Origin of the sequence: Stenotrophomonas tumulicola (assembly GCF_014117215.1) — a bacterium.
GTDB classification, from domain to species: Bacteria; Pseudomonadota; Gammaproteobacteria; order Xanthomonadales; family Xanthomonadaceae; genus Stenotrophomonas; species Stenotrophomonas tumulicola.
Map to the genome: position 1 here is coordinate 346,029 of NZ_JACGXS010000002.1, position 52,171 is coordinate 398,199.

Here is a 52,171-nt window from a genome sequence, read left to right on the forward strand (position 1 = left end):
CCTGCCGTCCCATGAAATTCCGTTTTGCTGCCACCGCGCTGGCCGCCACCCTCGTGGTGGGCCTGGCCCACGCCCAGACCGAGCTGCCGCAGCCCGCCACCCCTGCGCCGGCCGCTGCGGCCCCGGCTACCGTGGCGACGCCGCCGGCCCCGGTGCCCAGCGTGTCCAAGGCCTGGATCCTGATGGACTATGCCTCCGGGCAGGTGCTGGCTGGCGAAAACGTGGACGCCCCGCTGGCCCCTGCCAGCATCACCAAGGTGATGACCAGCTATGTCATTGCCGCCGAAGTGAAGAACGGCAAGGTCAAGCAGGACGACCAGGTGATGATGAGCGAGCGTGCCTGGCGCGAAGGCGGCGCTGGCACCGATGGCAGCTACAGCGGTTTCCCGGTCAACCAGACGGCACGTCTGGAAGACATGGAAAAGGGCATGGCCATCCAGTCCGGCAATGACGCCGCCATCGCGCTGGCCGAACACGTGGCCGGCAGCGAGGAAGCCTTTGCTTCGCTGATGAACAGCTATGCCGCCAAGATCGGCATGAAGAATTCGCACTTCGTCAACGCACACGGCCTGACCGCCGAAGGCCACCACAGCACCGCCTATGACCTGGCGTTGCTGGGCCGCGCCTTCGTGCGCGATTACCCGGAAACCTATGCCTACAACAAGGTGAAGGAATTCACCGTTGGCAACATCAAGCAGCCCAACCGCAACCTGTTGCTGTGGCGCGATGGCAGCGTGGATGGCATCAAGACCGGCCACACCTCGGCCGCCGGTTACTGCCTGATGAGTTCGGCTCAGCGTGGCGACCAGCGCCTGATTGCCGTGGTGCTGGGCGGCGCATCGGAAAAGCAGCGCGCCGACGACAGCCTGGCCCTGCTCAACTGGGGTTTCCGCTTCTTTGAAACCCACCGCCTGTACGAGCCCGGCAAGAACGTGGCCGAACACAAGGTGTGGAAGGGCAAGGCCGACAACGTGCAGTTGGGCGTGGCCCAGCCGATGCTGGTCAGCGTGCCGCGCGGCCGCTACAACGACCTGAAGCCGACCATTGACGTGCCCAAGACGCTGGTGGCCCCGTTCACTGCTGGCCAGCAGGTGGGCACGCTGAAGGTGACGCTGGATGGCAAGGTGGTCGCCCAGGCGCCGCTGGTGGCCATCGCCGCGGTGGAAGAAGCCGGCTTCTTCAAGCGCCTGTGGGACAGCTTCTGGATGTGGTGGGAATCCGAGTAAGGCCGGCGGTGTTGCCCCTGGTAGAGCGGGTCCATGACCCGCTGCTCTTCGCTCCGGCACCACGTAAACCGCAGCGGGTCATGGACCCGCTCTACCAGAACCACGCGATCCCCATCACCCGAACAAACCACGCGACACCCATCCCCCGAACGCCCGCGATGCGAATCGCGGGCGTTTTGCTGGCGACGGTACGTCGCCCGGTAATCGATAGCGCCGCCCCAGTGTCCCGGTAGCGCCGACCCATGGTCGGCGAGCGCAGCGGGCCGTGAGCGGAGAAATTCCGCCGCGCCCGGCTCGGCGCCACCGCGCGAATTTGCAGATTGCCTGATGGACGCATTTATCCCGCCGCACGCACGCTGTGCAGGCTGGTTGCATCTGCACCAGCCGGGATTGGCATCCTGTAAGAGTAGTTGTTAGCAAAGGTCTTGATGCATGCAAAGCATCAAGGAAAATGCACCGGCTTCCGCATCTGCGGCGGACGGTGCGTGGGGGATCCCGGGATCCCGCCGGTTCGTTTTATCTTTGCTACGTGCTCACCGGTATGCCAACCCGCACCGTCCGCCACCTTGCGCTGCTGCGCAGGTGGCCCAACGACCTGTGAGGTTGAGCGATGTCACAGCACCCCCTGAGCGCTGCGCGCCTGCATTCCCTGATCGGCGACGCCATGAACGATCTCCCAGCGGACTTCACCGAAAAGCTGGAACGGATGCTGGAGGACAACGGCATGCCGCATCCCGAGACAGGCCGCGTGGTGCACCTGTCCATGGTGCGCCAAGCCAAAGCCGACAAGGCATCCGCATCCTCCGATGTCGCCGATCTCAGCGCGATCACCGCCGTCTTTCGCCGCCTTGAAGGCGCCAGCGCCGCATTGGCCATCCTGCATGCCGCACCGCCCTGGCTGGCGGAACCCAAGCTGATGGAAGGCCTGCTGATCGCCAGCCACGAGCTGGTCCTTGCCACCGTAGAGGCGCTACAAGCCTGCGGTAATGACGGGCCATGCCCGTCAGCGTGAATCCGCTGGCCACGGAGCCCATCCCATCACCGTGAACCCGCCCGCAGCCCGCCCAGACGACAACAAATCCCCATCCACATCAAGGCAACACATCACTTAACGAAACCCATACAAATCCGTCCGCACCAAGCCAATGCCGGCGTTTTAAGACCGGACCGATGGGACCCAAAACGGTGGAAGTCAACGATAGCGCCTCTCCGGAGAACCCCGGAAGCCAAGAGCGTCATCACCATACCGGCACGGCGCCGCGCGCCGCGCACCCATCGAGAAAACCCCCTCATGAATGCTGTTTACAAGTTGATCTTCAATGTATCAACCGGGACGTGGGCCGTGGCCCACGAGTTTGCTGCTGCGCGCGGCAAGAAGAGCCGCAGCCGCCTGGCGGCTGCCATGGCCGTCGCCCTGGCCTTGCCGGCCGGCGCCGCGCTGGCTGCCGATTCGCCGGAAAGCCTGCAGTGCGCGGTGAATGAATCCATTTCGGCCGATGGCCTGCGCTGCGAGGCTGCGGCCTCGATGGCACCGTCAAGTGCTGCCCTACCAGCCGGTGCCGGCATCTCGGCGATCCCCGATGACTATATTGGTCACGGCGGTGGCAGCGATGGAAGTTCTATAGCAGATGCGTCGGGCGTCGCTTCGCTTGCTGTTGGCGCCAACACGCGTGCGGCAGGAAATTATTCCGTAGCCATCGGTGGTGCTACCGGCTCGGACGTGAATGGTCCGCGCGGTGCATTTGCTGCCGGTGCCAGTTCAGTTGCCATTGGTGTTGTGTCCGAAGCACGAGCCGATAATAGTGTCGCGTTGGGTGCCAACTCGTTGGCGGATCGTGCCAACACTGTGTCAGTTGGTGCGGTAAACAACCGCGACGGAAGATCCTTCACTCGCCAGATCGTCAATGTAGGCGCGGGTACGCAGGACAACGACGCGGTCAACGTCAGCCAGCTGAAGCCTGTTGTGGCAGGTCTGGGCGGCGGTGCGGCGGTCAACGCCGATGGCACCATCACGGCGCCGACCTACAACATAGGCGGTATCAGTTACAACAACGTCGGTAGTGCACTGACCAACATGGATGGCCGCGTCAGCACCATCGGAGCGGCGTTGGCTACTACGGTGGACGACAAGTACGTCAAGGTAGGCCAAGGCCAGAATCCGGCCAACGAAGCAGACAATACCGGCCGTGCCGGCAACATCGCCATCGGCAGCAACGCGCGTTCGCTCGGCGTCAGCAGCAATTCGGCCACCGTCGCCCTGGGTGAGGATACGCTGGCCAACAACACCGGCAGCATCGCCATCGGCACGACCGCACAGGCGACGGGCGTGGGCAGCGTCGCGATGGGCCTGCGCGCATCCGCCACGGCCGCCGGTGCCATCGCGCTGGGTCAAGACTCGGTTGCCGATGGGGCAAACACCGTGTCGCTGGGCAATGCCAGCGTGAAGCGCCGCGTCGTCAACATGGCCGCCGGCACCGCCGACACCGATGCGGTCAACGTCAGCCAGCTGAAGCCTGTCGTGGACGGCCTGGGCGGCGGTGCCTCCATCAACCCGACCACCGGCGTGGTGACGGGTCCGACCTACACCATTGGCGGTATCAACTACACCAACGTTGGTGGTGCGCTGACCAACCTGGATGGCCGCGTCAGCACCATTGAAAGTTCTGGCCCGGGCCTGGTGGAGCGCAATGCGACCACCGGCGAGATCACTGTCGCCAACAAGGCGGTCGGCGGTGACGTCAACCTGCGTGATGCCAACGGTGACACCCGTACCCTGACCGGCATCAAGGCGGGAACCATCCGCACCGACGCGGTCAACTTCGGTCAGCTCACCGACACCGCGGGCAGTGTCGCTGCTGCCCTGGGCGGCGGCTCCACCGTGGACGCGGCCGGCACCATCACCGCGCCGACCTACTCCATCGGCGGCGGCAACTACCGCAACGTGGGCGATGCTTTCGGTGCCGTGGATACCTCGCTGACCACCATCAACAACAAGGTTGATGGCATCGCCGACGGCACGGTGGGTCTGGTGACCTATGACGATGCTTCGGGCATCGTGAAGGTTGCTTCGGAGAAAGGCGGCACCACGGTGGATTTCGCCGGCGTGAACGCCAGTGGCGCTGCCGTGGACCGCAAGTTGACCAGCGTCGCCGCAGGTGAACTGGCAGTCGACAGCACCGACGCCGTGAATGGCTCGCAGCTGTTCGCTACCAACGAGAACGTGGCACAGAACACCACGAATATCAGCAACCTGGATGGTCGCGTAACGGTCAACGAAGGCAACATCACCAACATCAACACCCGCCTGGACGGCATCGCCGACGGCACGGTGGGCCTGGTGACCTATGACGACGCCACCGGCGTGGTGGGCGTTGCCGGCAGCAAGGGCGGCACCACGGTGGATTTCGCCGGCGTGAACGCCAGTGGCGCAGCCGTGGACCGCAAGTTGACCAGCGTCGCCGCAGGTGAACTGGCAGTCGACAGCACCGACGCCGTGAATGGCTCGCAGCTGTTCGCTACCAACGAGAACGTGGCACAGAACACCACGAATATCAGCAACCTGGATGGCCGCGTAACGGTCAACGAAGGCAACATCACCACCATCAACACCCGTCTGGATGGCCTGGCTGATGGCACCGCCGGCCTGGTGACCTATGACGACGCCACCGGCGTGGTGGGCGTTGCCGGCAGCAAGGGCGGCAGCACGGTGGATTTCACCGGCACCGCCGGTGCGCGCAAGGTGACCGGCGTGGCCGAGGGCGAGGTGGCCGCAGGCAGCGAAGACGCCGTCAACGGTTCGCAGCTGGCGGCAACCAATGATCGCGTGGCTGCCACCGAAACCAACATCACCAACCTGGATGGTCGCGTGACCACCAACGAAGGTGACATCACCAACCTGACCAGCGTGGTCAACGATCTGTCCAGCGGCGCAGCCGGCCTGGTCACCATTGATGGCACCACCGGCAACGTGAACGTGGCCGCTGGCAAGGCCGGTTCAGCGGTGGACTTCACCGGCACCGATGGCGAGCGCCGCCTGACGGGCGTGGCCAACGGTACGGCTGACAGCGACGCGGTTACCGTCGCGCAGTTGAAGTCCTCCGGCCTGGTGGATCCGAACGACGGCCGCGCGCTGAACGCACTGGTGTATGACGATGCTTCGCTGGGCCGTGCCACCCTGGGCGGTACCGGTGGCACCGTGATCGGCAACCTGGCCAACGGCCTGATCGCCGCGGGCAGCAAGGAAGCCATCAATGGCGGCCAGTTGTGGCAGATCAATGCCGATTGGGAATCCCGTTTCAATGGCCTGGATGGCCGTGTCGGTGCCATCGAAGCCGGCGGCGGAAGCGGCGGCGGTGGTGGTGATGGCGGCGGCGATAGCGGCCTGGTGAGCGAAGGCACCGGTGCCGGTTCCGTCGTGGTCGGCAACGGCGGCAGCGCTTCGGGCGATGGCTCGGTTGCCATCGGCAGCGGTTCGGTGGCTGACCGTGACGGCGAAGTGTCGATGGGCTCGGCTGGTAATGAGCGCATCGTCAGCAACGTCGCCGCTGGCGTGCGTCCGACCGATGCGGTCAACCTGCAGCAGATGGATGACCGTTTCAAGGCAGAGCGCGAGTACACCGACGGGCGTTTCCACTCCATGGACAAGCGTATCGACCGCATGGGTGCGATCAGTGCGGCGTACGCCGGCATGGCGATCAATACCGCGGGCCTGAGTGGTGAAAACCGCGTAGGCGCCGGTATCGGCCAGCAGAACGGCCGTAGCGCGCTGGCCGTGGGTTACCAGCGTGTCATGGGCGTCAAGCAGAACGTCTCGGTCTCGCTGGGCGGCGCGTTCAGCGGCAGCGACAAGAGCATCTCCGGTGGTGCCGGTTTCAGCTGGTAAGCCGTGATGCAGTGGTAGACGAAGGCAACAGCCTTCGGTGAACAGAAGGCCTGCGGTGGAAAGACCGCGGGCCTTCTTTGCATGGGCGGCGACAGTGACGACGCATCAACTACAGGACCTGTCCGATGGAGAGGCTGACAGTGGATGTCGATACTCCCTGCCCCTTGAGCATTCCCATCCACCACGCGCCTGCCCGAACCGCCGGCCTGTTGGAGCAGCAGAGACAGATATCGTGAAAAAATTCCAAGAATCTGATTACAACACGCATGACGGGTTGACTCACAGGCAGTTTGCCGGTCTGCGCCGCAGCGTCGCTACCGCCGTACTGGTGGCACTTGCACCTTTGGGCTTGCTGCCGGGGACCGCTTCGGCGCAGGTGATTCCGGCGGGTGGCTCGCTGTCGCTGTGCCCAAAGGGCGCCCTGGGCGGTGCCGGCAGAACGTGGACGCACACGGGCGCGTCCAATGTGTCGGCCTGTGGCGGGTACTACTCGTTTTCCATGTCGAGCGGCACAGGCGCCGTAGGCGCCAATGGCTCTTTCAGGTCGAATTCGCTGGTGCAGGGCTATGAGGATGGTCGCCTGCTTCTTCGCGGCGATAACGGCGTCACCATTGAAGGTGCGACGAAGTTCAATGCCGCAGCCAACTTTGGCAACAACAAGATCACCGGTCTTGCCGACGGCACGGCGGCGACCGATGCGGTGAACGTGCGTCAGTTGAACGCGGCAGTAGCCGGTGCGACGGGATCGAAGTACGTTCAGGTCGGCGCAGGCCAAGCATCCACCGCAGCGAACAATGCCGGTCGTGCTGGCAACATCGCCATCGGCGGCAATGCGCGTTCCAATGTCGGGTCGTCGAACTCGGCCAGCATTGCACTGGGTGAAGACTCCCTGTCCAACAATGCCGGTTCGGTCGCGGTAGGCACCACTTCATCGGCCACTGGCAGCGGTGCGGTGGCGCTCGGCCTGCGCGCGAAGGCCACGGCAGGCAATTCTGTCGCGCTGGGCGCGGACTCGATTGCCGACCGTGCCAAGTCGGTTTCCGTGGGCAGTGCGACGCTGCAGCGGCAGATCACCAACGTGGCGGCCGGTACGGCCGGCACCGATGCGGTGAACCTGGCGCAGATGGATACGGCCCTCAGCAACAAGGCCGATATTAGCGCCCTCAACACCAAGGCCGACATCAGCGTCCTCAAGACCAAGGTTGACAACACCTATTTCAAGATTGGCAGCTACAGCGGCAATGCAACGCTGCCTGATGCGCGTCCCGCGACGGCGTCGAATTACGGCATCGCCATCGGCCCCAGCGCGGCTGCGACGGACTGGCACGGCACTGCCATTGGCACGCTTGCCACGGCGGGCTATTTCGGTACGGCGCTGGGTGATTCGGCCACCGCGTCGGGAAGGTACGCTTCCGCCATCGGCAGTAACGCATCGGCGCTTGCCACCAACTCCACCGCGCTTGGCAATGGGGCAACCGCGAGCGCTGAGGGCGCAGTTGCACTGGGCAATGGCAGCACGGCTACGATTGCCAACACGGTTTCGGTTGGCACTACGGCAGTCAACGGGCAGCGCGGGATCGTCAACATGGCCGCCGGCACGCTGTCGGCCACCAGCACCGATGCGGTGAACGGCTCACAGCTGTTCGCTACCAACGAGCGCGTCAGTGCGCTTGAAGCCGGTGGCATTGGCGAGGACCTGGTGTCCTTTGATCCAGTGCGCGGCAGTGTCGATGTGGCGCATGAAAAGGGCGGCGAACTGGTGGATATCGCCGGTACCGACGGACCCCGCCGCCTGACCGGCCTGGCCAATGGCCTGGCCGATGATGAGGCGGTCACCATCGCCCAGCTGAAAGCAGCCGGCGTGCTGGACCCGACCAGCGGCACCATCCTTGCGGCATTGACCTACGACGACCTGAGCCTGGGCAAGGCGACGCTGGGCGGTAGCCGGGGCACGGTGATCGACAACATGGCCAATGGTCAGATCGCCGCAGGCAGCATGCAGGCCATCAACGGTGGCCAGCTGTTCCAGGCGCTGACCAATCAGGCGAGCCTCCTTGGCGGCGGTGCCAGCGTGGGCCTGCAGGGTGTTTTCATTGCGCCCACCTATTCCATCCAGGGCAACAACTACCACGACGTCGGCGCGGCGTTGGGTGCGCTGGACGACAAGGTGACCGAGCTGGACCATCGCATCGCCGGCACGGCTGCTTCGGGCAGCGGCAAGGGCATGTCCCTGATGGGCGTGGAAGAAGCGCGGATGCCCGCGGATGTTTCCCCGGCAGATCAAACGCCTGCGGTGGCTTCGGCTTCGGCTTCGGCGCCGCCGGCACCGGCGGCAGTGGCAACGGTCGGCACTGCGGTGGGTGCGGGTGCCGTTGCCAGCGGTATCAGCGCGACCGCCATCGGTGAGGGCGCCATCGCCAGTGCTGATAATTCGGTCGCGCTGGGCGCGGGCTCGGTGGCTGATCGCCCCAACACGGTGTCGGTGGGAAGCGCTGGCAGCGAGCGCCAGATCACCAACGTCGGCGAAGGCACCGAGGCCACCGATGCGGTCAACAAGGCACAGCTGGACCGCAGCGTGGCCAGCGCCAACAGCTATACCGACAGCCAGATGAAGGGGCTGAGCGACAGCTTCGAAGGATTGAAGGGCCAGGTGGACCAGCGCATGCGCAACATGGACCACCGCATTGATCGCCAGGGTGCGATGAGCGCGGCCATGCTCAACATGGCCACCAGCGCGGCTGGCGTGCATACCGACAACCGTGTCGGCGTGGGCGTGGGCTTCCAGGGCGGCGCGTCGGCGCTGTCGATGGGCTACCAGCGTGCCATCAGCGAGCGCGCCACGGTGACCCTGGGTGGTGCGTTCAGCGGCGACGATGCGTCGGTGGGTTTTGGCGCGGGCTTTGGTTGGTAATCAGGAGGCCGGCATGACGCGTATCAAGCCAGCGTTCTTGTTCGTCTGCCGCTTCACGCTCTGCTTTGCGGAGGAATTGGCGCGAAGGCGCCAGCGCAAGGTCAGCCGCAAGACGCTGCTGCGCAGGTTCCTGCATCGGTAATGCCGGGCAGGGCCGGCGTAAGCAACGACGAAAGCAACATCCGCCGGGCATGGCCCGGCGGATGCTGATGGTTACAACGAACGGCTGATGGTGAAGCTGCCGAAGATCGGCGATTGCCGTTGGCCATCGAATTCCTTGGTGCTGTGGTAACGCGCCACGGCGAATTTCCAGCGTCCGCGCATGACCGCGATGCCGTAACCGCCCTGTGCGACCACCGGCTTCTTGTCCACGCTGTGGCTGTTGCGGAAGGTGTTGCCGTCCAGCGTGATGTCCCGGATTACCCAGGCGGCGTCGGTGGTGGCGAACAGGTGCCACGACCAGCCACTCGGCCTGCCGCCACGGGAAGGTGCGGTGTTCTCGCCCGCCGGGCGCAGTGGCGTGCTGCCGAAATCGTCCGGCAGCTTCCAGCCGAAACGCACTTCCATGCCCGCATTGGCGTGGGTGGACAGGTTGCCGATGGCACCGCCGTAATGGCTGATGGCATCCCAGCCCCAGCCAGTGGCGTTGAGGGTGGCGTCGCGCGGCCAGCGGTTCATCCGCTCGTGGGTCAGCATGATCACCGGTTCGTTGTGCAGCTGGTTGTCCCAGCCTTCGAACTTGTCGTCGCCCAGCAGGTCGTGCACCGCATCCTGTACCTCCTTGCCCTGCGCCCATGGGCCCACCACGCCCAGGGTGAGCTGGGTGGTCTGCAGGAAATTGCCGCGCCGTGCGTTGTAGCCGAAGCTGCCGACCAGTACGCCCGCATAGGGGCGGTCGTCTTCAATGACATCGCGACGGGTGAAGTCGTTGGGCGTGTAGATGCCCTGGGCGACGCTGAAGATCATGTTCTGCTGTTCGTACTCACCCGGGTGCAGCGCTTCGAGGTGGCTGTTGACCCAGCGCGCCAGCCGCGGCAGGCAGGGGTCGTTGGTGTAGTCCACCAGGTTCGGCGACACGAAGGTGATCTGCGCGCCGTTGGTATATCCCTGATCCTGGTCGGCACCGCCGAACAGGTCGTTGTCGACGCGGAAGTTGATCTGGGGGGGATGGTCCTTCAACGCGCTCTGGCTGCATTGTTCAGCTGCGTGGAGGGGGAGGGCGGCGGCCAGCAGGCCGGTCAGCCCGAGGGCTGCAGCGATGCGCGTTGGGTGCATGGGAGTCCAGGGTGGGTATTTTTCGAGGTTTTTCGCGCAGACACAGTAGCGCCAGTGTCTGTGCAGTTCGATAACGTCAGCATCATTGCATTGTTCCGCGCGTGGGGATGTGTATTTGCACGAGGATCGTCCTGCGGGTGACGTCATAAAATGTGATTTACGTCACATTATTGCTGGCATCCGATACGCAGTGCCTGGCATGTCGTTCAGCTGAGGTTGCCCTCGTGAAGCCCCTGTCATATCCTCAGCCCGGGCGCCAAGGGGGGCGTCGCACAAAGGATTCAGGTCGGCCGCACAGGCCCTTCTAACCAATGGATTGCGCACTGCCCGCAACGGGTGGCAGCGCTGGACAACTGACATGACCAAAACCAATACGCTTGCCAACTTCATGGCCTGTGCCGCGCTGGGCATCGGGCTGGCCACGATCAGCGCACCGGCATCGGCCGGCCTGCGCGACGCCTTCACTTCCAGCAAGACCTCCGCGCAGGAGCAGAACAAGCAGGGCCAGGCACAGATTCCCGTGTGCACCAAGCCGCTGGGTTCGATCTCCGTCATCGAGCCCGAAGACGTGGTGAACTGGTGGACCGGCCAGCAGCTGCCGGCACCGTCCAAGCTGATCAAGGTGTTCGTCAACAAGTCCAAGTGCTTCACGCTGGTGGACCGTGGCGTCGGCATGGCTGCTGCCCAGGCAGAACGCGCGCTGGCATCCGACGGCGAGCTGCGTGGCCGTTCCAACATCGGCAAGGGCCAGATCCGCGCGGCCGACTACGTGCTGGTGCCGGACCTGATTTCGCAGAACAACAATGCCGGGGGCAATGCCATCGGCGGCCTGCTGGGCGGGCTGATCGGTGGCAAGGCCGGTGCGGTGGTGGGCGGGTTGAACTTCCGCAGCAAGACCGCCGACGTCACCCTGACGCTGACCGACGTGCGCTCTTCCGAGCAGGTGGCCATCGTCGAAGGTAATTCCAAGAAGACTGACCTGGGTTGGGGCGCTGGCGGCGGCCTGTTCGGCGGCAGCGGCATCGGTGCGATGGGCGTGGGCGGTTACGCCAACACCGAGCTGGGCCAGGTGATCACGCTGGCCTACCTGCAGGCCTATACCAACATGGTGGCCGAGCTGGGCGGGTTGCCGGAGAACGCGTCGGCAGCCAACAGCAGCCAGGCGGTGACCATGCTGAAGCCAGGCCGCCTGCTGGCCAACGCGAAGGGTACCGGCGCGGCCGTGCGTGAGCTGGAGCCGGGCATGCTGCTGTACCCCACCGGCACCAAGGAAGGCACCATGTGGGAAGTGGAAGATGAAATGGGCAACAAGGGCTGGGTCAATTCCACCTTCATGGAACTGGCGAAGTAAGCGGGATGTCCTGCTGACAGTCCGCTGCGCTCGCCGGGCATGGCCCGGCGCTACCGATGTACCGAGCGATGATCCGTAGCGCCGGGCCATGCCCGGCGAGCAATGATCCGTAGCGCCGGGCCATGCCCGGCGAGCAATGATCCGTAGCGCCGGGCCATGCCCGGCGAGCAATGATCCGTAGCGCCGGGCCACGCCGGGCGAACAATGGTCCGTAGCGCCGGGCCATGCCCGGCGAGCAATGATCCGTAGCGCCGGGCCATGCCCGGCGAGCACCGTGGCAGGGACGCGACGGCTGGTCGCCGTCACCCCAGGCACCCGTGCCCCCCTTGGGTTTGATCTTCACCGGCCCGATAATGGGCGCATGGAAATCAAGTCCGACAACCCCGACCACGGCTTCCAGTTTCCCGGTCAGTTCGAACTCAGCGCCATGGGCGCGGCGAACTCCGGGCTGGAAGTGGAACTTCCCAAGCTGCTGCAGGCTGCAGGCATCACCGTGCTGCACGAGCGCATCAGCTGGAAGCATTCGTCCAACGGCAAGTACGTCTCCGTGCGGCTGGCATTTACCGCCAGCGACCGTGCGCAGTACGACCTGGCCCACGAAGTGCTGCGCGACCACCCGGAAGTGAAGTGGACGCTGTAGCCACTGCCGTTGACCATGCACTGCGTCCCGCCGTCGTCCGCGACCTGGGGCGCCAGGCCTACGAACCGGTCTGGCATGCAATGCAGCGTTTCACCGACCAGCGTGATGACGACAGCGCCGACGAACTGTGGGTGGTCGAACACGATCCGGTGTTCACCCTGGGCCAGGCCGGCAAGCCGGAACATGTGCTGGCGCCGGGCGATATCCCGGTGGTGCACGTGGACCGTGGGGGCCAGGTGACCTACCACGGGCCCGGGCAGATCGTGGTCTATCCGTTGCTGCGGCTGCCGCGGCTGGGTATCGGCGTGCGTGATTACGTGTGCCGGATCGAGCAGGCCATCATCGACACGCTGGGCGAATGGAACATCGGCGCTGAACGCCAGGACGGCGCGCCGGGCGTGTATGTGGGCGGGGCCAAGGTGGCCGCGCTGGGCATCCGCGTGCGCCGCGGCTGCACCTTCCATGGCCTGGCCTTCAACGTGGCCATGGACCTGGAACCATTCCACCGCATCAACCCCTGTGGCTACGAAGGGCTGCAGGTGACCGCAATGGTAGACTTGGGCGGTCCATCCGGCATGGATGCCGTCAAGCCGGTGCTGCTGGACCAACTGGCCCGCCAGTTCGGCCTGCTGCTGCGACCGACGCCGGAACAGCCGGACCTGTCCGCCTGATTTGAACTGAAACCACGCGGCCGCGTTGCCGCCGGGAACACCATGACCGAACAGACTGCCCGCACCATTCCCCTGCAGATGCTGCAGGGCGAAGCCGTTCCCGCCGCCGCGCCGATGCAGGCGGGCGTCAAACAGCTGGGCGGGGACAAGATCAACCGCTCACCGGTGCAGTTCGCCGATGCGCCGGTGCTGCGCAAGCCGTCGTGGATCCGCGTGCGCATTCCTTCGGGCAATGCGGTGCAGAACCTGAAGGCCAAGCTGCGCGAAAACCGCCTGGTGACGGTGTGCGAGGAGGCCAGCTGCCCGAACATCCATGAGTGCTTCGGCCACGGCACCGCTACCTTCATGATCCTGGGCGAGGTCTGCACCCGGCGCTGCTCGTTCTGCGACGTGGCCCATGGCCGTCCGAAACCACCCGATGCCAACGAGCCGGCCAGCCTGGGCCAGACCGTGGCCGACATGGGACTGAAGTACGTGGTGGTGACCAGCGTGGACCGCGATGACCTGCGCGACGGGGGTGCCCAGCACTTCGTGGACTGCATCACCGCCATCCGCGCGAAGTCGCCGGGTACGCGCATCGAAGTGCTGACCCCAGACTTCCGCGGCAAGGGCCGCATGGAGCGCGCGCTGGAGATCCTGGCGAAGAACCCGCCGGATGTGTTCAACCACAACATCGAGACCGTGCCGGACCTGTACCGCAACGTGCGCCCGGGCGCGGACTACCAGTGGTCGCTGACCCTGCTGAAGAACTTCAAGGCGCAGCACCCGGAAGTACCGACCAAGAGCGGCATCATGCTGGGCCTGGGCGAAGAGTTCGAGCAGATCAAGGCCACCATGCGCGACCTGCGCGCGCACGACGTGGACATGATCACCATCGGCCAGTACCTGCAGCCGACCGCGCACCACCATCCGGTGCTGCGTTACTGGACGCCGGAAGACTACAAGGCGCTGGAGGTCTACGGCTACGAGCTGGGCTTCAGCCACGTGGCGTCCGGGCCGATGGTGCGCTCGTCGTACCACGCCGACGTGCAGGCCAAGGGCGCCGGCGTCGCCTGAGCGGCCGATTGCCTGGTAGCGCCGGGCCATGCCCGGCGGAATCCCGGACGCGCCGCTATGCTCGGAAGCGCCGCTATGCCCGGACGCACCGCCACGCCCGCCGAGCACGGCTCGGCGCTACCGGCGGCTGCCATGCGGCCGGCCCCAGCCCACATTCACAATTTGCTACAGGGGCCGGTTTAGGCTGGATTTGTGTGTTCCGGAACACCGGGTGACAAAGCCCGCAACTTTCGGCACTGTCGTGTTGTCCTAACTGCGCGCAGTCTCCCTTTCAGCCAGGTGTCCCAGAGCAATTCCATGAAATTCAAAGCCCCCGCCTTCCTGATTGCCCTGGCCCTTACCGCGCCGCTGGCGCTGGCCGCGCAGGCCGATTCGCCGGCGCTGCCGGCCGCTGCCACCGCCGACCAGGCGACCACGTCCAAGCTGGTCTATGGCCTGCTGTCCGACAGCCGCTACGCCTACCGGCCGCGCGCGCTGGACGAGGCTACCTCGAAGGATGTCTTCAAGCGCTATCTGGAAACGCTCGACGGCGGCAAGCAGTTCTTCACCCAGGCCGACGTGGCGACCTTCGCGCCGTTCGAGGCCGGCATCGCCACCGCCATCCGCGGTGGCGAGCTGGAACCGGCCTTCCAGGTGTTCGCGGTGTACAAGCAGCGGGTTGCACAGCGGGTGGGTTATGCACGCGGCCTGCTCAAGCGCGAGCCGGATTTCAGCACCGACGAAAAGTTCGAGTACGACCGCAAGGACGTGCCATGGGCGGCCAGCGACGTCGAACTGGACGAGCTGTGGCGCAAATCGGTCAAGAACGACTGGCTGCGCCTGAAGCTGGCCGGCAAGAAGCCGGATGAAATCCGCAAGACGCTGGACAAGCGCTATTCCACGCTGGAAAGGTCGGTAAACGAGCTGAAGGGCGAGGACGTGTTCCAGTTCTTCCTCAACGCCTATACCAGCGCGGTTGATCCGCACACCGATTACTTCACCCCGCGCACCGCCGAGAACTTCAACCAGGCGATGTCGCTGTCGCTGGAAGGCATCGGCGCGCAGTTGCAGCGCCAGGACGACATGGTGGTGATCCGCGAGATCATCGCCGGTGGCCCGGCGGCGGTGGACGGCAAGCTGAAGCCGGGTGACCGCATCGTCGGCGTCGGCCAAGGCAAGTCCGGACCGATCGAAGATGTCATCGGCTGGCGCATCGACGATGTGGTCGCCAAGATCCGTGGCAACAAGGACACCCAGGTGCGGCTGGAATTCATTCCGGCCGAGGAAGGCGTGGACGGCAAGCACCACACGCTGACGCTGACCCGGCAGAAGGTGCGCCTGGCCGAGCAGGCAGCGAAGGGCGAAACCCTGACCATCCCGGGCACCGACGGTGCGCCGGAGCGCAAGGTCGGGGTGATCAAGCTGCCGACCTTCTACCAGGATTTCGAGGGCCGCCGCCGCAACGCCACCGACTATGCCTCGGCCACCCGCGACGTGGCCAAGCTGTTGGCTGGTTTCAAGAACGACAAGCTGGACGGCGTGGTGCTGGACCTGCGCAACAACGGTGGTGGTTCGCTGGACGAAGCGATCGAGCTGACCGGTCTGTTCATCGAGCAGGGCCCGGTGGTGCAGGTGCGTGAGTCCGGTGGCCGTGTCACCGTCAACAGCGACCGCAGCGAGGCGGTGGCCTGGGACGGTCCGCTGGCGGTGCTGATCAACCGTGGTTCGGCCTCGGCATCGGAGATCTTCGCCGGCGCCATCCAGGATTACGGGCGTGGCCTGGTGATCGGTGAGACCACTTTCGGCAAGGGCACCGTGCAGAACATCGTAGACCTGGACCGTTGGCCCAGCGGCGAAACCCAGCGCTTCGGCCAGGTGAAGCTGACCATCGCGCAGTTCTTCCGTGTCAGCGGCAGCAGCACCCAGCACAAGGGCGTGGTGCCGGACCTGGCCTTCCCGGCCAGCGTGGATGCCACCGAGTTCGGCGAAAGCACTTACGACAACGCACTGCCGTGGACCCGCATCGCCGCCGTGCCGCACACCCAGTACGGCAACTTCGGGCCGCTGCTGCCGAAGCTGGAAACCCGGCATGATGCGCGCATCGCGGCCGACAAGGAGTTCCAGTGGTGGAACGAGGATGTCGAGCAGTTCCGTACGGAAAAGGCCAAGAAGTACATTTCGCTCAACGAAGACGAGCGCCGCGCCGAGCGTGAGCGCCAGGACAAGCAGCGCACCGACCGCCAAGCGATCCGCAAGGAGCTGGGCCTGGACCTGGACCCGCTGGCCGACGACAGCAATGACGATGGCCTGACCGGCAACGAGCGCGACATCGTCAAGGATGCGGCGCGCGAGAAGGCGGCAGAGAAGCGTCCGGACCCGCTGCTGCGCGAATCGGCATCGATCCTGGCTGATGCGGTCAACCTGCTGGAGGATGATCGCCCGCTGTCCGCACAGGTGCTGCCGCAGTCCACCGGCGCGGGCCGCTGGGCGGATTGAAGGTGGCACGGGCGCTGGGTTCCCGCCGAGCATGGCTCGGCGCTACGGCTCATCTGGCGCTACGGCCCGCTCGGCGCCACGGGCCATCTGGCGCTGTGGTCCATCTGTAGCGCCGAGCCATGCTCGGCGGCTTCTCCAGGCAGCGGCCGATCCGATGCGGGCCGCGCCGCGCGCTCGCCGAGCATGGCTCGGCGCTACAGGGTGAAGGCGCCGCTCTGCCGCGCGCCGTGACCCGGCGCATACAGCGACCACGCTATGCTCCGCCGCATTGAACTGCCCGGAGTTGCCATGCGGTTTCCTACCTTGCTTGCCGCCAGCATGATGATGGCGATGCTCAGCGCCTGCGGTGGCCGCGCTGCCGACAGTACGCTGCTGCGTGAATCGTTCGATTCGGGTGACATGTATTCCCGTACCGTGGATGGCACGCCGGCAGCGGCCTGCGAAGCGGCCCGGCGCACGCTGCTCAGCCAGGGCTATGCCATTGCGCGTGCCGATGATGCCGGCGTGGAAGGCAACAAGAACTTCCAGACACATGACGACAACCACGAGCAGTTGGTGCTGCGCATCTCCTGCGCGCCACGTGGCGAGCAGGCGCTGGTGTTCGTCAGTGCCGTGCAGGACCGCTATGCGCTGAAGAAGAGCCCTACCTCTGCCAGTGTCGGCGTGGGTGCGATCGGGTCGGTCTCGCTGCCGTTCGGCAGCAATGACGATTCGCTGGTCAGGGTGGCCAGCAGCACCGTCCAGGACGGGGAATTCTACGGTCGTTTCTTCCAGCGGCTGCAGCAGTACCTGCCTGCCGCCACGCAGGTGGCTGATCCGGCACTGGAGCCGGCAGCAGCTCCCGCAGCGTCCCCTCCGCACGGCGACCCGGTGGACAGCGGGCTGCACTGAACATGCGCGCAGTTGCGGTGTTGCTGGGGTTGTTGCTGGCCTGTCCAGCAACAGCAGCGCCCCCTTCGCCTGCCTGCCAGCAAGGCCTGTTGCAGCGCCTGGGCTGGCGTTTCCAGAGCGGGGAAGTTAGTGCACCGCAGGTGCACGGCGGCGCGGTCTGCACACGCGCGGACCTGGGCGATGCGCAGGCGGCAGGCGACCTTCGCGTGGTGCTGCCACCGCACATGGATGACACCGCACGGGCGGCGCTGATGCAGCGCCTGCTGGACGATCCTGCGACTGTCTGTGCTTACGCGTTCCGGGTGGGCGAGGCGGCGCGAGATGCCGCGCAGCGATTACAGGACAATCCGGGCTATCGCTTCACCGGCCTGCAACTGGGCTGGATAGGTTTCGGACTGCAGGGTGCGCAGGCACAGGGATGGCAGCGCACGCGCAGCCTGGGCCGCGGCTACCAGCCAGCGGGCAGCAACAGCCGGGCCGTGGATGCCTTCTACCACGGCCGGGTGCGCAGCGAGTGCGGCGTCGGCCGCCAGGTAGCGCAACTGGCGACCCAGCGTGAGCTGCACGGCGATGCGTCGTTCGACCAGGCATTCGACAGCGATGAGCTGGGCATCGGTACCTTCCTGGGCCTGCACGCCACCGACAGCATCCTGCTGGGTGCGCATGCCGGCACGCTGTTCGCCGACGGCAAGGCGGTGCGCACCGCGGCCATGGGACGGCAGGCGTTCATGGGGGCGCCGGGTTACCTCACCCATGCATTCGGCCGCGATACGCTGGATGACCTGGGCAACCAGGCCGAGAACTTCATCGTGGTGGACGTGGGTGCGGAGGCGGCGCAGGCGTTGCAGGCACATGCCGGGTTCGCCTGGTACGACCAGCGCAACCGTGCGCTGTGGGAGCTGTCGCGACAGGTGCCGCGGCGGGGCGTGCGCTTCTTCGAGCGCCTGCTGGTGGACCGCGAACCGGCGCTTCGGGCCTCGCTGACCCGAGATGAAACGGTGCTGGTGCAACGCATGGACACGCTGCTGGACGATCCGTTCTACCGGCAGTTCCTGATCTACGTGCATCCGCAGGGTATAAAACCCATTGGCTTCCATGTCGTGCGGCTGCTTGACCGCAATCCGCGCACGCCGTTCTCGGTGGAGCTGACGATGCACAATCTGCACACCACGCTGTACCGGCGCTGGCAGCAGGCGCAACTGCGCCACTGCGCTGCCACCGGTACGCCAGGCAGCCTGACTTCCGATTCCGGGCCGGACGGCATTCCCCGCCACGGCTTTCCAACAAAAAGGTGAAGAAATGGATATTGCAATGATCGGCCTGGGCCGCATGGGGGCCAACATGGCCCAGCGGCTGCAGCGTGGTGGGCACCGCGTGGTCGGCTTCGATCCGATGGAGGCGGCGCGCGCGCGCGCTGGCGAAGCCGGGCTGGAAGTGGTTGGTTCACTGGCCGAGGCGGTGGCTGCCCTGCCGGTACCGCGCGTGGTCTGGCTGATGGTGCCGGCCGGCGATACGGTCGACCAGACCCTGGCCCAGCTCACTCCGCACCTGGCCGAAGGCGATGTGGTCATCGATGGCGGCAACTCCAATTACCAGGATTCGATCCGTCGCGCGCGCTCGTTGGCTGACGATGACATCGTGTACCTGGACTGCGGTACCAGCGGCGGCGTATGGGGCCTGCAGGAGGGCTACAGCCTGATGGTCGGCGGCGACGCGGCCACGGTGGAGCGATTGGCGACGGTGTTCCAGGCGTTGGCTCCTGCGGCGGATCGCGGCTGGGCACGGGTGGGGCCGAGCGGGGCAGGGCATTACACCAAGATGATCCACAACGGCATCGAGTACGGAATGATGCAGGCCTATGCGGAAGGCTTTGCGTTGATGGAACGCAAGAAGGAGATGGAGCTGGACCTGGGCCAGGTGGCGGAGGTGTGGCGGCATGGCAGCGTGGTGCGTTCATGGCTGCTGGACCTGAGCGCACAGGCGCTGCAGGGCAACCCCTCGCTGGATGGCATCGCACCGTACGTGGAAGATTCCGGCGAAGGTCGCTGGACCGTGGCCGAGGCCATCGCGCTGGACGTGCCGGCGCCGGTCATTACCCTGTCGCTGCTGGAGCGGCTGCGTTCGCGTGAGTCCAATTCCTTCAGCGACCGCTTGCTGGCGGCGATGCGCAACGAGTTCGGCGGCCACGCAATCAAGAAGGGTTGAACGGTCCACCTGTAGCGCCGAGCCATGCTCGGCGGCTTTTCCAGGCATGGGGCGACCCGGCGGGGGCCGCGCTGCACCTTCGCCGGGCATGGCCCGGCGCTACCGGACGCCCCTGTAGCGCCGAGCCATGCTCGGCGGCTTTGCCAGGCATGGGGCGATCCGGCGGGGCCGCGCTGTACGTTCGCCGGGCATGGCCCGGCGCTACCGGACGCCCGGCAGCTGTGGTGCGTAGGGTTGAACGGCCCACCTGTAGCGCCGAGCCATGCTCGGCGGCTTTTCCAAGCATGGGGCGATCCGGCGGGGGCGGTGCTGCATGTTCGCCGGGCATGGCCCGGCGCTACCGGACGCTTGGCAGCGGTGGTGCTTAGGGTTGAACGGCCCACCTGTAGCGCCGAGCCATGCTCGGCGGCTTTTCCAGGCATGGGGCGATCCGGCGGGGGCCGCGCTGCACGTTCGCCGGGCATGGCCCGGCGCTACCGGCCCCCCCTGTAGCGCCGAGCCATGCTCGGCGGCTTTGCCAGGCATGGGGCGATCCGGCGGGGGCGGCGCTGCACGTTCGCCGGGCATGGCCCGGCGCTACCGGACGCCTGGCAGCCGTGGTGGTTACAACGCGATGCGGCGCCCTTCCTGCGCGCTGGCCCTGCCGGCGTCCAGCAGCCGCATCAGCTGCAGCGCCTGGTCGGCGGTGACGTCCGGCTCGCCGTCGCCGCGTATCGCCGCGCCGAAGCGTGCATACAGCCGCCGGTAATCGCCTGGAAGGTTGTCCACGCTGGTGTGCCGCACCTGTCCGTCGGCGTCCAGCCAACTGCGCGTTCCGTGGTGAGGGTCCAGGCCCCAGCCCGGCGCGCCCGGTGCCTTGCCTGCGGCCAATTGCGATTCCTGCACGTCCAGCCCCTGCTTGCTCCAACTGCCGCCCGTGCCGTGCACGGCGAACCGCGGTGAGGATGCCGCGACCAGTGAGCCGGCGTGCACGATGGCGCGCATGCGCGGGTAATGCAGCACCGCATGGAAATAGTCGATGCCGCCTCCGCCGCGCAGGCAGTCCAGGTCGGCGCTGATGGCTTGCGGCCAGCCGAACAACACCAGCATCTGGTCCAGCAGGTGCGGCCCCAGGTCGTACCACAGGCCGCTGCCGGGCGCGTCGTGTTCGCGCCAGCGGTCGCGTACCTGCGGGCGGAACCGGTCGAAGTGGGAATGGCATTCGGCGATCACGCCCAGTTCGCCGGTCTGCAGCAGTGCCTGCAGGGTGAGGAAGTCCGCATCGAACCGCCGGTTCTGGAAAACCGTGGCGAGGCGTGCATTGGCCTGCGCCGCCTGCAGGATTTCCTCGGCCTGGCGCAGGTCCAGTGCGAACGGTTTGTCGACCAGCACATGCTTGCCGGCACGCAGGGCGGCGATGGCGAGCGGCGCATGCTGGTCGTTCGGGGTGGCGACCACCACCGCGTCCACCGCGGGGTCTTCAATCACCTCGCGGGCATCGGCGCAGATGCGCACATCGGTGAATTGCCGACGCAGTTCATCGCGTCGCGAGCTGACCACGCTGTGCAGCGCCAGCCCCGGTGTGTGCTGGATGAGCGGTGCGTGGAACACGCGCCCGGCCAGGCCATACCCGATCAGGGCGATCTGCAGGTCCGCAGGCATGGGAGGCTCCAATCGGTGGGGAACGACAGCGTACCTGTGCTGCCGCGCAGTACAAAACATGAATGGTTGTCGCTTTCGGCCTTTCGATTCACCCGGACGTGACGGCACCCGCACGCTGGCTGGACGGTGGCTGCTGGACACTGCGGGCACCAACCGAGGAGGGATTCACGATGACGATCAATGTAAAACTGCTGACGGCGACGATTGGCCTGGGCATGCTGCTGGCTGCCCCGCTGGCGATGGCCAATGACCCAGCCAAGAAGGGCATGCACGACGGCCACGACAAGACTGCGGACTCCAACGAACCGGTCAGCGATACCTGGATCACCACCAAGGTGAAGAGCGATCTGCTGGTCAGCAAAAGCACGCCGGGACGTGAGATCAAGGTGGATACGGTAAATGGCGCCGTGACGTTGAGTGGCAACGTAGCTACCCAACAGGAGCATGACGATGCCGTGGCCAAGGCGAAGATGATCGACGGGGTAAAGAGCGTCAATGCATCTTCGTTGAAGGTGTCGGCTGCCGCCCAGCGCTGATCATCCGCTGCATCCCATGGAACCAAGGCGCCCTGCGGGGCGCCTTGTCGCTTCTGGCGCTGGAAGCCCGGACAAGAATTCGCTTCAGTACGCGCTGACCCTAAATGGATAGTGCGATGAACTTCCTTGCTGTCAGCGCGCCCAGGCTGCTGTCACCGCCTGATGCAGGGGCGGCACACGCTGGCTCCTCCGGCCAGGCGTCGCCGTTGCTGCTCGACGTGCGCAACGGTGAACTGCCTCGCGCCGTGACGATCGCACCCGGCCCGGCGCAGGATCGGGCGAACTGGAGCAGGGTGCTGGTAGGCGTGGCGTCGCTGGCGTTGCTGGGCTCGGTCGCCTACTGGACTTTCGGCAAGTCGATTTTCCTCCCTGGACAGACGCAGGCCCATGACGGTGAACCCGTGGTTTCCCCCCGCTCGACGGTCGACTGGGCACGCCTGGATGCCGTGCTGCGCAAGTCCATCGGTTGAGTTGGGCACGGATTCTTTGCTGCCCCATTGACGATGGATATGGGCACTGCACTATAGTGAGCCGGCGTGATCTCCATAGCCGCAATGGCGAGGTCGCGGGGGCGGCCATCGATGCTTGTTTGAGGGATCGGCGATGCGGGGAGCCAGGGTGTGGCCATGTCTGTAAAGGTGCCGGAATTGGGCAGCCTGCGTATCCTGCTGGTCGAAGACGTGCCCGACGATGCCGCGCGCGTGGTGGCGCAGATTCTGGCCGCGGGCATGGAAGCCAGCTTCCAGCGCGTGGACGAAGAGGCGCAGTTGCAGGCGGCGTTGCGGGAGTTCCGCCCGGACGTGGTGCTGGCGGAACTGAACATGGCCGGATTCTCCGGCTTCCGGGCACTGGATATCGTGCGACAGGCCCAGCCGGAGTTGCCGTTCCTGTTCCTGTCCAGCACCACGGGTGAAGAGGCGGCGGTGGCTGCCCTGCAGCGGGGAGCCAGCGACTACATCCTCAAGCACCAGCCGGCACGCTTGCCGTCGGCGGTGGCACGTGCAGTGCGCGAGGCGCGTGCCAGCGGCGACCGCCAGCGGGTGGAGGCCGAGCTGATGCGCGCCCAGCGGCTGGAGAGCCTGTCCCTGCTTGCCGCCGGCCTCAGCCACGACCTGCGCAACATCCTGCAGCCGCTGCTGATCATGCCCGATCTGTTGAAGGCACGGACTGAAGATCCCCGTCTATGGCACATGGCCGACATCATCGCCGAGTGCGGACGGCGGGGCCACGAGATGGCGCAGTTGATGCTGTCTTTCGTGCGCGGTACACGCAGCCCCAGCGAGCGGGTACAGGTGCAGCAACTGTTCGAAGCCGTGCAGTTGCTGCTGCGTGGAACGCTGCCGGACAACATTGCGCTGCACATGGAAACCGCCGACGAGGCGCTTGCCATGGATGGCAACTACACCGAGCTGCAGCAGGTGCTGCTGAACCTGACACTGAATGCCATCCAGGCGATGCCTGACGGCGGGCGGCTGACCCTGCAGGCCACACCGGTGGACGGTGCCGGCAACGCGCAATGGCTGTGTATTTCGGTCATCGACGAGGGGACGGGCATGGACGCGGCGACGCAGGAGCGTCTGTTCGCGCCGTTCTTCACCACCAAGGCCGATGGCACCGGCCTGGGCCTGATCTCGTGCAAACGCATCATTGAAAGCTGCGGTGGGCGCATCCAGGTATCCAGCGTGCAGGGGCAGGGTTCGCGCTTCGACCTGCATCTGCCGGTGAGCGAACGTGCCGAGGGCACCGAAGCGACCGAAGCCATGCTGCACCCGGAGATGTTGGGCCGCGGCCAGTCGATCCTGGTGGTGGACGGCGAGACTACCCGGCTGTCGCTGCTGGGCAATGCACTGTCCAGCCAGGGGTACCAGCTGGAACTGGCTGCCGATGGCGCCGCAGCGCTGCGCTGGATGCAGCAGGCCGGGATGCCACAGCTGGTGATCGTCGATGGTGGCTCGCCGCTGCTGAGTGCGTCGGACCTGCTGCAGGAACTGGCGGCGCAAGGCTATTCCGGGCCGGCGCTGCTGCTGGAAGAGGAAGGGGTGCCGGTGCCGGTGGAGATTGCCCCGGCGGGTATCGTCCTGCACGTGCTGCGCAAACCCTTGGAGATGCAGCAGGTGTTCCGGTCGGTGTCGGTGGCCCTGCGCGGGTAGCGCCGGGCCCCGTAGCGCCGGGCCATGCCCGGCGAGCGCAGCGGCCATCACCGGGCATGGCCCGGCGCTACAGCCACACTGCCTGGCGCTATTCCCATGGGAAGCGCGGTAGCGAGGCCACTGCCTGTTCCAGCCGGCGCGCCCAGTTGCGGTGGATGTCCGCGTACAGGGGGGAATCCCCGCACAGGCGCAGCTGGCCGCTGAGCCGCAGTTCATCGCGCCGGATCAATGCAAGGTCCACCGGCAGCCCCACCGACAGGTTGGAACGGATGGTCGAATCCAGCGATACCACCGCCGTGCGCGCGGCATCGTTCAGGGCGGTGCGTGGCTGGATGATACGGTCCAGGATCGGCTTGCCGTACTTGGATTCCCCGATCTGCAGGTAAGGCGTCTCCGGCGAGGCGGCGATGGCGTTTCCCAGCGGGTAGATCATGTACACGCCGGGTTGCTCCCCGGCAATCTGGCCGCCCAGGATCAACGTGGCCTGGGTGTTGACCCCATCGTGCCCGTGTTCGGGGTCGCGGCACTGCACCTGGCTGTCCACCAGCAGGGCCCCCACGTACTCGGCTGCTTCGAACAGGTGGCGAACCGAGCGCAGGTTGGGGATGCGCTGTTCCTCCACGTCGCGGTGCAGGCGCGAGACCAGCAACTGGGTCGTGGCCAGGTTGCCGGCCGCCATCAGCACGAACACCGCTTCGCCGGGATATTCGAACGGATGCAGCTTGCGATGCACGCGCACATCGTCCACGGAGGCATTGGTACGGGTATCGGCGGCGAAGACCAGGCCTTCGTCCACCACGATTCCGACGCAATAAGTCATTGGCAGCGCCCTGGCAAGTGCGGTCCAATGGTAAGGGCGCTGCCGTGACGACGGTATTGCCATCCTTTCCCACGCCACCTGTGAAACGCATGACCACCGCGCTCTTGAGCCTGGGCAGCAATGTGCAGCCCCGCCGCCACCTCCATGCCGCTGTCGCCGCACTGGCCGCGCGGTTCGGCGACATCCTTGTTTCACCGGCCTACCGCACTGCGGCAGTGGGCTTCGACGGCCCGGCCTTCCTCAACAGCGGGGTGGCGATCGAGACTGACCTGCCGCTGGATGGGCTGGAGGCCTGGCTGCATGCGCTGGAGGACGCACACGGGCGCGACCGGTCCGGGCCACGCTTTTCCGACCGTACCCTGGACATCGACGTGGTGTTCCATGGCGACCTGATCATCGAAGGCCCAGGGCACCTGCGCATCCCGCGCCCGGAGCTGAAGCATGCCTTCGTGATCAAGCCGCTGGCCGACATCGCACCGGATTTCGTCGACCCGGTCAGTGGCCTCACCCTGGCCACGCTATGGCGGGCACATCGCCAGCATGGCGAGGCATTCGAAGTGGTGGAGCTGGATCCCGACGCCGACGATTGAGGCAGGCCCCGTTGTAGCGCCGGGCCATGCCCGGCGAGCGCAGCGGATGCCGCCGGGCATGGCCCGGCGCTACAGGGTCCGGCCGCCGTCCAGGCGCAGCGTATGGCCGGTGACGAAGCCGGCGTCCTCGATCAGCCAGCGCACTGCTTCAGCGATCTCTTCCACCGTGCCGATGCGCGCCAGCGGCGTGCGTGCCAGCAGCGCTTCCTGGGCGAAATCGTCCTTGCCCTGTTCCGGCCACAGGATGGCGCCGGGCGCCACCGCGTTCACCCGGACCTTGGGCGCCAGCTCCAGTGCCAGCGAACGGGTGGCCATTTCCAGCGCCGCCTTGGCCATGCTGTAAGCCGGGTGGTCGCGCATTGGCGTGCTGCCGTGCAGGTCGGTCAGGTTGACGATGCAACCCTGCTGGCGACGCAGGTGCGGTGCTGCCGCCTGTGCCAGCAACAGCGGCGCGCGTGCGTTGACCGCATACAGGTCATCGATGGCCTCGGCGGTGATCTGGCCGACCGGCGTGGCGAAGAAGTTCGAGGCATTGTTGACCAGCGCGTCCAGCCGGCCGAAATGCGCCACCGCCTGGTCGACCAGGTCGGGCAGGGCATCGGCATCACGCAGGTCGGCCTGCAGGGCCAGCACGCTGCCGGGGCGGGCGCGTTCGAAGGCGAATGCCCGTTCCTGCAGTTCGTCGCTGGAGCGGTGGGCATGCAGCACGATGCGGTGGCCGGCCTGGTGCAGGCGGCCGGCGATGGCAGCGCCGATGCGGCGCGCGCTGCCGGTGATCAGGGTCACGGGGGCGGTATCGGTCATCGGGGGCTCCACGGCTCGGCTATCCTGTGCACATTGTCACCGCATTTGAAGACGCCATGCAGTCCACCATCCCCCTGCCCGAAGCCGATGCCCTGGCCCACAGTGAACAACTGGCCGATGCCCTGCGCGAGGAAATCCGTGCGCAGGGGGGGGCAATGCCCTTCTCACGCTTCATGGAACTGTGCCTGTATGCGCCGGGGTGGGGGTATTACAGCGCAGGGGCCAGCAAGTTCGGTGCGAGTGGCGATTTCACCACCGCGCCGGAGATGGGCGGGTTGTTCGCGGCAACGGTGGCCAATGCACTGGCGCCGGTGTTCGGCCAACTGGGCGCGCAGGCACGCCTGCTGGAACTGGGTGGCGGCAGTGGAGCATTCGCCGAGGCGGTGTTGCTGCGGCTTGCCGAACTGCAGGCGTTGCCGGCGCGCTATGCGATCCTGGAACCCAGCGCGGACCTGCGCCAGCGGCAGCGCGAGCGCCTGCAGCAGAACCTGCCGGCTGAGATTGGTGGGCGCGTGGAATGGCTGGATCGCCCGTTCGATGATGACTGGGAAGGCGTGGTGTTCGCCAACGAGGTGATCGATGCGCTGCCGACGCCGCGCTTCCTGATCAAGGACGGCGAGGTATACGAAGAGACCGTGGAGCTGGATGCACAGGGCGCTTTCATGCGCGGTGCGCAGCCGGCGGACGTGCTGCTCAACGGCGCGGTACGGCACCTGGAACGTTACCTGGAGCGGCCGTTCGCTGAAGGCTACCGTTCCGAATTGTTGCCGCAGCTGCCGTACTGGCTGCAGGCGGTTGCCGGTGGGTTGCAGCGTGGCGCGATGCTGTTCGTCGATTACGGCTACAACCGGGGCGAGTACTACCAGGCCGAACGCGATGACGGCACCGTGCGCGCGTTCTACCGCCACCACGTGCATAACGACGTGTACCTGTGGCCGGGCCTGCAGGACATCACCGCTTCGGTGGATTTCACGGCGGTGGCCGAAGCTGGCCTGCATGCCGGTTTCGATCTTTCCGGTTACTGCAGCCAGGCCAGCTTCCTGCTCGGCAACGGGCTGGACCAGGCGTTGACGCTGGCCGACGAGCGCAGCGATGAGGTCGGCCGGGTACAGCTGCGCGAGCAGGTCAAGAAGCTGACCCTCCCCAGTGGCATGGGCGAGCGCTTCCAGGTGATCGGACTGCAGCGCGAAGTGGATTTCGAGCCGGCCTTCGAGCTGGGCGACCTGAGCTGGCGGCTGTGAGCGGGACAGCCGCCGTGCTGAAGCCGCTGCGCCGGCCGGGGCTGTGGGTCGTGCTGTGGTGGCTGGCGGTGTTGACGGTGATCGTGGTGTGCCTGATGCCGCCGCCGCCGTTGTCATTGCCCGACGGTGGCGACAAGGTGGAACACTTCCTGGCCTATTTCCTGCTCGCGGGCAGTGCGGTTCAGCTGTATCGGCGCGGCCGGCCACTGCTGTGGGTTGGCGCCGGGCTGGTACTGATGGGGGTCGGGATCGAGTTCGCGCAGGGGGCACTGACGGTCACGCGCATGGCCGATCCGGCCGATGCGGTGGCCAATACGATCGGCGTGCTGGCCGGCCTGGCCACGGCGCTGACGCCGTGGCGCGATCTGTTGCTGCGCTGGCGCGGCTAGGTGCAGGCACGGTAGAGCCGGTCCGTGATCGGCTGCCTTGCCGGTTAAGCGCGCGTGCCAGCCAGCAACTGGTACCCACGGGTGACCACCCATGCGGTTGGGCGTGACTGATGGCAACAGCAGCAGTGCATGGCTCTGCAGTGTTGCCAGGGCAGAGCTTAATGATTGCAGTCCTGAGAGAAATAGATCTCATCCCTCACGACCATGGTCATCGTTCCGATCAATCTGCCGAACATCTGGCTGCATGTCACCAGCAGAAGATGCTGCCCGGTGTAGATCGCCTCATTGAGGTCGGTCGTGTATCTCACTGCCACACGGAGTCTGCTCACGGCAGCATCTGCCTTACTGCAGGCGCCAAGTAGGAATGCAGCAGCCACAGCTAAAATAATCATCCTTTTCATGTATTACTCCTCAGCATTGGAAAAGGCCCCCCCGGTTGTCCGAATCCATCGTCCGATGGCATCGCGGCAATGCTTCCGCTCAGTGACTGCAGGCCTGTTCGGCGGATACGATGACCACATTGTTCTCTGCATCATCGATGATGTCAGTGACTTCCATGGCACCCAGCAGCATCCCGAACATGAGGTTGCACTGCATGGCAAGAAAGCGTTTGGCGGTAGTTTTTGCTTCGACGATAGTGCTCGCCGAGGCGATGGTTTTCAGATGTGAAGTGGCCGCGCTCGCGGGCGAGCCCATCATGATGGAATGGAGGAGGAAAGCCAGTGATATGTGCTTCAGGGGCACTGTAGGCATGATGATCTCTCGGTGTTCTTCCGATCCAGTGAAGAGATTCCGCCCAGTACATTGACCGGGCGGATCCCAGAATCAGGTTGGACAATCAGTGATTGCAGTCCTGCTCGGCCTGCACCGTGAATCCTTCTTCCAGGGTATAGATCGGCTCACCGATCAACTCTCCGAACATCAGATTGCACTGGATCTTCAGTAGGCGTGCTGCTGTCATCTTTGCATGCTCCAGGCTCACTCCGGTTGCTTCCGTGGTGAGCTTGGTAACGGCGGCGTTGGCACTGCCGGCTACGCCAACGACGGCTACAAATGCGAACAACAGGGACTGCAGTCTACGGTTCTTCATGTCTGTTTCTCTTGGGTGTTTGCGGCGACATGCCGCGACAGCCAAGATAGGTTTATCGCGAAAATATGAGAGTAGGTACAGCACTCGAGTGTCGCTCGGAACATGCTGCTCTGACGGTCGGATTCTGTCAGCGGATGTTGTGTCGTGATCTGTTGCTGCGCTGGCGCGGCTGATGTGACCGTTGGTAGCGCCGAGCCGTGCTCGGCGGGATATTGAGGCGCCGCTGCGCTCGCCGAGCACGGCTCGGCGCTACCGCTTGGTGTTCAATCGGCCAGGGTTACTTCGTCCACTACCCACATCGCCGGGCGCGTATCGCCGGTGAAGCCGATGCACAGGTTGCCGGTGCCGGTCGTGCCCTTCGGCAACGTGGCGGTGAGCGTGATGAATCCATCTGCATCGGGACTTGCCGGCAGTGCCACTTCAGCAATGGACGGACCGGTGCAGTCGCCGCGGCGGATCTTCATCTCACCATGCGCACGCGTAGCTTTCTCGAACTTCCGGTTCGGCTCGTCATGCGCCAGCTGGAAATAGTACGGAATGCGGCCCGCGCGGACCTGCACCTTGCCGATGCCGCTGAGGTCCGCATCCGCCCAGCGCCAGCAGGGGTTGAAGATGTTGACGTTGAACACCGCGCGTTCGCCATCGGCAGGGCCATCGTCTTCCAGCCGCAGCACCAGTTGGCCGGGACCCGGACAGCTGAGCAGTTCGTCATCGTTACGGGTCAGCAGCGATTGCGCGGTGTAGGCCGCAACGGTCGGGGCCGCTGCCAGCGGCTGCCCGTTGTAGAACGCAGCGGCCTGTACGGTGGCTGGCACGCGGGCCTGCAGCGGCGCCTGGTACAGCGGTGACTGGGCGGTCACCGGCTGGCCATCGGTGCTGTAGCGCACTTCGTAGCCAAGCGGGTTGGCAAGCTGGACCTGCACCGTGCCGGCACGTCGATCTTCGCGCTGCGTCACGCCTACTTCGAACGGGGTCTGTGCGTACGCCAGCCCCCACGCGCGATACCGCTCCAGCTGGGCTGGCAGGCGGGCCAGGAAGTCGCGGAAATCACGCTGCGCAGGCGCGCTCCAGCCGGTCTCGGCCACCGCTGCAACCCGCGGGAACAGGTTGTGCTGCAGCCGCGCATAGCTGCGCGTGTGCTCGGTGAACATGTTCGCCTGCAGGCCCAGGATGTGATGCTGTTTGTCCGCGGCCAACGTGGCCGGCACCGGCTCGAAGCCATAGGTGCGTGCCAGCGTGATCAGCGCCGGACGGCCCGGTGGCTCGTTCGGTGATGCCGTCTGCAGGTAGTCCATGTACATGTCGGTGACCGGCGACATCACCACGTCGTGGCCGGCGCTGGCCGCGGCCAGGCCGCCTTCGGTGCCACGCCAGGACATCACCGTGGCCTGCGGCGGCAGACCCCCTTCGAGGATTTCGTCCCAGCCGATCAGGCGCCGGTCGTGCTGTTCCAGGAATGTTTCCAGCCGCTTGATCAGATGGCTCTGCATCTGCATCTCATCGCTGGCGCCCAGTTCGCGCATGCGCTGCTGCACGCGCGCCGACGCGATCCACTGGTCCTTGACCGCCTCGTCCCCGCCCACATGCACGTAGCGCGAAGGGAACATCTCGATGACTTCTTCCAGCACGTTTTCCAGGAAGGTGAAGGTGCTTTCCTCGGTGTTGAACAGGTTGGGGAACACGCCCCATTCGCTCAGCGGCTGCAGTGGCGTGTCCAGCACGCCCAGCTCCGGGTAAGCGGCGATGGCCGCCGTGGCATGGCCCGGCACGTCGATCTCCGGGATGACCTGGATGTGGCGTTCGGCGGCGTAGGCGATGACCTCGCGGATCTGCTGCTGGGTGTAGAAGCCGCAGTAAGTGCGCGCGCCGCCGGTGGCCGGATCGATGCCGCCGTCGCCGGCGGGGACGCGGCAACTGCCGACGTCGGTCAGTTTCGGGTAGCGCTTGATCTCCATGCGCCAGCCCTGGTCGTCGGTCAGGTGCCAGTGGAAGGTGTTGAGCTTGTGCGCTGCCATGGCATCCAGCACCTGCTTGATCTCGCCAAGGCTCTGGAAGTGGCGCGCCGAATCCAGCATCAGGCCACGCCAGGAAAAGCGCGGCGCGTCTTCGATGCGTACGGCCGGTACGCGGCCGTCGCTGCCGCCGGTGGCCAGCTGGGCCAGGGTGGTGGCGCCGTAGAACAGGCCGGCCTCGGTGGAGGCGCGGACGATGACGCCGTCCGCGCTGGATTGCAGGCTGTAGCCTTCGACTGCATCGGGCAAGTGCCGTGCACTGGCTGGCACATCTCCCAGGATGAAGCGGATGCCGCCGGACATTCCGCTGCTGGCAGGTGAAAGCTGCGGCCCGCCGCTGCGTGCAAGCAGGTCGGCGAACTGCGCAGCCACGCGCTGTGCCGCTTCGCCCTGCGCACGCAATGGCGTGGAAGCGTTGATGGTGAAGCCCTCACCCTGGGTGTGCTGCACGTGGGCCGGGGCGGGGATCAGCATCAGGCTGCCGGCGCGCAACTGGGGGCCGGGAGCGTTGTCGATGGTGGGCTGGTCTTCGGCGTGGGCCAGCGGTGCCAGGGCGAGGCAGAACAACAATGGCAGCGGGGCCAGGGAGATAAAGCGCATCGTGCTACTCCTGATCATGCAACGGGCCCGGAATTCCGGGCCCGTTGCGATGGACATTGCGGGTGCAAGCTTAGAACTTGAAGTGCACGGTGGCCATGTAGCGGCGGCCACTCTTGTACTTGCCGGCCAGGTGCTCCTTGTCGCCCAGGTACTGGAAGTAGGTCTCGTCCAGCAGGTTCTGCGCGTCGATGTTGAGCGACCAGTTGTCGTTGAAGGTATAGCCGATGCTGGCGCCCAGTTCGGCGTAATCATCCACGCTTGCAGGTGCCGCACCCGCCACGTAGCCGCCGGCCAGGTAGCTGTCGCGCCAGTTGTAGGTCAGGCGTGCATTGAGCGGGCCCTTCTCGTAGTAGGGACTGAACGCAATGGCATTGCGGGACTGGTACGGCAGTGCATCGCCGGTATTGTTTTCGCCGTTGGCATAGGTGTAGTTGCCGGTCAGGCCGAAGCCACTTTCGCCGAAGGGCTGCTGGAAGCTGATGTTGAAGCCCTTGACGTGGCCGCCGCCGGCATTGCGCGGACGCTGGATGCTGTAGTCGCAGTAACCGTCGGCCGTGCAGCCGTTGGTACCCACGATGCTGTTCCACGTTGCCGCGGAGGTATCGCGGATCGAGTTGTACTGGCGCTCGATGGTGGCCGAGGTGTCGATGTAGTTCTCGATCTTCTTGTAGAACACCGACCAGGCCACCACGGACTGCGGTGCATAGTAGTACTCGGCGGACACGTTGTAGTTCCAGGACTCATAAGGCGACAGGTTGGCGTTGCCGCCCGAACCCGTCAGCTGCGTGTCGTTGAGGAAGGTGTTGTTGACCATCTGGTTGTACGGTGCCCAGGCGATCACCTTCGCCGCGGAGAAGCGGAATACCCAGTCATTGTCGGTATCCCATGCCACGCTCAACGAAGGCAGCACGAAGTCTTCCTTCTTGGTCTGCGTCTGCCACTTGCTGTCCAGGTCGGTCAGCTCCGGTTCGCCACCGTAGACGAAGCCGCTGCCCTTGGTCTTGGAATCCACGTAGCGCACGCCGACGTTGCCGCGCAGCGGCCCGTTGGAGAAATTCAGCTGTGCATAGGCCGCGTTGTTGGTCTGTTCCAGCGCCCAGCTGTTGTTGAGGTAGCTGGAGGCATCAGGGTTGGCGAAGTCCAGCGGGCTGCCCTTTACCCAGCTCAGCACGTTGCCGCGACCCACCTGGATATGCCGGGCCTGGTCATCGCCGAAGCCCTGGATATCGGTCAGGCCGATGGTGCCGACGTCAGCCAGGGTGCCGGTGTTGACGCCGTTGTACACGTTGAGCTCGAAGTTTTCCTCGTGCTTGCCGTGGCGCACGCCGAACTGCAGTTGGTTGAAGATGCTGTCGAACTGCACGTTGAAATCCAGCTGCGCGTAGGTGTCCTTGCTCTCGGTGGCGAAAACGCCGTTGTTGCCGAGCCAGCCACCGGGCGCACCCCACTTGGCCGGATCGCGTGCAGCAGCCGGGTCATCGAAGCTCAGGCCATCGTCCATGTTCCAACTGTAGCCGCCGTTGTAGACCGGCTCGATGAAGTACTGGGCAAGGTTCTTGTTCTCGGATTTGCTCTGGCCGGCCTGGCCGCTGATACCCCAGCCATCGCCCTTCCAGGCGCCACGCAGGTCCAGGCCCTTGGTGGTCACTTCGGATTCGCGCACGTTGTTGTCGTAGATCACCGTGCCGCTGGTGGCATCTGCGTTGGCGCCGGAGTGGCCGCTGGTCGCCACGCCATTGCGAACGCCGCCCAGCTGGTCCATCGCCGCGACGGTGCCGGCATTCCAGGTGGCGAAGGAGTACAGCGACTGGTTGTAGTTGTCGAAGTTTTCCTTGATGTACAGGCCGCTCAGGTTGAACTCGAGCTCGTCACTTGGCTTCCACTGCAGGTTGACCACGGCACTGTCGCGCTTGCGTTCCTGCTGGAACCACGCGGCGTTGATCGAGTTCGGCACGTCCACGTCGCCGGCCACGCCGGTCGCGTTGGTGAAGGTGCTGGCCTTGGCATAGCCGAATACTTCGATGCCCTGGCGGTCCACCGATTCTTCGTAATGCTGCGCGGAGACCGCGATGCCAAAGGTTTCCTCGTCGTTCTTCCAGCTGTACAGCGCGGCAGCGTTAGGCTTGCCGTCGCTGGCCTGTTCGCTGTAGCTGTACCCTACCGAAGCGGCGACCTCGTTCTTCTTCATGTCCAGCGGCTGGCGGGTGTGCATCAGCACGGTGCCGCCCAGGCTGCCTTCGGTCAGGCGCGCTTCGGAGGACTTGATGATCTCGGCACGGCCGAGGATCTGTGGCGACAGCAGGGTGTAGTCGAAGCCACGGTTGGGCTGCTCGCCATACAGCCAGATGGCCTGTGCGACCGGATGGCCATCCAGGAAGGACAGGTTGAGGCTCGGGTCGGTGCCGTCGATGCTGACGCGCTCGCCCTGGCCAAAGCGACGGTCCAGGGTGACGCCGGGAATCTGCGAAAGCGCTTCGGCGACGTTGGTGCTGGGGAACTTGCCGATGTCTTCGGCGGTGATCGCTTCGGATACACCGACGTTGTTGCGCTTGGTATCCAGCGATTTTTCCAGGCTGGCGCGGATGCCGACGACGGTAATGGTGTCCAGGTCCTGCGGGGTTTCCTGGGCGTGGGCAGCAAAAGCCAGGCAACTGACGATGGCGGCCGAAAGCAGGGACTTGCGGGTATTCATGATGTCTCTCCTCATCACTCGATGATCGCCTCGTCGGCGTACGGTTGCTGCTGTCATGCGTTGGCGCCGCGGCCGGCGCGAACGGGTATTCCCGGTACTGCATGGTGCGTGTGGCGTACTGCGTATTCCGATGCTGCGTCGTTCGATACGTACGTCAGGGGCTGCGCGGTGCGCAGTGGAAAGTGCTCAGCGGGCGTTGCGGCCGAGGTACCAGCTGGCTGCTCCGATGACCCCGAGCTGGCCGTGTTCGACCACCTTCACCGGGATCTGCCGAAGTGCCTCGCTCATCGGCCCCTTGTTGAGATAGCGCGCGACGAAGCTGCTGTCGCGAAGGAAATCGCGGATCTGCGGCAGGATGCCGCCGGCCAGGTACACCCCGCCGTGTGCGCCATACAACAGCGCCATGTCGCCGATGGTGCTGCCCAGCAGGCCGCAGAACACATCCAATGCCCTGCGTGCATGCGGGTCGCTGCCTGTCATGGCCGCAGCGGTGACCGCATCGGGCGTGGCCAGCCGTGGTGCCGTGCCTTCCAGCGCGCACAGCGCCGTGTACAGGTTGATCAAGCCCGGGCCGGACAATGCATGTTCGACCGACACATGCGCGCGGTCGCGCAACATATGGCGCACGATCGCCATTTCCAGCGCATCGCTTGCCGCCAGGCTGGCCTGGCCGGCTTCGGTAGCCAGCACCACGGCGCCGTGCGGGGTGGGAATCCACACCGCGGCGCCCAGGCCGGTACCGGGGCCCACCACCAGGGTGGGGCCGCGCGGCGCGCTGGCCGGGCCGCACAGTTGCAGCACTCCGCTGGCATCCACCTGTGCAGCGGCATGCGCAACCGCTTCGAAATCATTGACGATATGTACGTGCGGGACGCCGACCTCGGCCTCGATCAGGCGCGCGGACAGCGGCCAGGGCACGTTGGCGGTGATCACCGTGCCGTCCTCGCGCGCATAGCCGGCCGTGGCCACCACGCAGTGCGCCGGCCGCGGCCCGTCGCCCAGGAAATCGGACAGGATCGCGGCGAGGCCGGCATGGTCCGCATTGCGATACTTGCGATAATCCAGCACCCGCACCGGATGCGCGTCGTCGCCACTGGCCTGTACGCGGGCCACCCGGACATGGGTACCCCCCACGTCGGCGGCAATGAAGCTCGGCGCGGCATTGGACAGCACGTGGGCGGGGGCGGGATGGCTGGCAGCGGTCACGCGGGCTCCTGCGGGCGGGCCGGCCAGATGACCGGTGATTGAGGCGGAGTCTGTAACCGGGTTGACAACGATGTCAACGGGTTCGTGACATTTTCGTTGCTGCGCCGCAACGGATGCTTTCATCAGGAAGCGGTTACATGCCGTATCAGCCTGCTCGCGAAGTTTGTTGTGTTTTCAGCCATTCCAGGCGATCGGCGGTGAACATGTGGCGACTTTGTCGCTTCTGCCGCATCGCAGCACGAAAGCCCGGGCGTGCACGATCAAGTTGACAAACCCCCTGTGTCCGTCGAATTAATGTGACAACGTTGTTCCCAGCCACTCGTCGACACCGCTGCCCAGCACGTCGTAGCAGGAGCCCTCCTGATGTCTGCCGTCCCCGCTGCCAACGCACGCCCGAACGTGGCGACCTCCATCGCCATCGTTGGCGTGCTGTTCTTCCTGATCGGCTTCTTCACCTGGCTCAACGGGCCACTGATCACCTTCGTCAAGCTGGCTTTCGAGCTGGATGAAGTAGGCGCCTTCCTGGTGCTGATGGTGTTCTACCTGTCCTATTTCTTCCTGGCCCTGCCGTCGTCGTGGATCCTGCGCCGCACCGGCATGAAGAAGGGACTGAGCCTGAGCCTGCTGGTGATGGCCGGCGGTGCCGCGCTGTTCGGCGAGTTCGCCACGCAGCGCTGGTATCCCGGGGCGCTGGCTGGCCTGTTCGTGATCGGCAGCGGGCTGGCCCTGCTGCAGACGGCAATCAATCCCTACATCAGCATCCTCGGCCCGATCGAGACCGCTGCGCGGCGGATCGCGATGATGGGCATCTGCAACAAGATCGCCGGCATGCTGGCGCCCGTCCTCATCGGCACGATGGTGCTGCACGGCATCGGTGACCTGTCCACCACGGTCGAGCAGGCCGACGCTGCAACCCGGGCGATCCTGCTCAACGAGTTCGCGGCGAAGATCCATGCACCCTACCTGGCCATGGCCGGCCTGCTGGTGGTGTTGGCGGTCGCGGTGCTGTTCTCGCCGTTGCCGGAGCTGAAATCCGCCGAAGCCAACGCGACGCCTGCGCGTGCGGACGGCGTGGAGCGCAGCAGCATCTTCCAGTTCCCGCACCTGTGGCTGGGCGTGCTGTGCCTGTTCGTCTACGTGGGCGTGGAGGTGATGGCTGGCGATGCCATCGGCACCTACGGGCATGGCTTCGACCTGCCGCTGGACCAGACCAAGCTGTTCACCTCGCTGACACTGGGCGCGATGCTGGTGGGCTATGTGGTTGGCCTGCTGTTGATTCCGCGCGTGGTGTCGCAATCCCGCTACCTGAGCGTTTCGGCGGTGCTGGGCGTGCTGTTCTGCATCGGGGCCTTTGCCACCCACGGCTACGTGTCGGTGGCCTTCGTGGCGCTGCTCGGTTTCGCCAATGCGATGATGTGGCCGGCCATCTTTCCGCTGGCCATCCGCGGCCTGGGGCGCTTCACCGAAACCGGTTCGGCGCTGCTGGTGATGGGCATCGCAGGCGGCGCGATCATCCCGCAGGCCTTCGCCGTGCTCAAGCAGTACCTGGATTTCCAGCTGGTGTTCCTGCTGCTGATGGTGCCCTGCTACCTGTACATCCTGTTCTACTCGGTCATCGGCCACCGCGCGGGCCTGCCGCGCGACATGGCCTGATCGGCGATCATGGGCGGACTTGGACAACCGCAGGGGACGACAATGCGCAGGGCTACCATCAAGGACGTGGCTGAGCGGGCCAAGGTCTCGCTGAAGACGGTATCGCGCGTCATCAACAACGAGCCGTCGGTCATGCAGGCCACCCGCGCGCGCGTGCTGCGCGCGATCGCCGAGCTGGACTATGAGCCGGATCCTTCGGCGCGCAACCTGCGCAGCGGCACCACGTTCGTGATCGGGCTGGTGTACGACAACCCCAATCCGTACCACATCATCGGGGTGCAGAACGGCGTGCTGGCGGCTTGCCGCGAGACCGGCTTCGGCCTGCAGATCCACCCCTGCGATTCCAGTTCGCCGCTGCTGTCCGAAGAGCTGGCCGACTGGGTGCAGCGCTCCCGCCTGGCAGGCCTGGTACTGACCGCGCCGATGTCCGAACGCCGTGACCTGGTGCAGGCGCTGACGGCGCGCGGCATCAAGCTGGTACGCATCATCGCGGCCACCGAAGACCCGGCCGATGGCGCCTGCGTGTTCGTCGATGACCGCGAGGCCGCCTATGAGGTCACCGAACACCTGATCCAGCTCGGCCACCAGCGCATCGGCTTCCTGTGGGGAGGCAGCTCGCACCGTTCCTCGGTGGAGCGCCATGCCGGCTATGAGGCGGCCCTGAAGGACTATGGCATGACCGTGGACAAGCACCTGGTGGTGCAGGGCGATTACACCTTCGATGATGGTTTCCGTGGTGCACGCCGGTTGCTGGCGCTGCGCGAGCCGCCGACGGCGATCTTCGGTTCCAACGATGAAATTGCCGCCGGGGTGCTGGCAGCGGCGAAGTCTGCCGGCATGAACGTGCCCTATGACCTGTCCATCGCAGGCTTCGAGGACAGCCCGTTCTCGCGCCAATCCTGGCCGCCGCTGACCACCGCCAAGCAGGCCACCGAGGATATCGCCCGGCATGCGGCGCGGCTGCTGATCGCCCAGCTGCGCAGCGATGCCTACGACGACGTGCCTTCGCCATTGCATAACCAGGGCTTCGTGCCGCAACTGGTGGTGCGTGGTTCCACCGCGCCGGTACGTCCCGCCGACGCGCGCTCCCTTCCAGCTGAAAGTCCCTGAGTCCACGCCATGTCGCTGCCAGAACCCACCGCCACCTTGATGTTCCGCGAAGCCGCCGAGTCGGCGGATGTCATCGCCACCCAGTTCGCGCGCAACCACGGGGTGGTGGAGACCCTGGCCGCCAGCCTGCGCGCTGCGCCGCCGCCGTTCGTGGTGACCTGCGCGCGCGGCAGCTCCGACCACGCCGCCACTTATGCCAAGTACCTGCTGGAGACCCAGTTGGGGCTGGTGGTGGCATCGGCTTCGCCGTCGGTGGGGTCGGTCTATGCCGCGCCGCTGAAACTGCGTGGTGCGTTGTTCATCGTGATTTCGCAGTCCGGCAAGAGCCCGGACCTGCTGCGCAACGCCGAAGCGGCCAAGGCGGCAGGCGCGCGCGTGGTGGCGCTGGTCAACGTGGAAGATTCGCCACTGGCACGGCTGGCCGATACGGTGGTTCCCCTGCACGCTGGCGCCGAGCGCAGCGTGGCAGCGACCAAGAGCTACCTGGCGTCGCTGGCCGCCATACTGCAGCTGGCCGCGTACTGGAAACAGGACAGCGCGCTGCGGACCGCGCTGGATGCCTTGCCCGATGCGCTGCGGCAAGCCTGGCAGTGTGACTGGAGCACGGTCACCGATGGCCTGGTCGGGGCCGGCAACCTGTTCGTGCTCGGTCGCGGGCTGGGCCTGGGCGCAGCGCAGGAAGCGGCGTTGAAGTTCAAGGAAACCTGCGGCCTGCACGCCGAGGCGTACAGCTCGGCCGAGGTCAAGCATGGCCCGATGGCGCTGGTGGGGCCGGGGTTCCCGGTGCTGGCTTTCGCCCAGCCGGATGAAACCGGAGCCGGTACCCGCGCGGTGGCCGACGAGTTTGCCGCGCGCGGTGCGCAGGTATGGCTGGCCGGCGCCGGCGGTGGCCTGCCGGTTGCCGCTGCGCCCCATCCGTTGTGCGCGCCGTTGCTGACCGTGCAGAGCTTCTACCGCGCGATCAATGCGCTGGCACTGCGTCGCGGGCACAACCCGGACCTGCCGCCGCATCTGAACAAGGTGACGGAGACCGTGTGATGAAACAGGTATTGCGCAATGCCCGCATGCTGGCCGGCGATGAGTTCCGCGATGACCTGGCGCTGGTGATCGAACATGGCCGCATCAGCGAGGTGCTGCCCGACGCGGCGCCAGGACTGGGAACGGCAGGCGAACAGATCGACCTGGGCGGTGGATGGCTGTTGCCGGGCTTCATCGACGTGCAGGTCAATGGCGGTGGGGGCGCACTGTTCAACAACACCCCGGACGTGGCGACCCTGCGCACCATCGCCGCGGCGCACCGTCGCTTCGGCACCACGGCGCTGCTGCCGACCTTGATCAGCGACGACGTGCAGGTGATGCGCGCGGCCATTGCCGCGACGCACGATGCGATCACCCAGGCGGTTCCGGGCATCATCGGCATCCATCTGGAAGGCCCGTACATCGCCCCGGCGCGCAAAGGCACCCACGATGCCAGCAAGTTCCGCGTGCCGGATGCCGACGAAGTGGCGCTGGCTGCTTCGCTGGACAACGGCGTGACCCTGCTGACGCTGGCACCGGAACGGGTCCCGCTGGAGACCATCCGTGCGCTGGTGGAGCGCGGGGTGATCGTCGCCGCCGGACATACCGCGGCCAGCTACGAAGAAGTGCGCGCCGGCCTGGAGGCGGGTATCCGTGGCTTCACCCACCTGTACAACGCGATGTCTCCGTTGCAGGGGCGCGAACCGGGTGCGGTCGGCGCTGCGCTGGAAGACCGCGACAGCTGGATCGGCATCATCGTCGATGGGGTCCACGTGCACCCCGGCAGCCTGCGCGTGGCGCTGGCGGCCAAGCCACGCGGGCGCCTGCTGCTGGTTACCGACGCGATGCCGCCGGTTGGTGCCGACGATCCCAGCTACGAGCTGTATGGCGAGATCATCACCGCGGTGGATGGCGTGGTACGCAACGCCGCCGGCTCACTGGCCGGCTCTGCGTTGGACATGGCCACCGCCGTGCGCAACACCGTGAAGCTGCTCGGCCAACCGTTGGCGGAAGCCGCGCGCATGGCCTCGACCTATCCTGCGCAGTTCCTCAACCTGGATGACCGGCTGGGCCACATCGCGGAAGGCCACCAGGCCGACCTGGTGCTGCTGGACGATGACCTGCGGGTGCGGGGCACGTGGATCGCCGGACAGTACGAAGCTGCATGAGCCAGGCACGCGGCACCCGGCTGGCCTCGATCGATGCGCTGCGTGGCATCACCGTGGCTGCGATGCTGCTGGTGAACAACCCCGGTGACTGGGGGCATGTGTATGCCCCTTTGCTGCATGCGGACTGGAATGGCTGCACGCCCACCGACCTGGTATTTCCGTTCTTCCTGTTCCTGGTCGGCGTATCGATGGCCTTCAGCGTAATGCCGCGCGCGCTTGATGCTGCGGCCCGTCCGGCGCTGGCGCGTGGGGTGCTGCAGCGCGCGCTGCGCATTCTTGTCGCGGGCGTGCTGTTGCATGCGCTGGCCTGGTGGTTGCTGGACCTGCCGCATTTCAGGTTGTGGGGCGTGCTGCAACGAATCGCATTGTGCGCCGCGCTGGTCGGGCTGCTGGCGGTTCATGCCGGCAGGCACCTGCAGTGGATCGTGCTGGGGGTGTTGCTGTGCGGTTATGCGGGGTTGCTGCTGGGCGCCGATACGCTGCAGCCGCTGCTCAATCCGGTCAGTCGGCTGGATACGGTGCTGTTCGCTCCATGGATCTACCAGTACCAGCCCACTACCGGGCTGGGCCATGACCCCGAGGGGCTGCTCAGTTCGCTGGGCGCCCTGGCCACCACGCTGCTGGGACTGATCGCAGGCCGGATGCTGCGTGGGCAGCGCCTTGGCCAACTTGCCGTCCTGGCCATGATGATGCTTGCTGCGGGAACGCTGGCCTCGCTGTGGCTGCCCTTCAACAAGAACCTGTGGACACCTAGCTACGCCTGCTGGACCGGTGGCCTGGCCATGCTGGCGTTGCTGGCGATGCATTGGCTGGTCGACCGCCGTGGCTGGCCAGCGTTGGGGCGCCGCTTCGGTGTCAACGCGATCGCCGCGTACCTGGGGTCCGGCGCCATGGCCCTGGTGCTCATTGCCAGCGGTGCGTGGGGCGCAATGGACGCGGGGCTGGTCGCGCTGCTGGGCGATGCACGCCTTGCTTCGCTGGCATGCGCGGTGTTGTTTGTGACGCTGTGGTGGTACGCCATGCGCATGCTGGATAGCCGTCGCATTTACCTGAAAATCTGAACGCATTCAATAACATGGATGCGGCGTGAGAGGCCTGGGTATCAAGGATGTACATTGTCCCCCGACCTGCCTCCAGGACATTGGCAGACACCACGTGGCCAGTCGGCCTCCCCTCATGCGTGCGTGCTTCGCTGTTTCTGATTTCAGACCAGGAGATGCACGATGTCGTCCGATCGAATCCGCGCAATCGCGCCGTTGTCCCATCCTCTTTCCTGGCACATCGCCCGCGCGCTACGTTCGGGGGCGCCCTGTGTATTGGGCGCGTTGGTGATGGCCGGTGCGCCACCCGCGCTGGCCGGGTGCGATGAAACCGCGCCTGTCGCAGGACAGACGGTTACCTGCACCGCTGGTGCCCCCAATCCGCAGACCGTGCCGGTGGCTGCCTCCGGTGCCGCGGGCATCACCGTCGACGTCGGTGCCGGCGCACAGTTGCAGCAGGCAGGTGCGGGCAGTGCGATCAGCCTGCTGGGTGCGGGTGGCCACCAACTCACCAACCTGGGCACGATCAGTTCGGCCAGCGGCACGGCGGTGCAGCTGGGAGGCGGCAGCCAGGTGCAGAACGATGGCAGCATCAGCGGCGGCACGGGTACAGGGTTGGTGTTCAGCGGTGCTGGCGACAGTGTGCTGGTCAATCGCGGGACGATCAGCGGCAGCACCGGCGTTGTGTTCGGCAGCGGCAATGATCGCCTGGAAATGCTGGGGGGAAACATCACCGGGGCAGTGCTGCAGGCGGCCGGCGACGATGCGGTGGTGATCCGCGACGGCACCCTGGCCAGCCTCGACCAGGGGGACGGCGCCGACACGCTGGAAATCAGCGGTGGTAGCGTGACCGGCACGGTGCAGCAGGGCAACGGCATCGACACGTTCCTGATGACGGGCGGGACCATCGGCGCGCTGCTGCAGGGTGACAACTACGATTACTTCCGCATGACCGACGGTCGCATCATCGGTGCGTTCGACGACGGTGACTACGCGGAGATGACCGGCGGCCGCATCGGGCGGGTCAACATGAAGCTGGACAACAACGTGTTCGACATGTCCGGCGGCACCATCGATGGCAACCTGGTCACCGGTTTCGGCCGCGACACGATCATCCTGTCCGATGGCTACATCGGCGGCAACATCAGTGTCAGCGGTGGCGATGACAGCGTCACCCTCACCGGCGGTACGGTACGCGGCGAAGTGCGCCTGAGTGTAGGCAACGATGTGCTGGATTGGAGCGGTGGCGGCGTGGTGCATGGCCTGGTCGATTTCGGCGAGGGCGACGACAGTGCGCGGCTGGCCAACCTCAACCAGGCGCACCTGGGGGCACTGCCGGGCTTCGATGGTGGGCTGGGCGTGGACACGTTGACGATGGACAACGTGAAAACTACCGGGGTGGCGCGCTATACCGGCTGGGAAAGCATTGCACTGGCCGACGACAGCCAGATCACTTTCGACGGTACCCTGCAGCTGGGCGACGCCGGCAGCGGTACCGGCACGCTGGATGTGGATGCCACCAGTGCGCTGTTCGCCAGTGGCACCACGGGCGGCATCTCGGCCTTTGCCGCAGGCGCGCTGGCGACGGTGAACAATGCCGGCCGGATCGACCTGGGCGCCAATGGCACCGCCGGCGATCGCTTCACCATTGCGGGCAACTACACCGGTAACGGCGCAGGGCTGTACCTGGATACGGTGCTTGGGGACGACAGTTCGGCCAGTGACCGCCTGGTGATTTCCGGCGGCACCGCCAGCGGTACAACGGGCATCGGCATCAACAACGCCGGTGGCACCGGTGCCGCCACGCTGGTGGACGGCATCATGGTGGTGCAGGCCAGCAACGGGGCACGTACCAGCGGCGGCGCGTTCGCGCTGTTCAATCCACTTTCGGCCGGTGCCTACGAGTACTTCCTGTTCAAGGGCGGCGTCAGTGCAGGCACCGGGGAGAACTGGTACCTGCGCTCGACCCTGGTGGCCAGCGCCACCCCGGCGCCCGCGCCAGATCCGGTAACACCACCGGTCCCGGATCCGCCGCCACCGGAAGATCTCGGCACGCCACCGCCGGAGCTGCCGCCGGCACCGCCACCGCCGCCGGACATCAACCCACCCGACGATCCGGATCCGGTCGCCGCCGAACCTGCGCCACCGCCGGAGCCGGCGGCACCGGATCCGGTACCGCCACCGACCATTGAAGAGCAACCGCCGGTACCGGACGCGGTCGCCGTGGTGCCGGGTCCATTGGCCATGCCGCCCACGCCCGGCGCACGTCCGTCACAGGCCGAAATAACGCCGATCTACCGGTTGGAGACGCCGGCCTATGCGGTGGTGCCATCGTTGCTGCGCACGGTGTCGCAGGCCAGCCTGGGCACCTTCCATGAGCGCCAGGGCGAGCAGCGCCTGTTGAATGCACCGGATGGACGTGGCGCCGCCTGGGGACGGCTGATCGGCAGCAGCGAAGAGCAGCATTGGCAGGGCGATGCGCTGACCGGCTTCGATGGCGACCTGCAGGGCCTGCAGGCAGGTATCGGCCTGCATACCGGCGGCAGCGAGGCATTTCGCAGCCAGTGGGGACTGTTCGTCGGCCGCACCCGCGCCACCGGCGGCATCAGCGGCCTGGCCTTGGGCTGGGAAAACGTCCATGTCGGGCAGACACGGCTGGATGACAAGCATGTCGGACTGAGCTGGACCGGTGTCGGTGCGGCAGGCGGCTACATCGACGTGGTGGCGATGCAGAGCCGGTACCGCGGCGAGGCATGGTCTTCGCGTGGGCTGGGGATCGACGTGCGTGGCGACGGCACCACCGCGTCGGTGGAAGCGGGCAAGCCGCTGTTGCGCTTCGGGCAGTCGTCATGGTGGCTGGAGCCCCAGGTGCAGGTGATCTGGCAGCGACAATCGCTGGATGATGCCGCCGATCCGGTGGCCGCCATCCGCTTCGATGCGGACAACGCGTGGACCGGCCGCGTCGGCGTGCGCCTGGCCGGGGATTACGGCCTGGCCGACAACGGCTGGCAACCCTATTTCAAGCTCAACTATTGGAAGACGCTGGACGGCGACAACCGCGTGGACTTCGACAGCAACCGTATCGTGTCCGGGCAGGAAACCAGCGCATGGGAGGTGGGCGTGGGCGTTGTCGGACGTTTCAACCGCAACGTGAGCGCCTATGCGGTGGCCGATTACACCCGTGACCTGGAAGACCGCAACCGCGAGCGCAAAGGTATCGAAGGCAACATCGGGCTGCGCTTCGACTGGTAGAGCGGGGCCATGCCCCGCTGCTGTTGCGCATGGTGCGCACGGTGGCGGGCATGGGCCGTCACTACCTGGTCCTGCGCCTGCTGCGCTCGCATCGGGTGCGTTGGCTGCCGGTTCATGGTGGCGGGCATGGCCCGTCACTACCTGGTCCTGCGCCTGCTGCGCTCGCATCGGGTGCGTTGGCTGCCGGTTCGCGGTGACGGGCATGGCCCGTCACTACCGAAAAGGCATCGGCGTGATTGCCGCACCCGGCGTTCGACAGGCTGACGACGCCATGGGCTGTTAAAGTCGCGGTATCGATCACGCGTGTGCGCACGCAAGCAGGAGTAGCCGTGGAAGCCGAAGCCCCCTTTGAACCGCTGAACGATCTGGAAGTGCGCCTGGTGCAGGCACAGGACGGAACGCTGCAGGCGCCGGAATTCCTGGACAGCCTGTTGTCCGACCAGGTATTCGTGCTGCTGGACAAGCCGGTCGGGCCGGACGCCGACTGGGACGAATCGATCAATCCGCTGGTGCTGACCAGCGAAGCCGATGAGCCCATGTTCGCGGTGTTCTCTGCCATCGAGCGTGCGGGCATGTGGAGCGACCAGTTGCCGCAGTTCGAAAATGCGCTGCAGGTGGAAGTGCGCTGGCTGCTCGGTGCGATCTCCGATGGCGTGGGCCTCGTGCTCAACCCGGGCTTCGACATCGGCATGGAGATGATCCCCGATGCGGTGGTCCAGCTGAAGCAGCGCGCCGACGCGTTTACCCGCGGCGAAGCACGCTGATCAGCGCTGGCGTGCTGCCGCGATCGCGGCGATGCGCGCCTTCGCCAGGGCCTGGCCGATTGCCGGGCCCTGCAGGTGAGTGGTGTCCAGGTCGCGCGCCTGCACCGACAGTGCGGCCTGGTGCACGCGTTTGAGGGTATCGCCCTGCGGATAGGTGCTGTCCTCGAAGCCCAGCCGGCCGCGCTTGTCGGCCTCGCAGCACAGCGCGAGGCGGGCGATGCGTTCCGGCCGCCGCAGCGCATCGCAACGCCCCAGCAGTTCCAGCACGGTGGCATCACGCAGTTCATCGATGCGGTGCACGTTGAGATGCTCGCGGCACACCGCCTCGGCCAGTTGCTGGTGCTCCACCGGGACCTTCAGCCGCGCGCATAGCGCCTTCAGCGGCTTGATGCCGCGCTGCTCATGCATGATGTGGCGCGGCCACTCCTCCGGAGGGGTCAGGCCCTTGCCCAGGTCGTGGGTGAGCGCGGCGAAACCGACCATGTCATCGCCAGGCGCCAGCCGTGCGGCCATGTCGCTGACCATTTCCTGGTGCACGCCGGTGTCCACTTCCGGGTGGAACTCCGCACGTTGCGGTACGCCGTACAGTGCTTCCAGTTCCGGCAGGATGGGGCCCAGCGCATGCGCATCGTGCAGGGTGCGCAGGAAGGCGGAGGGGCGTTCGGACGCCAGCGCGCGGCGCAGTTCCTGCCACACCCGTTCGGGGACCAGCGCATCCAGTTCACCGCTGGCGGCGACCCCGCGCATGAGGGTCATGGTTTCCTCGGCGACGGTGAAGCCCAGTGGTGCGAAGCGGGCCATGAAGCGGGCCGCACGCAGGACACGCAGTGGATCTTCGACGAAGGCCGGGCCAACGTGGCGCAGCACGCGCTGTTCGATATCCCGCACGCCACCATAGGGATCGACCAGCTGTCCGGTGTGCTCATCGCAGGCGATGGCATTGATGGTGAAGTCACGGCGCTGCAGGTCTTCTTCCAGCGTCACCGACGGGTCCGCATCGACGACGAACCCGCGATAGCCGCGCCCGGACTTGCGCTCGGTGCGCGCCAGCGCATATTCCTCGTTGCTGTCCGGGTGCAGGAACACCGGGAAGTCACGGCCGACGGCACGGAAGCCCTGGTCCTGCATCTGGGCGGGAGTGGCGCCGACGACGACCCAGTCACGGTCGCCGGCAGGACGCTGCAGCAGGCGGTCGCGCACCGCGCCGCCGACAAGATAGATCTTCATGCCTGCCATGATACGGCTGGTGGGCGGCGCGCCGACAGCGGCGGCGATGCCCAGGCCGGGGCTACGGTCGCGTTGCCGCTGCGCTCGCCGAGCATGGCTCGGCGCTACGGGGTCGCTCGGCGCCACGGCCGCGGGGCTCGGCGCGGTCGCGGGTCAGTCCGCTGCCTGGCCTGCCGCTGCCGCGCAATTGAACTTCTTGCGTGAATCCACCAGCCTGCCCATCAGGCGGTCGCTCAGCGGCAGGGCATCGCCGTTGAGGCGCCAGTCGTAGATCACGCTGAAGGCCAGCACGCGGGCGACATACTCACGTGTTTCCTTGTAGCTGATGGTTTCGATCCACACGTCCGGGTCGAATCCCGGACGCTGCGTCTGCCAGCGCGCCGTCGGCGTGGGGCCGGCGTTGTATGCGGCGATGGTGACGTAGGGCAGGCCGTCGTACTTGTTCATCAGCTGCCGCAGGTAGGCGGTGCCGATGGCGATGTTGGTGTCCGGGTCGTACAGGCTGGATGCGCCGCCATAGTTGGTCAGCCCGATGTTCTTGGCCACTGCGGCGCCGGTAGCCGGCAGCACCTGCATCAGGCCCATTGCGTTGGCGGGCGAGCGTGCATTGGGACTGAAGATGCTTTCGGCGCGGATCTCGGCGGCCACCCAGGCCGGGTCGATGGCATTGCGCGCGGCTTCGCGGCGGATGCTGCCGTCGTGGTGCAGCGGGAAGCGCAGGTGGTACAGGCGCTGTTCGTCCGGCTGCTTGCCGAGCGAGAACACGGCACGATCGAACCAGCCGTTTTCCTGCGCTACTTCCACCGCCAGGCGGCGCTGGGTATCGTCGAAGGTCGCCAGTGCGCTGTTCCATTCAGCAGTGGCCCAGCTGGCGCGATCGATGCGGTACAGCTCCATGGCGCGCACGATGGCCGGGTTGCGGGCCACGGCGGCGCGTGCCGAGTTACTGTCATCGGGCTTCCATGGGCATAGCGGGTAGGGTTGCTGCAGTTTGTCGGCGGCCAGGAAACCGTGGAAGGTCGGCGACGTGGCGGCGCGTGCGAACACCGCCCTGGACTGCGCGGCCTGTCCGGTCTTCTCCAGCATGCGCGCTTCGAAATAGGTCCAGCGCGAATCGGCACGCTGGGTAGGCCCCATCCTGCGGATCGCCGCCAGCGTGGCCGGCCAGTCACCGCGCGACATCGCTTCGCGTACGCGCCATTCGTGCAGGCGTTCGTCATACGCCGAATCCGGCACCGCATTGAGGCGGCGCGCGGAATCGGGCAGGTAGGAAGCCACCGTCCACAACGCGATCTGGTACTTCACCTGCGCCTGCTGGTCCGCCGTCAGGCCCAGTGCCTGCGCATACTGCGGCAACTGCTGTTCGGTGGCATCCGGATTGGCCTTGGCCAGCTTCTCCAGGCCATCGGTGGCGATGCGGCGGCTGCGCTCGTTGCGCGGCCAGTTCAGCGCCTTCGCATTGGGGGCATCCACGAACGCGGCGTAGTCGTTGGCCAGCGCCAGGTCGGCAGCAGGCAGGCCGCGTGCTGCACTGCGCATTACCGCCGGCTGCTGGGCATCGGCGGCGGCATCCAGGCGTTCCCAGCGCAGCGCATCGGTCAGCCCGCCCTGCGCCTGCAATACCGCGAATACCGCGTCGCAGCCGTCCGGCAGCGATTTGCCGTTCTTGCGCCACAGGTCCTGCGCTTCGGTGGTCCACTGGGCATCGGCCTTGCCGGTGGCCTGGCGGGCCGTCAGGTGGGCGCAGCGCAGCCCGGTATTGTCGGTAGGTACCCAGTTGGCCAGCAGGGTTGGCCAGTCCTGGCGGCGGGCAACCGCAGGCAGCCACACGCTGCGGAAGGTGGTGGCCACGGCCTGGCCGTCGTAGCGTTTCAGGAACGCCTGCGCCTGCTCGTTGCTGACCGTTTCGATGTTGCGGCGTAGGTTGGCGTACTCCAGCCAGCCATAGGCCGGATTGCGACTGAGCGCGCCAGCCTTGCCGGCATCGAACTGGCCACGCTCGGCATCGGCGATGGCGGCTTTCAGCTGCGCGCGCTGTGCGTCGCTGGACTGGGCGAAGGCACCTGGCGCTGCACCGGACAGTGCGGCAGCGACGGCAAGCAGGGACAGGGCGGGGCGAAGGATTCGGCTCATGGGCCCAGCATAGCGGCCCCAGGCTGAATTCAGTTTCGCAGTGAGTGGACCGCGGCAGGCATCTATCGCTCATCCCCAGACGGTTTTGTGCAGGCTGGGTGAAAGCGAGGTGCGCGTCACGACGCCTGTTTTACAGGTTGTTTACAACTAAGACGCCTCCCATCGGGGAAGGCGTTAAAACCGCCAATCTGGAGAGAGAAAGCGAATGAACAACCTGCACTACCGCCCTTTGGCGGTCGCTGTTTCACTGTGCGTGGGACTGATGTCTTCCGTCGCCGCAGGGGCACAGGAGACACCGCGTGCCACAACCGAACTGGATCGCGTTGAAGTGACCGGTACGCGCATCAAGCGCGCCGAAGTGGAGGGCCAGGTGCCGGTACAGACGCTCACCCGTACCGAGATCGAGCGCACCGGCCTGACCTCCATCGGTGAAGTGCTGCAACAGCTCACCGGGTCGGGTTCGGCACTCAATGCGAAATTCAATTCTTCCGGCAACTTCGGGTTCCCGCCGGATGGCAGCGGGGTCGGCGCGGGCTCGGCGCAGGTAGACCTGCGTCACCTGGGGGCCAAGCGCGTGCTGGTGCTGGTCGATGGCATCCGCTGGGTCAACGAGTCGTCGGCGTCCGGCGTGGGTGCAGCCACCGATCTCAACACCATTCCGTTGGCCATCGTCGAACGCATCGAGGTGCTGGAGGACGGTGCGTCGTCGCTGTATGGCTCCGATGCGATCGCCGGCGTGGTCAACATCATCACCCGCCGCGATTTCGACGGGGCCCAGGTAACGATGAACTACGGCCAGTATGGCAAGGGCGACGGCAACCAGCGTGGCGTGGACCTGGCCTGGGGCACCAGCGGTGACCGCTTCAGCGTGTTCCTCGGTGCCAGCTGGACCAAGCAGGATCCGGTGTACGCGCGAAGCCGGGAGCAGTCGCGCTTTCCGATCCCGGGAACCGGCGTGGCCTTCGGCAGCGGCGGCATCCCGCAGGGGCGGTTCCAGTTCGTCGATCCCAACACCGGCGCGGTACAGGACCTGGTTCCCAATACCGGCGCCACCACACCGGCGTACGACGGGAGTGCGGGCTGCAACCGCAGCGATGATTACCATTGCTTCAGCACGGCCGATCGCTTCAATTTCGCCGAGTACAACCTGCTGCTGACCCCGTCCGAGCGCAAGGGTGTGTTTGGCCAGTTCCGCTTCGACATCACCGACAACGTGCAGTGGTACGTCAAGGCGCTGGCCAACCGCCGCGAGTCCACCAACCAGGCCGCGCCGGAGCCACTGGGATTCGGCCCCAATGCCGGCACCGGCAATCCGCTGGCCGACAACATCAGCATCTCGGCACTCAATCCGTACAACCCGTTCGGCTTCGACCTTGTGTCCTCGGACAACCTGCAGTATCTCGGCAGGCGCCCGGTGGAAGGCGGCCCACGTGTGTTCGAGCAGGAGGTCAACACGACCTATTTCGCCACCGGACTGGTCGGCGACTTCCAGGCCGCCGACCGCAGCTGGTTCTGGGACGTCAACGGCATGTACAGCAAGAACAAGGCCGAGCAGACCAATCGTGGCAGCTACAACATCTACAACGTCAACATGGCACTGGGTGATCCGGCCATCTGTGCCGCCACGCCCGGCTGCGTGCCGTTGAACCTGTTCGGGGGGCAGGGCAGCATCACCCCGGAGATGCTGCAGTGGATCCAGCCGGTGGTGCGCGACCGCAGCCAGAACGAGCTCAGCCTGTTCACCGCCAACCTGTCCAGCGAACTGTTCACCCTGCCGGCCGGACCGGTGTCCTTCGCCACCGGTTACGAATATCGCAAATACGAAGGCTGGTACCAGCCGGATCCGTTGACCGTGGCCGGCCATTACAACGGCGTCCCGTCGCAGCCGACATCCGGTTCGTACGACGTCAACGAAGCCTATCTTGAGCTGAGCATCCCGATCTTCGCCAAGACGGCGATCGGCGAGAAGCTGGACCTGAGCCTGGCCGGGCGCTATTCGGATTACTCGACCTTCGGCGGCGAGTTCACCCCGAAGTATGGCCTGCGCTGGCAGGTGACCAATGACTTCGTGCTGCGCACCACCTATGCCGAAGGCTTCCGTGCGCCGTCCATCGGCGAACTGTACGGTTCGGATGCACGTGCCGATCTGCAGATCTTCGATCCGTGCTCGGTCGGCCTGGGGGGGACGCCACCGCGTGGCAGTGCAGCCAACTGTGCCGCACTCGGCGTGCCGGGCGGCTTCCAGCAGGCCAATTCGCAGATTTCAGTGACCACCGGCGGCAACATCGAACTGGAGCCGGAGCGTTCGCGCAGCTTCAGCGCCGGCTTCGTGTGGAGCCCGTGGTTTGGCAGCAACACGTCCTGGTCGGAGCGCTTCGACGTGGAAGTGACCTTCTACCGCCACCATATCGAGGGCGCCATCCAGGCGATCAACGCGCAGACCCAGCTGGACCTGTGCGCCGATACGCTGGACCCGCTGTACTGCGATGGCATCACCCGCGCCAATACCGGTGCGATCAGCAGCTTCAACAACCGCCTGACCAACCTGGGTTCGATCAAGACCGACGGCTGGGACGTGGACCTGTTCTGGACGCTTCCACAGACCGACATCGGCCAGTTCAAGCTTGGCTGGCAGAACACCTTCGTCGGTCGCTACGAGGCGCTGGGTGCGGCAGGGCAGAAGCAGCCGCAGGAACCCGGCGTGGAAGTGGCCGACAGCTCGATTCCGGAGTGGACCAGCAACGCCACCGTGGCCTGGTCGCTGGACAACTGGAATGCATCGTGGACGGTGCGGCACATTTCCAAGCTGACCGAACAATGCGGCGACGTGGCGGCATTCCCGATCTGCGGCAACCAGGCGGAAGGCACCAATGAGCTGTCTGCCACCACCTTCCATGACATGCAGGTGGGCTACAAGGTCGACTGGATGAAGGGGCTGCAGCTGAGCCTGGGCTTGAACAACGTGTTCGACAAGGATCCGCCGATCTGCCTGTCGTGCTCGTTGAATGGCTACGACGCCTCGACCTACGACATTCCGCGTGGGCGCTTCTGGTACGCGCGGGCGGACCTGCGCTTCTGATGGAACGGCGGGGCATGGCCCCGCTCTACCGGGTGTGAGGGTAGTGACGGGCCATGCCCGTCACCAGGAAAAGCAGCGGGGCATGGCCCCGCTCTACCAGGCGAGAGGGTAGTGACGGGCCATGCCCGTCATGAGGAAAGCAGCGGGGCATGGCCCCGCTCTACCAAGGCGAGAGGGTAGTGACGGGCCATGCCCGTCACCAGCAAAGCAGCGGGGCATGGCCCCGCTCTACCAAGCGTGAGGGTAGTGACGGGCCATGCCCGTCACCAGCAAAGCAGCGGGGCATGGCCCCGCTCTACCAAGCGTGAGGGTAGTGACGGGCCATGCCCGTCACCAGCAAAGCAGCGGGGCATGGCCCCGCTCTACCGGGCCC

Annotated in this window: 38 protein-coding genes and 2 pseudogenes; 28 read left to right on the forward strand and 12 right to left on the reverse strand. The window is 65.9% G+C overall.

Annotated features, from left to right (window positions below; all coding sequences use genetic code 11):
- Nucleotides 1-11 precede the first annotated feature (11 nt).
- From H4O11_RS07105 to H4O11_RS19455, 6 genes and pseudogenes are all read left to right on the forward strand, one after another.
- Entirely contained in the window at nt 12-1,226 is a 1,215-nt protein-coding gene (locus H4O11_RS07105; protein WP_182338701.1) for a D-alanyl-D-alanine carboxypeptidase family protein, read from the forward strand.
- Nucleotides 1,227-1,836: 610 nt separating this feature from the next.
- Nucleotides 1,837-2,238: a hypothetical protein gene (locus H4O11_RS07110; RefSeq protein ID WP_182338702.1), complete on the forward strand. Its 402-nt coding sequence runs from the start codon at nt 1,837-1,839 to the stop codon at nt 2,236-2,238.
- A 279-nt stretch (nt 2,239-2,517) separates the two neighbouring features.
- A complete protein-coding gene (locus tag H4O11_RS07115) occupies nt 2,518-6,108 on the forward strand; it encodes an ESPR-type extended signal peptide-containing protein (protein ID WP_182338703.1) in 3,591 nt (1,196 codons plus the stop codon).
- Nucleotides 6,109-6,607: 499 nt separating this feature from the next.
- Nucleotides 6,608-7,765 (forward strand): annotated as a pseudogene (locus tag H4O11_RS19540) (YadA family autotransporter adhesin); the annotation flags it as partial.
- A 423-nt stretch (nt 7,766-8,188) separates the two neighbouring features.
- A pseudogene (locus tag H4O11_RS19545) lies at nt 8,189-9,019 on the forward strand (YadA-like family protein); the annotation flags it as partial.
- Between the two features lie 13 nt (nt 9,020-9,032).
- On the forward strand, nt 9,033-9,161 hold the full coding sequence (locus H4O11_RS19455; protein WP_281367584.1) for a hypothetical protein: 129 nt from the start codon (nt 9,033-9,035) through the stop codon (nt 9,159-9,161).
- 71 nt (nt 9,162-9,232) lie between these two features.
- Here the strand turns inward: H4O11_RS19455 and H4O11_RS07125 are convergent, their stop codons facing one another.
- Nucleotides 9,233-10,294 carry a lipid A deacylase LpxR family protein gene (locus H4O11_RS07125; protein ID WP_182338705.1) on the reverse strand — a complete coding sequence of 354 codons (1,062 nt, stop codon included), beginning with the start codon at nt 10,292-10,294 and terminating at the stop codon, nt 9,233-9,235.
- A 358-nt stretch (nt 10,295-10,652) separates the two neighbouring features.
- On the opposite strand from H4O11_RS07125, the gene H4O11_RS07130 reads away from it, so the two are divergent.
- From H4O11_RS07130 to gnd, 8 genes are all read left to right on the forward strand, one after another.
- The gene (locus tag H4O11_RS07130) at nt 10,653-11,645 is read left to right on the forward strand and encodes a CsgG/HfaB family protein (protein ID WP_182338706.1); all 993 of its coding nucleotides are present in this window, start codon (nt 10,653-10,655) and stop codon (nt 11,643-11,645) included.
- Between the two features lie 361 nt (nt 11,646-12,006).
- Complete coding sequence (locus H4O11_RS07135) at nt 12,007-12,285, forward strand: DUF493 family protein (protein WP_182338707.1); 279 nt, start codon at nt 12,007-12,009, stop codon at nt 12,283-12,285.
- The gene (gene lipB / locus H4O11_RS07140; RefSeq protein WP_182338708.1) at nt 12,273-12,956 is read left to right on the forward strand and encodes a lipoyl(octanoyl) transferase LipB; all 684 of its coding nucleotides are present in this window, start codon (nt 12,273-12,275) and stop codon (nt 12,954-12,956) included. The genes H4O11_RS07135 and lipB overlap by 13 nt, the downstream gene beginning before the upstream one ends.
- A gap of 42 nt (nt 12,957-12,998) precedes the next feature.
- Nucleotides 12,999-14,012 carry a lipoyl synthase gene (gene lipA / locus H4O11_RS07145; RefSeq protein WP_182338709.1) on the forward strand — a complete coding sequence of 338 codons (1,014 nt, stop codon included), beginning with the start codon at nt 12,999-13,001 and terminating at the stop codon, nt 14,010-14,012.
- A gap of 297 nt (nt 14,013-14,309) precedes the next feature.
- Nucleotides 14,310-16,487, forward strand: coding sequence for a carboxy terminal-processing peptidase (locus tag H4O11_RS07150; RefSeq protein ID WP_182338710.1), 2,178 nt, complete (start codon nt 14,310-14,312; stop codon nt 16,485-16,487).
- Between the two features lie 288 nt (nt 16,488-16,775).
- The gene (locus tag H4O11_RS07155) at nt 16,776-17,378 is read left to right on the forward strand and encodes a DUF2242 domain-containing protein (RefSeq protein ID WP_182338711.1); all 603 of its coding nucleotides are present in this window, start codon (nt 16,776-16,778) and stop codon (nt 17,376-17,378) included.
- 2 nt (nt 17,379-17,380) lie between these two features.
- Nucleotides 17,381-18,673: a hypothetical protein gene (locus H4O11_RS07160; protein ID WP_182338712.1), complete on the forward strand. Its 1,293-nt coding sequence runs from the start codon at nt 17,381-17,383 to the stop codon at nt 18,671-18,673.
- A gap of 4 nt (nt 18,674-18,677) precedes the next feature.
- Entirely contained in the window at nt 18,678-19,583 is a 906-nt protein-coding gene (gnd, locus tag H4O11_RS07165; protein WP_182338713.1) for a phosphogluconate dehydrogenase (NAD(+)-dependent, decarboxylating), read from the forward strand.
- Nucleotides 19,584-20,186: 603 nt separating this feature from the next.
- Here gnd and H4O11_RS07170 read toward each other — a convergent pair.
- On the reverse strand, nt 20,187-21,224 hold the full coding sequence (locus H4O11_RS07170) for an oxidoreductase (protein WP_182338714.1): 1,038 nt from the start codon (nt 21,222-21,224) through the stop codon (nt 20,187-20,189).
- 170 nt (nt 21,225-21,394) lie between these two features.
- On the opposite strand from H4O11_RS07170, the gene H4O11_RS07175 reads away from it, so the two are divergent.
- The 3 genes from H4O11_RS07175 (at nt 21,395) to H4O11_RS07185 (ending at nt 23,910) form a co-directional block, all read left to right on the forward strand.
- Nucleotides 21,395-21,760: a BON domain-containing protein gene (locus tag H4O11_RS07175; protein ID WP_182338715.1), complete on the forward strand. Its 366-nt coding sequence runs from the start codon at nt 21,395-21,397 to the stop codon at nt 21,758-21,760.
- A 116-nt stretch (nt 21,761-21,876) separates the two neighbouring features.
- Nucleotides 21,877-22,230 (forward strand): hypothetical protein, encoded by a 354-nt coding sequence (locus tag H4O11_RS07180; RefSeq protein ID WP_182338716.1) that lies wholly within the window; start codon nt 21,877-21,879, stop codon nt 22,228-22,230.
- Nucleotides 22,231-22,386: 156 nt separating this feature from the next.
- Nucleotides 22,387-23,910: an ATP-binding response regulator gene (locus tag H4O11_RS07185; RefSeq protein WP_182338717.1), complete on the forward strand. Its 1,524-nt coding sequence runs from the start codon at nt 22,387-22,389 to the stop codon at nt 23,908-23,910.
- An 88-nt stretch (nt 23,911-23,998) separates the two neighbouring features.
- On the opposite strand, the gene H4O11_RS07190 is transcribed toward H4O11_RS07185, so the two are convergent.
- On the reverse strand, nt 23,999-24,730 hold the full coding sequence (locus H4O11_RS07190) for a proteasome-type protease (protein WP_182338718.1): 732 nt from the start codon (nt 24,728-24,730) through the stop codon (nt 23,999-24,001).
- An 89-nt stretch (nt 24,731-24,819) separates the two neighbouring features.
- Here H4O11_RS07190 and folK point away from each other — a divergent pair, with 89 nt between their 5' ends.
- Nucleotides 24,820-25,320, forward strand: coding sequence for a 2-amino-4-hydroxy-6-hydroxymethyldihydropteridine diphosphokinase (folK, locus tag H4O11_RS07195; protein WP_182338719.1), 501 nt, complete (start codon nt 24,820-24,822; stop codon nt 25,318-25,320).
- Between the two features lie 69 nt (nt 25,321-25,389).
- Here the strand turns inward: folK and H4O11_RS07200 are convergent, their stop codons facing one another.
- Nucleotides 25,390-26,124 (reverse strand): pteridine reductase, encoded by a 735-nt coding sequence (locus tag H4O11_RS07200; RefSeq protein ID WP_182338720.1) that lies wholly within the window; start codon nt 26,122-26,124, stop codon nt 25,390-25,392.
- 56 nt (nt 26,125-26,180) lie between these two features.
- Between H4O11_RS07200 and H4O11_RS07205 the strand changes: the two genes are divergently transcribed.
- Both H4O11_RS07205 and H4O11_RS07210 read left to right on the forward strand, forming a co-directional pair.
- Nucleotides 26,181-27,365, forward strand: a complete 1,185-nt coding sequence (locus H4O11_RS07205) for a class I SAM-dependent methyltransferase (RefSeq protein ID WP_182338721.1) — start codon at nt 26,181-26,183, stop codon at nt 27,363-27,365.
- Nucleotides 27,362-27,754 (forward strand): VanZ family protein, encoded by a 393-nt coding sequence (locus tag H4O11_RS07210; protein ID WP_182338722.1) that lies wholly within the window; start codon nt 27,362-27,364, stop codon nt 27,752-27,754. The genes H4O11_RS07205 and H4O11_RS07210 overlap by 4 nt, the downstream gene beginning before the upstream one ends.
- A gap of 158 nt (nt 27,755-27,912) precedes the next feature.
- Here the strand turns inward: H4O11_RS07210 and H4O11_RS07215 are convergent, their stop codons facing one another.
- The 6 genes from H4O11_RS07215 to H4O11_RS07240 form a co-directional block, all read right to left on the reverse strand.
- Nucleotides 27,913-28,155: a hypothetical protein gene (locus H4O11_RS07215; protein ID WP_182338723.1), complete on the reverse strand. Its 243-nt coding sequence runs from the start codon at nt 28,153-28,155 to the stop codon at nt 27,913-27,915.
- A 79-nt stretch (nt 28,156-28,234) separates the two neighbouring features.
- Entirely contained in the window at nt 28,235-28,507 is a 273-nt protein-coding gene (locus H4O11_RS07220; RefSeq protein WP_182338724.1) for a hypothetical protein, read from the reverse strand.
- Nucleotides 28,508-28,592: 85 nt separating this feature from the next.
- A complete protein-coding gene (locus tag H4O11_RS07225; RefSeq protein ID WP_182338725.1) occupies nt 28,593-28,844 on the reverse strand; it encodes a hypothetical protein in 252 nt (83 codons plus the stop codon).
- A gap of 263 nt (nt 28,845-29,107) precedes the next feature.
- Nucleotides 29,108-31,474: a beta-N-acetylhexosaminidase gene (locus tag H4O11_RS07230; protein WP_182338726.1), complete on the reverse strand. Its 2,367-nt coding sequence runs from the start codon at nt 31,472-31,474 to the stop codon at nt 29,108-29,110.
- A gap of 52 nt (nt 31,475-31,526) precedes the next feature.
- Nucleotides 31,527-34,148 (reverse strand): TonB-dependent receptor, encoded by a 2,622-nt coding sequence (locus H4O11_RS07235; RefSeq protein WP_182338727.1) that lies wholly within the window; start codon nt 34,146-34,148, stop codon nt 31,527-31,529.
- A gap of 186 nt (nt 34,149-34,334) precedes the next feature.
- Nucleotides 34,335-35,354 (reverse strand): glucokinase family protein, encoded by a 1,020-nt coding sequence (locus tag H4O11_RS07240; protein WP_343042791.1) that lies wholly within the window; start codon nt 35,352-35,354, stop codon nt 34,335-34,337.
- A 363-nt stretch (nt 35,355-35,717) separates the two neighbouring features.
- On the opposite strand from H4O11_RS07240, the gene H4O11_RS07245 reads away from it, so the two are divergent.
- The 7 genes from H4O11_RS07245 (at nt 35,718) to H4O11_RS07275 (ending at nt 45,359) form a co-directional block, all read left to right on the forward strand.
- The gene (locus H4O11_RS07245; RefSeq protein ID WP_182338729.1) at nt 35,718-37,007 is read left to right on the forward strand and encodes a sugar MFS transporter; all 1,290 of its coding nucleotides are present in this window, start codon (nt 35,718-35,720) and stop codon (nt 37,005-37,007) included.
- Between the two features lie 42 nt (nt 37,008-37,049).
- A complete protein-coding gene (locus H4O11_RS07250) occupies nt 37,050-38,117 on the forward strand; it encodes a LacI family DNA-binding transcriptional regulator (protein WP_182338730.1) in 1,068 nt (355 codons plus the stop codon).
- A 9-nt stretch (nt 38,118-38,126) separates the two neighbouring features.
- Entirely contained in the window at nt 38,127-39,155 is a 1,029-nt protein-coding gene (locus H4O11_RS07255; RefSeq protein WP_182338731.1) for an SIS domain-containing protein, read from the forward strand.
- Nucleotides 39,155-40,303, forward strand: coding sequence for an N-acetylglucosamine-6-phosphate deacetylase (gene nagA / locus H4O11_RS07260; RefSeq protein ID WP_182338732.1), 1,149 nt, complete (start codon nt 39,155-39,157; stop codon nt 40,301-40,303). Before H4O11_RS07255 ends, nagA begins: the two co-directional genes overlap by 1 nt.
- On the forward strand, nt 40,300-41,364 hold the full coding sequence (locus H4O11_RS07265) for an acyltransferase family protein (RefSeq protein WP_182338733.1): 1,065 nt from the start codon (nt 40,300-40,302) through the stop codon (nt 41,362-41,364). The genes nagA and H4O11_RS07265 overlap by 4 nt, the downstream gene beginning before the upstream one ends.
- 162 nt (nt 41,365-41,526) lie before the next feature.
- Nucleotides 41,527-44,595: an autotransporter family protein gene (locus H4O11_RS07270; protein WP_182338734.1), complete on the forward strand. Its 3,069-nt coding sequence runs from the start codon at nt 41,527-41,529 to the stop codon at nt 44,593-44,595.
- A gap of 329 nt (nt 44,596-44,924) precedes the next feature.
- Nucleotides 44,925-45,359, forward strand: coding sequence for an SseB family protein (locus H4O11_RS07275; protein WP_182338735.1), 435 nt, complete (start codon nt 44,925-44,927; stop codon nt 45,357-45,359).
- Here the strand turns inward: H4O11_RS07275 and H4O11_RS07280 are convergent, their stop codons facing one another.
- Both H4O11_RS07280 and H4O11_RS07285 read right to left on the reverse strand, forming a co-directional pair.
- Complete coding sequence (locus H4O11_RS07280; RefSeq protein ID WP_182338736.1) at nt 45,360-46,586, reverse strand: multifunctional CCA addition/repair protein; 1,227 nt, start codon at nt 46,584-46,586, stop codon at nt 45,360-45,362.
- A 153-nt stretch (nt 46,587-46,739) separates the two neighbouring features.
- Complete coding sequence (locus tag H4O11_RS07285) at nt 46,740-48,719, reverse strand: transglycosylase SLT domain-containing protein (protein WP_182338737.1); 1,980 nt, start codon at nt 48,717-48,719, stop codon at nt 46,740-46,742.
- 205 nt (nt 48,720-48,924) lie between these two features.
- Between H4O11_RS07285 and H4O11_RS07290 the strand changes: the two genes are divergently transcribed.
- Nucleotides 48,925-51,798, forward strand: a complete 2,874-nt coding sequence (locus tag H4O11_RS07290; protein ID WP_182338738.1) for a TonB-dependent receptor — start codon at nt 48,925-48,927, stop codon at nt 51,796-51,798.
- The last annotated feature ends 373 nt before the right edge of the window (nt 51,799-52,171 follow it).

Coding starts and splice junctions, on each gene's coding strand:
- H4O11_RS07125 (WP_182338705.1), bottom strand. CDS start 10,294: ATGCACCCAACGCGCATCGCTGCAGCCCTCGGGCTGACCGGCCTGCTG.
- H4O11_RS07175 (WP_182338715.1), top strand. CDS start 21,395: ATGACGATCAATGTAAAACTGCTGACGGCGACGATTGGCCTGGGCATG.
- H4O11_RS07270 (WP_182338734.1), top strand. CDS start 41,527: ATGTCGTCCGATCGAATCCGCGCAATCGCGCCGTTGTCCCATCCTCTT.
- H4O11_RS07285 (WP_182338737.1), bottom strand. CDS start 48,719: ATGAGCCGAATCCTTCGCCCCGCCCTGTCCCTGCTTGCCGTCGCTGCC.
- H4O11_RS07280 (WP_182338736.1), bottom strand. CDS start 46,586: ATGAAGATCTATCTTGTCGGCGGCGCGGTGCGCGACCGCCTGCTGCAG.
- H4O11_RS07215 (WP_182338723.1), bottom strand. CDS start 28,155: ATGAAAAGGATGATTATTTTAGCTGTGGCTGCTGCATTCCTACTTGGC.
- H4O11_RS07160 (WP_182338712.1), top strand. CDS start 17,381: ATGCGCGCAGTTGCGGTGTTGCTGGGGTTGTTGCTGGCCTGTCCAGCA.
- lipA (WP_182338709.1), top strand. CDS start 12,999: ATGACCGAACAGACTGCCCGCACCATTCCCCTGCAGATGCTGCAGGGC.
- H4O11_RS07155 (WP_182338711.1), top strand. CDS start 16,776: ATGCGGTTTCCTACCTTGCTTGCCGCCAGCATGATGATGGCGATGCTC.
- H4O11_RS07245 (WP_182338729.1), top strand. CDS start 35,718: ATGTCTGCCGTCCCCGCTGCCAACGCACGCCCGAACGTGGCGACCTCC.
- H4O11_RS07290 (WP_182338738.1), top strand. CDS start 48,925: ATGAACAACCTGCACTACCGCCCTTTGGCGGTCGCTGTTTCACTGTGC.
- H4O11_RS07225 (WP_182338725.1), bottom strand. CDS start 28,844: ATGAAGAACCGTAGACTGCAGTCCCTGTTGTTCGCATTTGTAGCCGTC.
- H4O11_RS07265 (WP_182338733.1), top strand. CDS start 40,300: ATGAGCCAGGCACGCGGCACCCGGCTGGCCTCGATCGATGCGCTGCGT.
- folK (WP_182338719.1), top strand. CDS start 24,820: ATGACCACCGCGCTCTTGAGCCTGGGCAGCAATGTGCAGCCCCGCCGC.
- gnd (WP_182338713.1), top strand. CDS start 18,678: ATGGATATTGCAATGATCGGCCTGGGCCGCATGGGGGCCAACATGGCC.
- H4O11_RS07135 (WP_182338707.1), top strand. CDS start 12,007: ATGGAAATCAAGTCCGACAACCCCGACCACGGCTTCCAGTTTCCCGGT.
- H4O11_RS07250 (WP_182338730.1), top strand. CDS start 37,050: ATGCGCAGGGCTACCATCAAGGACGTGGCTGAGCGGGCCAAGGTCTCG.
- H4O11_RS07190 (WP_182338718.1), bottom strand. CDS start 24,730: ATGACTTATTGCGTCGGAATCGTGGTGGACGAAGGCCTGGTCTTCGCC.
- H4O11_RS07130 (WP_182338706.1), top strand. CDS start 10,653: ATGACCAAAACCAATACGCTTGCCAACTTCATGGCCTGTGCCGCGCTG.
- H4O11_RS07110 (WP_182338702.1), top strand. CDS start 1,837: ATGTCACAGCACCCCCTGAGCGCTGCGCGCCTGCATTCCCTGATCGGC.
- nagA (WP_182338732.1), top strand. CDS start 39,155: ATGAAACAGGTATTGCGCAATGCCCGCATGCTGGCCGGCGATGAGTTC.
- H4O11_RS07235 (WP_182338727.1), bottom strand. CDS start 34,148: ATGAATACCCGCAAGTCCCTGCTTTCGGCCGCCATCGTCAGTTGCCTG.
- H4O11_RS07150 (WP_182338710.1), top strand. CDS start 14,310: ATGAAATTCAAAGCCCCCGCCTTCCTGATTGCCCTGGCCCTTACCGCG.
- H4O11_RS07255 (WP_182338731.1), top strand. CDS start 38,127: ATGTCGCTGCCAGAACCCACCGCCACCTTGATGTTCCGCGAAGCCGCC.
- H4O11_RS07180 (WP_182338716.1), top strand. CDS start 21,877: ATGAACTTCCTTGCTGTCAGCGCGCCCAGGCTGCTGTCACCGCCTGAT.
- H4O11_RS07220 (WP_182338724.1), bottom strand. CDS start 28,507: ATGCCTACAGTGCCCCTGAAGCACATATCACTGGCTTTCCTCCTCCAT.
- H4O11_RS19455 (WP_281367584.1), top strand. CDS start 9,033: ATGACGCGTATCAAGCCAGCGTTCTTGTTCGTCTGCCGCTTCACGCTC.
- H4O11_RS07200 (WP_182338720.1), bottom strand. CDS start 26,124: ATGACCGATACCGCCCCCGTGACCCTGATCACCGGCAGCGCGCGCCGC.
- H4O11_RS07205 (WP_182338721.1), top strand. CDS start 26,181: ATGCAGTCCACCATCCCCCTGCCCGAAGCCGATGCCCTGGCCCACAGT.
- H4O11_RS07185 (WP_182338717.1), top strand. CDS start 22,387: ATGTCTGTAAAGGTGCCGGAATTGGGCAGCCTGCGTATCCTGCTGGTC.
- H4O11_RS07170 (WP_182338714.1), bottom strand. CDS start 21,224: ATGCCTGCGGACCTGCAGATCGCCCTGATCGGGTATGGCCTGGCCGGG.
- H4O11_RS07230 (WP_182338726.1), bottom strand. CDS start 31,474: ATGATCAGGAGTAGCACGATGCGCTTTATCTCCCTGGCCCCGCTGCCA.
- H4O11_RS07105 (WP_182338701.1), top strand. CDS start 12: ATGAAATTCCGTTTTGCTGCCACCGCGCTGGCCGCCACCCTCGTGGTG.
- H4O11_RS07115 (WP_182338703.1), top strand. CDS start 2,518: ATGAATGCTGTTTACAAGTTGATCTTCAATGTATCAACCGGGACGTGG.